Annotated in this window: 62 protein-coding genes (2 of these 62 running past the window's edge); 40 read left to right on the top strand and 22 right to left on the bottom strand. The window is 43.2% G+C overall.

Annotated features, from left to right (window positions below):
- From thiM to AWT60_RS01155, 3 genes are all read left to right on the top strand, one after another.
- Positions 1–702 carry the 3' portion of a hydroxyethylthiazole kinase gene (thiM, locus tag AWT60_RS01165; protein ID WP_218676761.1) on the top strand. Its footprint begins 123 nt before the window's first position, so 702 of the gene's 825 nt are visible here — the last part of the coding sequence; its start codon lies off the left edge, out of view; its stop codon occupies positions 700–702.
- A complete protein-coding gene (gene thiE / locus AWT60_RS01160; protein WP_202738477.1) occupies positions 689–1,357 on the top strand; it encodes a thiamine phosphate synthase in 669 nt (222 codons plus the stop codon). The genes thiM and thiE overlap by 14 nt, the downstream gene beginning before the upstream one ends.
- A gap of 134 nt (positions 1,358–1,491) precedes the next feature.
- Positions 1,492–1,866, top strand: a complete 375-nt coding sequence (locus tag AWT60_RS01155; RefSeq protein ID WP_218676760.1) for a nuclear transport factor 2 family protein — start codon at positions 1,492–1,494, stop codon at positions 1,864–1,866.
- A gap of 33 nt (positions 1,867–1,899) precedes the next feature.
- On the opposite strand, the gene AWT60_RS01150 is transcribed toward AWT60_RS01155, so the two are convergent.
- The 6 genes from AWT60_RS01150 to AWT60_RS01125 all read right to left on the bottom strand — a co-directional run bounded on the left by AWT60_RS01150 (position 1,900) and on the right by AWT60_RS01125 (position 6,192).
- Entirely contained in the window at positions 1,900–2,118 is a 219-nt protein-coding gene (locus AWT60_RS01150; protein WP_056765440.1) for a DUF4288 domain-containing protein, read from the bottom strand.
- 320 nt (positions 2,119–2,438) lie between these two features.
- A complete protein-coding gene (locus tag AWT60_RS01145) occupies positions 2,439–3,980 on the bottom strand; it encodes a solute symporter family protein (protein WP_163114692.1) in 1,542 nt (513 codons plus the stop codon).
- Complete coding sequence (locus AWT60_RS01140; protein ID WP_024423845.1) at positions 3,977–4,291, bottom strand: DUF485 domain-containing protein; 315 nt, start codon at positions 4,289–4,291, stop codon at positions 3,977–3,979. The genes AWT60_RS01145 and AWT60_RS01140 overlap by 4 nt, the downstream gene beginning before the upstream one ends.
- 107 nt (positions 4,292–4,398) lie before the next feature.
- Complete coding sequence (locus tag AWT60_RS01135; protein ID WP_218676759.1) at positions 4,399–5,067, bottom strand: glycosyltransferase family protein; 669 nt, start codon at positions 5,065–5,067, stop codon at positions 4,399–4,401.
- On the bottom strand, positions 5,060–5,749 hold the full coding sequence (locus AWT60_RS01130; protein ID WP_202738480.1) for a class I SAM-dependent methyltransferase: 690 nt from the start codon (positions 5,747–5,749) through the stop codon (positions 5,060–5,062). The genes AWT60_RS01135 and AWT60_RS01130 overlap by 8 nt, the downstream gene beginning before the upstream one ends.
- A gap of 302 nt (positions 5,750–6,051) precedes the next feature.
- Positions 6,052–6,192: an anti-repressor SinI family protein gene (locus tag AWT60_RS01125; RefSeq protein ID WP_008345506.1), complete on the bottom strand. Its 141-nt coding sequence runs from the start codon at positions 6,190–6,192 to the stop codon at positions 6,052–6,054.
- A gap of 456 nt (positions 6,193–6,648) precedes the next feature.
- Between AWT60_RS01125 and AWT60_RS01120 the strand changes: the two genes are divergently transcribed.
- A complete protein-coding gene (locus tag AWT60_RS01120) occupies positions 6,649–7,032 on the top strand; it encodes a GtrA family protein (RefSeq protein WP_012011676.1) in 384 nt (127 codons plus the stop codon).
- Between the two features lie 27 nt (positions 7,033–7,059).
- A complete protein-coding gene (locus AWT60_RS01115; RefSeq protein WP_024423842.1) occupies positions 7,060–7,317 on the top strand; it encodes a hypothetical protein in 258 nt (85 codons plus the stop codon).
- Between the two features lie 34 nt (positions 7,318–7,351).
- Here AWT60_RS01115 and AWT60_RS01110 read toward each other — a convergent pair whose 3' ends face one another.
- Complete coding sequence (locus tag AWT60_RS01110; RefSeq protein ID WP_024423841.1) at positions 7,352–8,197, bottom strand: AraC family transcriptional regulator; 846 nt, start codon at positions 8,195–8,197, stop codon at positions 7,352–7,354.
- Positions 8,198–8,378: 181 nt separating this feature from the next.
- Between AWT60_RS01110 and AWT60_RS01105 the strand changes: the two genes are divergently transcribed.
- From AWT60_RS01105 to qoxD, 8 genes are all read left to right on the top strand, one after another.
- Positions 8,379–9,560: a galactokinase gene (locus AWT60_RS01105; protein ID WP_373272882.1), complete on the top strand. Its 1,182-nt coding sequence runs from the start codon at positions 8,379–8,381 to the stop codon at positions 9,558–9,560.
- Positions 9,560–10,552, top strand: a complete 993-nt coding sequence (gene galE / locus AWT60_RS01100; protein ID WP_034621905.1) for a UDP-glucose 4-epimerase GalE — start codon at positions 9,560–9,562, stop codon at positions 10,550–10,552. The genes AWT60_RS01105 and galE overlap by 1 nt, the downstream gene beginning before the upstream one ends.
- Before the next feature lie 35 nt (positions 10,553–10,587).
- Positions 10,588–12,099: a UDP-glucose--hexose-1-phosphate uridylyltransferase gene (gene galT / locus AWT60_RS01095; protein WP_218676758.1), complete on the top strand. Its 1,512-nt coding sequence runs from the start codon at positions 10,588–10,590 to the stop codon at positions 12,097–12,099.
- A 12-nt stretch (positions 12,100–12,111) separates the two neighbouring features.
- The gene (locus AWT60_RS01090; protein WP_041108306.1) at positions 12,112–13,194 is read left to right on the top strand and encodes a M24 family metallopeptidase; all 1,083 of its coding nucleotides are present in this window, start codon (positions 12,112–12,114) and stop codon (positions 13,192–13,194) included.
- Between the two features lie 517 nt (positions 13,195–13,711).
- A complete protein-coding gene (gene qoxA, locus AWT60_RS01085) occupies positions 13,712–14,668 on the top strand; it encodes a cytochrome aa3 quinol oxidase subunit II (protein WP_087976235.1) in 957 nt (318 codons plus the stop codon).
- A 27-nt stretch (positions 14,669–14,695) separates the two neighbouring features.
- On the top strand, positions 14,696–16,654 hold the full coding sequence (qoxB, locus tag AWT60_RS01080) for a cytochrome aa3 quinol oxidase subunit I (RefSeq protein WP_024423835.1): 1,959 nt from the start codon (positions 14,696–14,698) through the stop codon (positions 16,652–16,654).
- A complete protein-coding gene (qoxC, locus tag AWT60_RS01075) occupies positions 16,654–17,271 on the top strand; it encodes a cytochrome aa3 quinol oxidase subunit III (protein ID WP_024423834.1) in 618 nt (205 codons plus the stop codon). Before qoxB ends, qoxC begins: the two co-directional genes overlap by 1 nt.
- A gap of 1 nt (position 17,272) precedes the next feature.
- Positions 17,273–17,653, top strand: a complete 381-nt coding sequence (gene qoxD, locus AWT60_RS01070) for a cytochrome aa3 quinol oxidase subunit IV (RefSeq protein ID WP_012011667.1) — start codon at positions 17,273–17,275, stop codon at positions 17,651–17,653.
- A gap of 77 nt (positions 17,654–17,730) precedes the next feature.
- On the opposite strand, the gene AWT60_RS01065 is transcribed toward qoxD, so the two are convergent.
- Positions 17,731–17,994, bottom strand: a complete 264-nt coding sequence (locus AWT60_RS01065; RefSeq protein ID WP_008345491.1) for a spore morphogenesis/germination protein YwcE — start codon at positions 17,992–17,994, stop codon at positions 17,731–17,733.
- 477 nt (positions 17,995–18,471) lie between these two features.
- Between AWT60_RS01065 and AWT60_RS01060 the strand changes: the two genes are divergently transcribed.
- From AWT60_RS01060 to AWT60_RS01050, 3 genes are all read left to right on the top strand, one after another.
- Complete coding sequence (locus tag AWT60_RS01060) at positions 18,472–19,683, top strand: FtsW/RodA/SpoVE family cell cycle protein (RefSeq protein WP_041108302.1); 1,212 nt, start codon at positions 18,472–18,474, stop codon at positions 19,681–19,683.
- Between the two features lie 111 nt (positions 19,684–19,794).
- Complete coding sequence (nfsA, locus tag AWT60_RS01055; RefSeq protein ID WP_041108300.1) at positions 19,795–20,544, top strand: oxygen-insensitive NADPH nitroreductase; 750 nt, start codon at positions 19,795–19,797, stop codon at positions 20,542–20,544.
- Positions 20,545–20,599: 55 nt separating this feature from the next.
- Positions 20,600–21,601: an LLM class flavin-dependent oxidoreductase gene (locus tag AWT60_RS01050; protein WP_218676757.1), complete on the top strand. Its 1,002-nt coding sequence runs from the start codon at positions 20,600–20,602 to the stop codon at positions 21,599–21,601.
- A gap of 320 nt (positions 21,602–21,921) precedes the next feature.
- On the opposite strand, the gene AWT60_RS01045 is transcribed toward AWT60_RS01050, so the two are convergent.
- Positions 21,922–24,348, bottom strand: coding sequence for a S8 family peptidase (locus AWT60_RS01045; protein WP_218676756.1), 2,427 nt, complete (start codon positions 24,346–24,348; stop codon positions 21,922–21,924).
- A 500-nt stretch (positions 24,349–24,848) separates the two neighbouring features.
- On the opposite strand from AWT60_RS01045, the gene AWT60_RS01040 reads away from it, so the two are divergent.
- From AWT60_RS01040 to AWT60_RS01015, 6 genes are all read left to right on the top strand, one after another.
- Positions 24,849–25,127 (top strand): hypothetical protein, encoded by a 279-nt coding sequence (locus tag AWT60_RS01040; protein WP_034621898.1) that lies wholly within the window; start codon positions 24,849–24,851, stop codon positions 25,125–25,127.
- 52 nt (positions 25,128–25,179) lie between these two features.
- Entirely contained in the window at positions 25,180–26,013 is an 834-nt protein-coding gene (locus tag AWT60_RS01035; RefSeq protein ID WP_024423828.1) for a PRD domain-containing protein, read from the top strand.
- 256 nt (positions 26,014–26,269) lie between these two features.
- Positions 26,270–27,658: a sucrose-specific PTS transporter subunit IIBC gene (locus AWT60_RS01030; protein WP_218676755.1), complete on the top strand. Its 1,389-nt coding sequence runs from the start codon at positions 26,270–26,272 to the stop codon at positions 27,656–27,658.
- Positions 27,659–27,677: 19 nt separating this feature from the next.
- The gene (locus tag AWT60_RS01025) at positions 27,678–29,135 is read left to right on the top strand and encodes a sucrose-6-phosphate hydrolase (RefSeq protein WP_218676754.1); all 1,458 of its coding nucleotides are present in this window, start codon (positions 27,678–27,680) and stop codon (positions 29,133–29,135) included.
- Positions 29,136–29,324: 189 nt separating this feature from the next.
- Positions 29,325–29,579 carry a hypothetical protein gene (locus AWT60_RS01020; protein ID WP_218676753.1) on the top strand — a complete coding sequence of 85 codons (255 nt, stop codon included), beginning with the start codon at positions 29,325–29,327 and terminating at the stop codon, positions 29,577–29,579.
- Positions 29,580–29,734: 155 nt separating this feature from the next.
- The gene (locus tag AWT60_RS01015; RefSeq protein ID WP_218676752.1) at positions 29,735–30,811 is read left to right on the top strand and encodes a chitobiase/beta-hexosaminidase C-terminal domain-containing protein; all 1,077 of its coding nucleotides are present in this window, start codon (positions 29,735–29,737) and stop codon (positions 30,809–30,811) included.
- 47 nt (positions 30,812–30,858) lie between these two features.
- Here the strand turns inward: AWT60_RS01015 and AWT60_RS01010 are convergent, their stop codons facing one another.
- Positions 30,859–31,668 (bottom strand): bifunctional hydroxymethylpyrimidine kinase/phosphomethylpyrimidine kinase, encoded by an 810-nt coding sequence (locus AWT60_RS01010; protein ID WP_041108286.1) that lies wholly within the window; start codon positions 31,666–31,668, stop codon positions 30,859–30,861.
- Between the two features lie 125 nt (positions 31,669–31,793).
- Positions 31,794–32,108, bottom strand: coding sequence for a YflT domain-containing protein (locus AWT60_RS01005; protein ID WP_087976015.1), 315 nt, complete (start codon positions 32,106–32,108; stop codon positions 31,794–31,796).
- Positions 32,109–32,236: 128 nt separating this feature from the next.
- Here AWT60_RS01005 and AWT60_RS01000 point away from each other — a divergent pair, with 128 nt between their 5' ends.
- Both AWT60_RS01000 and AWT60_RS00995 read left to right on the top strand, forming a co-directional pair.
- Complete coding sequence (locus AWT60_RS01000) at positions 32,237–33,064, top strand: glycosyltransferase family 2 protein (RefSeq protein ID WP_075621533.1); 828 nt, start codon at positions 32,237–32,239, stop codon at positions 33,062–33,064.
- Positions 33,061–33,741 carry a uracil-DNA glycosylase gene (locus AWT60_RS00995; RefSeq protein ID WP_024426408.1) on the top strand — a complete coding sequence of 227 codons (681 nt, stop codon included), beginning with the start codon at positions 33,061–33,063 and terminating at the stop codon, positions 33,739–33,741. Before AWT60_RS01000 ends, AWT60_RS00995 begins: the two co-directional genes overlap by 4 nt.
- A 33-nt stretch (positions 33,742–33,774) precedes the next feature.
- Here the strand turns inward: AWT60_RS00995 and AWT60_RS00990 are convergent, their stop codons facing one another.
- Positions 33,775–35,133 carry an aldehyde dehydrogenase gene (locus AWT60_RS00990; RefSeq protein ID WP_218676751.1) on the bottom strand — a complete coding sequence of 453 codons (1,359 nt, stop codon included), beginning with the start codon at positions 35,131–35,133 and terminating at the stop codon, positions 33,775–33,777.
- A gap of 170 nt (positions 35,134–35,303) precedes the next feature.
- Between AWT60_RS00990 and AWT60_RS00985 the strand changes: the two genes are divergently transcribed.
- The 3 genes from AWT60_RS00985 to AWT60_RS00975 all read left to right on the top strand — a co-directional run bounded on the left by AWT60_RS00985 (position 35,304) and on the right by AWT60_RS00975 (position 37,419).
- Positions 35,304–35,636 carry a YwdI family protein gene (locus AWT60_RS00985; RefSeq protein WP_041108278.1) on the top strand — a complete coding sequence of 111 codons (333 nt, stop codon included), beginning with the start codon at positions 35,304–35,306 and terminating at the stop codon, positions 35,634–35,636.
- 33 nt (positions 35,637–35,669) lie between these two features.
- Positions 35,670–36,977 carry a purine/pyrimidine permease gene (locus AWT60_RS00980; protein WP_041108276.1) on the top strand — a complete coding sequence of 436 codons (1,308 nt, stop codon included), beginning with the start codon at positions 35,670–35,672 and terminating at the stop codon, positions 36,975–36,977.
- 70 nt (positions 36,978–37,047) lie between these two features.
- A complete protein-coding gene (locus AWT60_RS00975; RefSeq protein WP_025093833.1) occupies positions 37,048–37,419 on the top strand; it encodes a DUF423 domain-containing protein in 372 nt (123 codons plus the stop codon).
- Between the two features lie 39 nt (positions 37,420–37,458).
- On the opposite strand, the gene AWT60_RS00970 is transcribed toward AWT60_RS00975, so the two are convergent.
- From AWT60_RS00970 to AWT60_RS00960, 3 genes are all read right to left on the bottom strand, one after another.
- The gene (locus AWT60_RS00970; protein WP_024423814.1) at positions 37,459–38,076 is read right to left on the bottom strand and encodes a cupin domain-containing protein; all 618 of its coding nucleotides are present in this window, start codon (positions 38,074–38,076) and stop codon (positions 37,459–37,461) included.
- A 129-nt stretch (positions 38,077–38,205) separates the two neighbouring features.
- Positions 38,206–38,736, bottom strand: coding sequence for a spore coat protein GerQ (gene gerQ / locus AWT60_RS00965; protein WP_024426405.1), 531 nt, complete (start codon positions 38,734–38,736; stop codon positions 38,206–38,208).
- A gap of 193 nt (positions 38,737–38,929) precedes the next feature.
- Positions 38,930–39,595 carry a YIP1 family protein gene (locus AWT60_RS00960; RefSeq protein WP_249895867.1) on the bottom strand — a complete coding sequence of 222 codons (666 nt, stop codon included), beginning with the start codon at positions 39,593–39,595 and terminating at the stop codon, positions 38,930–38,932.
- A gap of 184 nt (positions 39,596–39,779) precedes the next feature.
- On the opposite strand from AWT60_RS00960, the gene AWT60_RS00955 reads away from it, so the two are divergent.
- The 12 genes from AWT60_RS00955 (at position 39,780) to AWT60_RS00900 (ending at position 50,829) form a co-directional block, all read left to right on the top strand.
- A complete protein-coding gene (locus AWT60_RS00955) occupies positions 39,780–40,550 on the top strand; it encodes a glycosyltransferase family 2 protein (protein WP_218676750.1) in 771 nt (256 codons plus the stop codon).
- Positions 40,551–40,556: 6 nt separating this feature from the next.
- On the top strand, positions 40,557–41,969 hold the full coding sequence (locus AWT60_RS00950) for a capsular polysaccharide export protein, LipB/KpsS family (RefSeq protein ID WP_202738491.1): 1,413 nt from the start codon (positions 40,557–40,559) through the stop codon (positions 41,967–41,969).
- A gap of 21 nt (positions 41,970–41,990) precedes the next feature.
- The gene (locus AWT60_RS00945) at positions 41,991–43,169 is read left to right on the top strand and encodes a DegT/DnrJ/EryC1/StrS family aminotransferase (protein ID WP_218676749.1); all 1,179 of its coding nucleotides are present in this window, start codon (positions 41,991–41,993) and stop codon (positions 43,167–43,169) included.
- Positions 43,166–44,041, top strand: coding sequence for a GNAT family N-acetyltransferase (locus AWT60_RS00940; RefSeq protein ID WP_218676748.1), 876 nt, complete (start codon positions 43,166–43,168; stop codon positions 44,039–44,041). The genes AWT60_RS00945 and AWT60_RS00940 overlap by 4 nt, the downstream gene beginning before the upstream one ends.
- A gap of 1 nt (position 44,042) precedes the next feature.
- Entirely contained in the window at positions 44,043–45,167 is a 1,125-nt protein-coding gene (locus tag AWT60_RS00935) for an N-acetylneuraminate synthase family protein (RefSeq protein WP_218676747.1), read from the top strand.
- A complete protein-coding gene (locus tag AWT60_RS00930; RefSeq protein ID WP_218676746.1) occupies positions 45,157–45,897 on the top strand; it encodes a cytidylyltransferase domain-containing protein in 741 nt (246 codons plus the stop codon). The genes AWT60_RS00935 and AWT60_RS00930 overlap by 11 nt, the downstream gene beginning before the upstream one ends.
- The gene (locus AWT60_RS00925; RefSeq protein ID WP_218676745.1) at positions 45,894–46,922 is read left to right on the top strand and encodes a PseG/SpsG family protein; all 1,029 of its coding nucleotides are present in this window, start codon (positions 45,894–45,896) and stop codon (positions 46,920–46,922) included. The genes AWT60_RS00930 and AWT60_RS00925 overlap by 4 nt, the downstream gene beginning before the upstream one ends.
- Positions 46,923–46,924: 2 nt before the next feature.
- Positions 46,925–47,665, top strand: a complete 741-nt coding sequence (locus AWT60_RS00920) for a sugar phosphate nucleotidyltransferase (RefSeq protein ID WP_218676744.1) — start codon at positions 46,925–46,927, stop codon at positions 47,663–47,665.
- Positions 47,662–48,627, top strand: coding sequence for a dTDP-glucose 4,6-dehydratase (rfbB, locus tag AWT60_RS00915; RefSeq protein ID WP_041108257.1), 966 nt, complete (start codon positions 47,662–47,664; stop codon positions 48,625–48,627). Before AWT60_RS00920 ends, rfbB begins: the two co-directional genes overlap by 4 nt.
- A gap of 3 nt (positions 48,628–48,630) precedes the next feature.
- Positions 48,631–49,485 (top strand): dTDP-4-dehydrorhamnose reductase, encoded by an 855-nt coding sequence (gene rfbD, locus AWT60_RS00910; RefSeq protein ID WP_218676743.1) that lies wholly within the window; start codon positions 48,631–48,633, stop codon positions 49,483–49,485.
- Positions 49,478–49,933: a dTDP-4-dehydrorhamnose 3,5-epimerase family protein gene (locus AWT60_RS00905; protein WP_024423802.1), complete on the top strand. Its 456-nt coding sequence runs from the start codon at positions 49,478–49,480 to the stop codon at positions 49,931–49,933. The genes rfbD and AWT60_RS00905 overlap by 8 nt, the downstream gene beginning before the upstream one ends.
- A 104-nt stretch (positions 49,934–50,037) precedes the next feature.
- Positions 50,038–50,829: an SDR family oxidoreductase gene (locus AWT60_RS00900; protein ID WP_306299192.1), complete on the top strand. Its 792-nt coding sequence runs from the start codon at positions 50,038–50,040 to the stop codon at positions 50,827–50,829.
- Positions 50,830–50,842: 13 nt separating this feature from the next.
- Here the strand turns inward: AWT60_RS00900 and AWT60_RS00895 are convergent, their stop codons facing one another.
- The 6 genes from AWT60_RS00895 to AWT60_RS00870 all read right to left on the bottom strand — a co-directional run bounded on the left by AWT60_RS00895 (position 50,843) and on the right by AWT60_RS00870 (position 56,942).
- A complete protein-coding gene (locus AWT60_RS00895; protein WP_218676741.1) occupies positions 50,843–52,036 on the bottom strand; it encodes a pyridoxal phosphate-dependent aminotransferase in 1,194 nt (397 codons plus the stop codon).
- A 17-nt stretch (positions 52,037–52,053) separates the two neighbouring features.
- Positions 52,054–53,475 carry an alanine--anticapsin ligase gene (gene bacD / locus AWT60_RS00890; RefSeq protein WP_218676740.1) on the bottom strand — a complete coding sequence of 474 codons (1,422 nt, stop codon included), beginning with the start codon at positions 53,473–53,475 and terminating at the stop codon, positions 52,054–52,056.
- Positions 53,476–53,490: 15 nt separating this feature from the next.
- Positions 53,491–54,252, bottom strand: coding sequence for a glucose 1-dehydrogenase (locus tag AWT60_RS00885; protein WP_218676739.1), 762 nt, complete (start codon positions 54,250–54,252; stop codon positions 53,491–53,493).
- Positions 54,249–54,956 carry a 3-((4R)-4-hydroxycyclohexa-1,5-dien-1-yl)-2-oxopropanoate isomerase gene (gene bacB, locus AWT60_RS00880; protein WP_218676738.1) on the bottom strand — a complete coding sequence of 236 codons (708 nt, stop codon included), beginning with the start codon at positions 54,954–54,956 and terminating at the stop codon, positions 54,249–54,251. Before bacB ends, AWT60_RS00885 begins: the two co-directional genes overlap by 4 nt.
- A gap of 1 nt (position 54,957) precedes the next feature.
- Entirely contained in the window at positions 54,958–55,560 is a 603-nt protein-coding gene (locus tag AWT60_RS00875) for a type 2 periplasmic-binding domain-containing protein (RefSeq protein WP_024423797.1), read from the bottom strand.
- A 149-nt stretch (positions 55,561–55,709) separates the two neighbouring features.
- Positions 55,710–56,942, bottom strand: a complete 1,233-nt coding sequence (locus AWT60_RS00870) for an MFS transporter (RefSeq protein ID WP_218676737.1) — start codon at positions 56,940–56,942, stop codon at positions 55,710–55,712.
- 145 nt (positions 56,943–57,087) lie between these two features.
- On the opposite strand from AWT60_RS00870, the gene AWT60_RS00865 reads away from it, so the two are divergent.
- The gene (locus AWT60_RS00865) at positions 57,088–57,567 is read left to right on the top strand and encodes an Lrp/AsnC family transcriptional regulator (protein ID WP_218676736.1); all 480 of its coding nucleotides are present in this window, start codon (positions 57,088–57,090) and stop codon (positions 57,565–57,567) included.
- Between the two features lie 13 nt (positions 57,568–57,580).
- On the opposite strand, the gene AWT60_RS00860 is transcribed toward AWT60_RS00865, so the two are convergent.
- Positions 57,581–57,671, bottom strand: partial view of an MFS transporter gene (locus tag AWT60_RS00860; protein ID WP_056765498.1) — the 3' portion only. 1,070 nt of this gene lie beyond the right edge of the window; the window shows 91 of its 1,161 coding nt (coding positions 1,071–1,161); the start codon falls outside the window, past its right edge; it ends in the stop codon at positions 57,581–57,583.

The raw sequence follows: 57,671 nt of genomic DNA, 5'->3' as shown, positions 1-57,671 counted from the left end.
TCGCCGGTCATGGCAAACGCCAAAGAAGAAGTGGCTGAAATGGCGCAATTAGCGGATGCACTTGTGCTTAATATTGGCACACTGACCAGAGAGACGGTGGAAGCTATGATACTCGCTGGACAAGCCGCCAATGAAAAAGGTGTACCTGTTTTGTTAGATCCTGTCGGCGTCGGTGCGACAACGTTTCGAGCGAATGCCGCTAAACAGCTGTTAAAGAAAGTGAAAATGACCGTTGTCAGAGGAAATGCTGCTGAAGTGGCTCATTTACTTGGAGTGGATGGCTGGGAGTCAAAAGGCGTTGATGCGAAAGCGGCGAATGGAGATGTATCGGCATTAGCCAAACAAGCGTCTATTGCACTTCAGACAATAGTGGTAATCACAGGAAAAGTCGATGTGGTGTCAGATGGAGATGAGGTGCTGTCCATTCATAATGGACATGAATGGCTCACCAAGGTGACGGGAACCGGCTGTTTGCTGACGTCAGTCATCGGGGCATTTTGTGCAGCAGGTGAACAGCCGCTTCATGCGTCGGCCGCTGCATTGCTGTTTTATGGTGTCGCCGCTGAAAGGGCAGCTCTGAGCGCAAAGGATAAAGGACCGGGAACTTTTCAAATGGAATTGTTAAACGCACTATCACACACAACCGGTGAAGATGTGCTGACACTAGGGAAAATAGGGGGAGTTTCACATGACAAAGGCTGAGCAACAGCAAATCAAACAGCAATTATCGGTTTATTTTATTATGGGCACAGCGAATACAACGAGGCAGCCGCTTGATGTTGTGAAAGAGGCCATTCAAGGCGGAATCACCATGTTTCAATTTCGTGAAAAGGGTGAAAAGGCTTTGCAGAGTGATGAGAAGAAACAATTGGCTCGTCAAATTCAAGCGCTTTGCCAAGAAGCAAAAGTTCCTTTTATTGTGAATGATGATGTACAGCTAGCGATTGATCTTGATGCAGATGGCGTTCATGTTGGACAGGAAGACACAAATGCAAAAGACGTCAGAGAAAGGATCGGGAATAAAATATTAGGCGTGTCGACGCATAACCTAGACGAAGTAAAACAAGCCATGAAGGACGGAGCAGATTATGTCGGGATGGGCCCAGTCTATCCAACAGAAACGAAAAAGGATACACGCAGTGTCCAGGGTGTGTCTTTGATCACTGAAGTCCGCCGTCATGGCCTTCAGATTCCGATTGTAGGTATCGGAGGGATCACATACGATAACGCTGCACCAGTGATACAAGCTGGGGCAGACGGTATAAGCATCATTAGTGCTATTAGCCAGAGCGCCGATCCAAAAAAAGCAGCAGAAGAGCTGAAATCACTTGTTGTAGCAGAAAAAGCATCTCTTTAATCTGAAGGAGACATGGATGGAATCAATTCATGTCTTTTCTTATGCCGGGGAAAATAGACAGGATAGAAACAATTGTGTACAATCACGTTAGTTCGATTGTTTTCGAAATGACAGGTAAATAAAGGAGAATGAACATGGAAGTGCTCGATACGTATTTTCGCCGGTATGATGAAGCAGGAAAAGGGCAGGAGCAGCTGGATGAATTGCTGGCATTGTTTTCTGAAGATGTCATGATTGTCTTAAATGGCGCACAAAAGCCTGGTATCCAAGCATTCACACAGTTTTTGAACACATTTTTCCACGTGCATGAAGACATTAAGCATATGTGGGATGGGTGGATGAAAAGAGAAGATGGAAAGTATGAAACAAACTGGGCCGTTTGCGGAAAGCTTTCGGATGGCCGTGTTTATACAGCAGAAGGAATTGATATCGCAGAGCTGGACGACCAAGGGAAGATCGTTTATTTAGAAAACGTTCCGAAAAACCCAGAGTTATTCCAGCGCTATTAAAAAGCAGGCTGAGCAGCCGGCTTTTTTATTTATCTATAGAATATGCTTCAATGGCTTCTTGAGCAGATGTTTCTTTATCAAAAATGCATTATCATAGGTTTCGTCTGGAAAGCCTTGTTCGACTTTTTCCTTCACTTTACGGCGGTTTTTAGCTTTTACCAAGACAATTCGTTCTTCAAAGATTTTATCAGGTATACTGCTTGGCGTTGAGATGGATTCAAATAATAATTTTGCAGAATAAATCCTTTGCATATGTCATCCCACTTCTTTCATGTCGTTTTAAATAATTTCCAGTATGTGTATAACATGATAACATAGGAATGACATCTTGCAGGGGATACATAACTATAAATAGATTCATTACGGGGAGGGATAGGAATGAAGAGTGTGGTGGATAACAGAGGGGAAGTTCATGAAATTCTGTTAATCATTATTACATGCTGCTCTCTAATCACGTTTAGAAGGATGGCCAGATTAGAGAAGTATAAAAATAAATTAAAAAGCCAATTTATACCTTACTGAGACTTGAACAGAAGATCACAAATACAGCCGGCTGAGCAGCCGGCTTTTCCTTATGAATCAGTATCCATATGCATGCCTGTATGTGCCTTTACTTGAATTTCCGTAAAGGTGTCTTCATCTGCTTTTTCAGAGGAGAATATCGTGCCTAAGTATGCGGCAAGGAATCCGAGTGGAATCGAGATAATCCCAGGGTTCGACAGCGGGATGAGCGGCTCTCCTGTGAAGATGGCTGCTCCTGATGGGTCCCAGACGCTTGGGCTGAGCGCGACGATGATCAGTGCGCTCAGAAGGCCTGTTAAGCTTCCTGCGATGGCACCCGTAGAGTTAAATCGTTTCCAAAAAACAGTGAAGATAATCAAAGGTAAATTCGCACTCGCCGCCACTGCGAAGGCAAGAGACACAAGAAAAGCGACGTTTAAGGACTGGGCAAATAATGCAAGAACGATAGAGAGGATCGCCACGCCGATGGAAGCAAAGCGTGCCGCCTTCACCTGCTCCCGCTCACTCGCTTTTCCTTTGCGGATAATTTGACTATAAAAATCATGCGCAAAGGCAGACGCGGCGGATAGGACGAGACCCGTTACCACCGCCAAAATAGTCGCAAAGGCAATAGCGGAAACAAAGGCAAATAACAAATCTCCTCCAAGAGCTTGAGCGAGCAGTGGAGCGGCCATATTTCCTGCTGCATCTGCTGCTGTGATCGCTTCTGTTCCAACAAATGCAGCAGCGCCGAAGCCAAGGAAAACAGTCATTAAATAAAAGATACCGATGATCCACGTAGCGGATAGAACAGATTTACGCGCAGAAATGGCATCTTTGACCGTATAAAACCGGATTAAAATGTGCGGCAAACCTGCTGTCCCAAGCACTAAAGCAAGGTTCAAAGACAGTGTCTCTAAAGGCACATCATATTTATTTCCCGGGTGAAGAAATGCCCCACCGAGCGGGGTCGCTGTTTTCATCTGTTCAAACATCTTCAGCAGACTAAAATCAAACTTTGCAAACACAAGCAGAGAAATAATGAGCGTCCCAAGCATGAGAAGCACAGCCTTTGTGATCTGTACCCAGCTAGTCGCAATCATGCCGCCAAACACGACATAAATGGTCATTAGGACACCTACGATCAGCACCGCGATCCAGTAATCAATGCCAAGAAGCAGCTTGATTAATGCACCTGCCCCAACAAGCTGTGCAATCATATAAAAAGTGGAAACTGTAATGGTATTAAAGGCGGCAACCCCTCGAATAGCAGGGCGCTTAAACCGTGCAGCGATCATATCGGCCATCGTATATTTTCCCAGATTTCGTAGCGGTTCAGCCACAACGTAAAGAACGACAAGATACGCTACTAGAAAACCAATGCTATAGAAAAAGCCGTCAAATCCGTTTAACGCGATCATTCCAGCAATCCCTAAAAATGATGCAGCAGACATATAGTCTCCAGCAATGGCAAGGCCGTTTTGAAACCCAGTCAGACCTCCGCCTGCTGTGTAAAAATCACTCGCATTGCTTGTTTTTTTCGCAGCAAAATATGTGATGACCAATGTGAGCCCTACGATCGCTACGAACAAAATAAAAGCGGTCATGCTCATTCGTCATCACCTCTTGATTCAGTTTTTAAAGCGCTTACATAATTGTCGAACTTAGCTGCTTTTTTTGCATAAAGTCCACATAAAACCCAGGTCATGACAAATTGTGTGAGGGCGAATAACCAAGCCCATGAGATCGCGCCAATTGCCGGCGTGTTCAAAAAGGTGAAGTAGGATGTAGCAACCGGAAGTGAAAAGTAAAAGAGAAAAAAGAAAATCGTCATCGGTACGATAAATCTGCGTTTTTCCTCAAGAAGTTTTCGAAAATCCTCTGAAGCGGCAACCTTCTTATAATGAACTTTTTTGTCTGCCATTGTTTCCTCCTTTGTACGAATTAGGGACAAGGTACTCCAATGCATATGAGACGATCTGGCTGTTTATGACAGTATATCATAAAAAAGGCACCCGAAAAGGGTGCTTTCTATCGATAATTTGCAAGAAATGTTTGTCTCGCTTTTTCATATGCTTCTGCGTCGAAATGATCTCCGCATTTATGAATACACCAAGGCTCTTCTTGTTTTGCAATCCCAACTTCATAGCCCTGCTGAGTGAATTCAAAGGACTGCGAGACATCATAAAAATGAAAGCCGTCAAAGAGGTCCTCACGCCACCTCACATCGTATTGTGTTGCCATGAATATACCATCAATGGCCGCAGCTTTGATATAATCTTGCGCTTCGGGCTGCTGACGGTCTCTTTCAAACGAAAGCAGCTGATAGGTGTCGTGACGATATTCAATGACTTTTCCCCTGCAATCAGAACTCTCCCACCAAATTCCATTGTCAGGCACGTTTTCTGCTCCAATCACGCCAACCATGCCAAGTGAAGGATTTTGTAAAAAAAGCGGGATGAGTTCAAGCAGCATATGCTGTTTGACAATCAAGGTATCCTGATGAAGATAAATTTTAAACTGAGCTGGATGAGTAATGGCTTCATTGTATGCAGAGGTCATACTTGATGCATATCTGATTGGTAAGACCTCCACATGGTATCCATGAGGAGCCGGAAGTGAAGCGAGCTGCCGGAAGCAAGCTTGAAACATCGATTCATCATTCACACATATAACAAACAGAATCGTCGGATTACTCATGAAATGGAACCGCCTCGACCACATATTGATAGGCTGTAGAAGACTCGTGAAAATCAGAACGAATGCCGTGTTTCATGAGTAATTCATGTAAATCATTCAACACGCTTGCATAGGAAGGATGCTGTACGCGAATGGTCTCGAATTCGCGAATGCGAAAACCCGCTGAATGAAAGAGTGCATGTATTTCGTGAAGGGTGAAGAAACGTAAATGTGTTTGATCCATTAACCCTGCATCTGTATAAGTAAATCTGCCGGCTAGTAATTCTAAAACCGTTGAAATGTGGCCGATATTTGGAATAGATGACAGGATGGCACCCTCTTTTTTAAGGAAGGGTTTCACCTTTTTTAAAACGGCCCAAGGGTCCAATAAATGCTCGAGGACGTCTCCGAAAATGATGCAGTCAAATTGTTCATGTTGATAAGGGAGAGCCATCTGTTCAATATTTCCGCAGAGAACATGATCCAGCTCTTGCTTAGCCTCTTTTGCTGCATCTTCAAATGACTCAATGCCATAAATGGTCCGGCCCTTTTGTTTCAGTACTTTTCCAAGCTTGCCTGTGCCGCATCCGATATCCAATAAAGACGTCCATTCCGCGCGAATACGGCTGACGATGACCGGGTTTACCCCATGATAATACTGATCCTTTTTTTGGTGATAATACGAAAGGGAATCTGAACTCACGCTCTACCCACCTTTCTGCTTTCTCGTTGTTTTCATGCTTAATATATGGGTGAGCAGCTTGGTTTTATAACGAGAGAAGGACAATTTTCATGAATGACGGCTAAAAAAGGGATCATATAAAGAACAGGAAATGGACTGTCCTCCTAATATAGAAAGACAGAACCCCATTGAGTGAAGGGATTGGTATGGAGAGGTGTTCAATTATTGTAGCGTATCGTCATGAAAGGATTTTCAAAAGGTCAATTGACAGGTCAGAACTTATAGCCAAAGCAGTCTGAAAGACAAAGGATAACGGCGTTGATTTACGGTTTGTTTATCATCTTCTGATCACCGTTGGATGTTAAAAAAGCTTGTATTTCTTCGATGCCTAGTCCAATTTTTTTCGCTTCCTGAATCAAATAAACCCACTCTTCGTCAACTCTTCTTTTCACTTGCGTATCCATAATATCCTCCAGTTCAATAAGACATATTCACTGCAACCAATGACTTGAACAAACCGTCTAGTAACTGTACGTGTGGTTGAAAACAGCGCAAAATAAATTTTTGTCGAAAAATGATGACATTTAACCTATTTTGTAAAATCTATCACCTACCACGTCCCTAAAAAAATGACTAAAAAACCCATAAATATTGAAATCTTACTTCTAATAATAAACAATTGTAAAGTCAGTTGAAAGATTATAAATTAAAATAATGATAAAGACCTAAAACATTTGACTCATATAAACCAATTGTGTTGACATTTGCCATCGAGTAGAACAAATTTCATCTTTGCAGGACATACATATTGTTCGTTTGGGAAGTTCTTCTCAAGATGGTATTCTAAAAGAAACAGAAACCACCAAGAAGGAATGAAGAAAGACATGTATAGCCTTTTTCAAAAGTATCAAGAAGTTGTCATGTATCTTGTGATGGGTGTGTGTACAACCATTGTCAATATCGTCAGCTTCTATTTATTCGTTGAGATGTTTTCCATGGATTACAAAACAGCTACGGTTGTTTCATGGGTATTTGCTGTTCTCTTTGCTTATATCACCAATAAGAAGTATGTCTTCAAGCAAAAGGCTCGTGACACAAAAAGCCTCATGCGTGAGCTTTCTTCATTTTTTAGTGTCCGTCTCATGTCTCTAGGTGTAGATCTGGGGCTGATGATTTTATTTGTGAGCCAAATGGCGCTCAATGAAACCGTCGCAAAAATTCTCGTCAACTTTGTGATTGTGGTGGTCAATTATGTCGCCAGTAAGTGGTTCGTCTTCAAGAAAACAAAAGAAGATGCGATTTAACACATAAAAAAAGATAGGTGATGTGAAATGAGCAGCAGGCCAGACGACTTATATGATGCCATATATCAACAAACAGAAAAGCAGCATGAACAAGTGCTGAGGCTAGTCAAAGAAATGACCGCACATCCAGAAGCGTTTTCGGAACAAGAAAAGGAAAAGATCAACCGAATGGACATTGCGCTTCAAACGGCAACGGACATTTTAGAAAACTTAATGACCCCTGATACGCAAATGACCATTGTTTTAAGACAAGGGAGAATTCATGTTGACCTGTCAAAAGCGTAAAAGAAGCAGCCAATGATGCAGCGGCTGCTTTTTATTATGCATCGCTTGTTTCCCGCAGTTGCTTTGGAGACATGCCGATTTTCTTTCGAAAGACTTTATTCAAGTAATTCGCATTTCGGTAGCCGCACTGTATGGCGATTTCTTCAATCGAGTATTTCGTTGTTTTTAGTAATGTTTCCGCCTTTTCTAACCGGATATTGGTTAAGTAGTGAATAGGTGTGAAGCCAGTGGCCTTTTTGAATTCTCTCGTAAAATGACTTTTGGATAAACGTGCCGCAGCTGCCATATCGTCTGGGCCAATTTCCTCGTGAAAATGATGGCTGGCAAACAAGGCCGCTTGGACGATAGGCTCAGGCCATTTCTCCATTTGTCCCTCAAGCTTTGGCAAATATGAATACAGTTCCATGACAAATTGATAAGCAAGGCTAGACCCCTCAAATGGATTGGTTATCCGTCTTTCACTGGCTTCATCATAAATTTTCTTCAGCAGGCGGATCGGTTTGGAATGAGGATGAAAACGCATGACCTGCTTTCCTTGATCTATAAATTGGTCAAAGCAAAGATCGCAGGCTTCCCCATAAAGCGTCAAATAGAGAAATTCCCAATGCTCACTGTCCTCTGGAAAATAATATTGATAGGCACTAGGGCTTTTCACAAGAAAGGCCTGCCCCGGCAAGACTTTAAACCGCTTCTGTCCGATTTCAATCATGCCATGTCCAGACAGTGTGAGCTGAAAGATGCACTTGCCCTGATCCTTCCGCTCCACGCCATTCCAGCTGTATAACGAAGATGATTGAACCTCCCAGCCAACAGACCATATTTGTGCCGGCAATGTAACATCAGAATGGTGAAAACGAAATGCAAATGCTTCCTTCTTCAAATTGGAAAACCTCCTTCACAGCAAAAAACAACCTTTTTCTATTTTGAATCATGGTACACCTCATATCACATCGTACCATTCACAGCAAAAAAAGGGTATTTTTTAACGATTTTTTTACCATTGAACTTACGCAGTTCAGGCAACTAAAATAAGAGTATCAGAAGAGAAAAGGGGAATGGATATGATCGATATGTTACGCACGGCATTTCACCAGCAATTTGGGGATAGAGAAGAAGAACTTCGCTATTTTTTTGCCCCGGGAAGAGTGAACTTGATTGGTGAACATACAGATTACAATGGAGGTCATGTATTCCCTTGTGCGCTCACTCTCGGTACATATGCAGCATGTGCAAAGCGGACAGATGGCCGCGTGAGAATGTATTCCTTGAACTTTGATGGCGATGGTGTGAAAGAATTCGACCTTTTTGAAATCGCTTACTTAGAATCGGACGGCTGGGCGAATTATCCGAAGGGTGTGTTCCATCAGTTTATCGAAGCAGGGATGAAGATAGAAGAAGGCTTTGACATTGTATACGGCGGCAATATTCCCAATGGCGCAGGCCTGTCTTCCTCTGCCTCGATTGAACTTGTCACCGCCGTCTTCATCAATGAATGGCATTCATTTGGCGTTTCAAATGCCCGTCTTGCCCTCCTTTCGCAGCGTGCAGAAAATGAATTTATTGGCGTCAATTGCGGCATCATGGATCAGTTTTCAATTGCTCTTGGAAAAGAAGATCACGCCATCTTGCTCAATTGCGATACCCTTGATTTTCAATACAGTCCGTTTCGGCAAGAGGGACTGGCGCTTGTCATTGCCAATACAAACAAAAAGCGGACACTGGCAGACTCCAAATACAATGAACGCCGGTCAGAGTGTCAATCAGCTTTAAACGATTTACGAAAAGAAATCGATCTTGCCCACTTATGTGAGCTCACGGCAGATGAATTTGCCGAACATGCCCATTTGATTCAGGATGAAACATGCCTCAAACGTGCAAGACACGTAGTGACAGAAAACGAGCGGACCATAAAAGCAGTCAAATTTCTGAAAGATGATAAAATGGAAGAAATAGGCGCCCTCATGAAGTCTTCTCATCTCTCTTTAAAGAATGATTATGAAGTGACTGGATTTGAACTAGATACACTTGCAGAAGCCGCTTGGCTCCATCCTGGAACCATTGGCTCTCGTATGACGGGCGCGGGTTTTGGCGGCTGCACGATCAGTATTGTGAAAGAAAAGCAGCTGGCATCATTTATAAAAGAAACGGGTGCGATTTATCAAGAGAAGACAGGCATTCAAGCCGCTTTTTACACAGCTGGAATTGGAGGCGGCGCAAGAGAACTCACGAAGGAGGAAGTGTAATGACAATTTTAGTGTGCGGGGGAGCAGGATACATTGGCAGCCATGCGGTAGCGGCTCTTTTAGCGAAAGGTGAACAAGTGGTGGTAGTGGATAATTTGCAGACAGGCCACAAAGAAGCTGTTTTGGAGGGAGCTGTTTTAGAAGAGGGAGATTTACGAGATCAAGATTTTTTAAGACAGGTTTTCAAAACACATCAAATAGAAGCGGTGATGCACTTTGCCGCAGATTCACTTGTCGGCGAGAGTGTAACAGACCCGCTAAAGTACTATGACAACAACGTTGGAGGAGCAACAGCCTTACTTCAGGTGATGAATGAATTTGATGTGAAACACATCGTTTTCTCTTCAACCGCTGCCACATATGGTGAACCAAAGCGAGTGCCGATCGTTGAAACGGATGAGACGAATCCAACCAATCCTTATGGAGAAACGAAACTAGCCATTGAAAAAATGCTGAAGTGGTCTGAGCAGGCATATGGAATGAAATACGTCGTGCTTCGCTACTTTAATGTAGCTGGCGCTCATACAGAAGGACTTGTCGGAGAGGATCATCAGCCTGAGACACATCTCATTCCGATCATTCTGCAAGTGGCTTTAGGAAAACGAGATCAGATCATGATTTACGGTGATGATTATGAGACAGAGGATGGCACGTGTATTAGGGATTACATTCATGTCATGGATTTAGTAGACGCGCACATCTTAGCTGTTGATCGTCTGCGCGCTGGAAAAGAAAGTGCAACATATAACTTAGGGAATGGCACTGGTTTCTCCGTGAAGCAGGTAGTAGATGCTGTTAGAAACGTCACGGGGCATGCGATCCCAGCACAGGTGGCTGACAGACGCGCGGGAGATCCAGCAAAGCTGATTGCTTCTTCTGAAAAAGCACTGCAAGAATTAGGGTGGACACCTCAATATGCTGACCTTCACACCATCATTCAAAGTGCGTGGGATTGGTTTCAGAAGCATCCAGACGGCTACCAGAGTAAATAACGCATAACAGGCAGGCAAGAGAGGGGACAGAGAGAATGGCGGTTGATATTTTTGAAAAACTGGAACAGCTGATTCAATACGGGATCAATCAAGAGCTGATCACACGACTAGATATCGATTATACGAGAAATCGGCTGCTTGAGGTGCTTGGGCTGGATGAAGCTGAGCCGAGAACAGTCTCAGGGGAGGCGGAGCTTGAAGACATCTTAGTGCCGATGCTGGATTGGGCAGTTGAGACTGGCCTTATCCCTGAGGGGACGGATACGTATCGCGATTTACTAGATGCGAAAATCATGGGATGCTTGGTGGCGCCTCCAAGTGTCATCTACGCAAAGTTTGAAGAGAAACGCCAGCATGAAGGGCCAGAGGCGGCTACAAGCTGGTTCTATGAAATGCAGAAGCACGCACACTATATTCATACAGGCAGAATCGCCAAAAATGTGCAGTGGTTTACACCAACAGATGATGGCGTGCTGGAGATCACAATTAATCTATCAAAGCCGGAAAAGGACCCAAAAGCAATCGCTGAAGCCAAAAAGCTTAGTCAAAAACAATATCCTCTTTGTCTCCTTTGCAAAGAAAACGTTGGGTTTGGGGGGCGGATCAACCATCCAGCGAGACAGAATCACCGGATTATTCCTGTGACACTCACAGATGAATCTTGGTTTCTACAATTTTCACCTTATGTGTATTACAACGAGCACTGCATTGTGTTCAAAGGCGAACATGAGCCGATGAGCATCACCAAAAAGACCTTTGAACGATTGCTTTCTTTCATATATATATACCCGCACTACTTCATCGGATCGAACGCCGACCTTCCGATTGTCGGGGGCAGTATATTAAGTCATGACCATTTTCAGGGCGGTGCGCATGAATTTCCGATGGCGAAAGCGGAGGTGGAAGATGTCTTTTCTCTGAATGCCTTTCCGAATGTGAGGGCTGGCATTGTGAAATGGCCGATGTCTGTCATCCGGCTTCGAAGCAGCGACCGGCAGACGCTTGCAGACGCCGCAGACTTTATCTTAACCAAGTGGAAAATGTACTCAGATGAAGAAGTAGAGCTGCTAGCTCATACAGGAGAGACACCGCATAATACCATTACACCCATTGCACGCCGTCATGGCGATGACTATGAATTAGATCTAGTGCTGCGCAATAATCGTACAAACAAGCGGCACCCGGATGGAATTTTCCACCCGCACGAAGAAGTCCATCATATTAAAAAAGAGAATATCGGATTAATTGAAGTGATGGGTCTTGCAGTTCTTCCTGGTAGATTAGCAGAGGAATTAAGTCAATTAAAAGAAGCGCTCTTATCCAAAAACCCCCTTGAAGAAATCAAAGCCCGCCCTGCTATCACGAAACACGAAACATGGGCAAAGCGTCTGCTTGAAGAGAATACCTTTACAGAGGACAATACAGAAGCCATTTTACAAAAAGAAGTCGGTATGATTTTTTCTCGTATTCTCTCACAGGCGGGTGTGTTTAAAAGAACCGAGCAAGGGAAAACAGCTTTTAAACGTTTCATTCATACACTCATATAGGCAGGTGATTAGATGATTGAACAAGTAAGAACATTAATGGAAGAAAAACAGCTCGACGGTGTCTTGATTCAAAAGCGTAATAACTTCTCCTGGCTGACAGGAGGAAGAAGAAATCACATCGTGTTAAATACACCAGAGGGCGTGTGCAAGCTGCTTGTGTTAAAAGACGATATCGTCCTTATTGTGAATCAAATGGAAGAAAAGCGGATCATTGAAGAAGAGATGGCGTATATCGATCACCCATTTCAAGTGGTAACGATGGATTGGTTTGAGGATGATACGGCACACATTCAAACACTCACAAAAGACAAACGGATCGGGTCAGACATTCAAATGGATGGATTCGAATGGATCGAGCCGGATTTGTCGCAAGTCCGATCCATTCTTTCCGCATCACAGCTCCGCCAATATGAAACGCTTTGTCATGAAACAGCAGTCATTGTAGAGAGTGTCTGTAAAGAAATCGTTCCAGGACAGACGGAGCACGAAATCGCTTCGCTTGCGGCTCAAAAAGCGATCGCCCACGGAATGACGATAGAGGTACTGCTTGTGGCAACAGATGACCGGATTCATCAATACCGTCATCCAATTCCGACAGACAAAAAACTTCAAAAGCATGCGCTTGTTGTTCTTTGCGCTGAACGGCATGGACTCGTTGCGAATGTCACAAGGTCTGTTTACTTCGGTCAGCTTCCAAAGGAGCTTGAAGAGAACAAAGAGCGGCTTGCACGAATTGACACGGTCATGAATGCTGCCACGCGCCCTGGTAAGACATTGGGAGATGTATTGAAAGCAGGTATTGCTCAGTATGAAAAAGAGGGCTTCCCTGATAGCTGGAAAAAGCTTCATCAAGGAGGGAAAACGGGCTTTGTATCTAGAGAAATCATTGCAGTTCCCTCATCGAAAGAAGAAATTCAGCTGCAACAAGTGTTTACTTGGAACCCTTCATTGCCTGGATTGAAGTCAGAGGATACGATAGTCGTAGAGAAAGAGGGGAACCGCTTTTTAACCTATACAGGCAAGTGGACATACATTGACGTTGAGCATGAAGGGGACATCTATAGACGCCCTGATATTTTAGTGAGAGAAGAATAACTGCAGAATGCCGGCGCTGAGCCGGTTTTTTGCTGGAAGTCATTTAGCGGGATTCCACATATTCATCTTGATTGCCAATTCTTACACCGCATAGTCAGAGGATCGATACTTTCTTTTCTTGTCAACTTGCGTTAAAATAAGTAAGGTTTTTGTTAAATGTGGGGATACCTATTTTGAAATTGTTTACCTAGATAAAATTTCATTAAGTTAAATTGAAATTTGACCAAACTTTTTTATTGTGGTAAACCTAAATTTGACAAAGTTCTTGATTGTTTGTCCTTTGCCTTCAACTCTCAACTTTTCAAAATCCTAGAAATTTATTGTGTGTGCAATAATATAAATTTATGTCGAATTTATGACATTTTGATAGAAATCTGTTGAAAAATAAATGAACTTTTGAAAAAAGGGAAGCTAACTCTAACAGATTTTGATAGCATTACAAAGGGAAGAAAAGTTTTCGAAGGCAGATGGCTTTTCACAATTATTCAGCAATTTATACATTATTTAAGGAAGGATGGTGATCTTCTTGTTCAGAGCCATTAAACCTATGCTTTTATTAGCGATGCTCGTGAGTGTTTTTGTATTAGGAGGTTGCAGCAATATCGCTGTTTTAGATCCTAAAGGACCAGTCGCAGCACAACAAAAAGACTTAATCCTTTTATCTATCGGATTTATGCTCTTTATCGTTGGTGCGGTATTTGTACTGTTTACCATCATTTTGGTTAAATACCGTGAGCGTAAGGACGTTGGAAACGCCTCTTATAACCCAGAAATACACGGGAATACGCTTCTAGAAGTTGTCTGGACAGTGATCCCAATATTAATCGTTGCTGCTCTTTCGATTCCAACTGTAAAAACAATTTACTCTTTGGAAGAGGCACCTCAAGCAACAAGCCATAAAGATCCACTTGTCGTTTATGCGACAGCTGTTGATTGGAAATGGATCTTTAGTTATCCAGAGGAAAATATTGAGACAGTGAACTACTTAAACATTCCAAAAGATCAGCCGATTTTATTCAAAATCACTTCCGCTGATACAATGGCATCACTATGGATTCCTCAGCTAGGCGGGGAGAAGTATGCGATGGCTGGAATGGAAATGGAACAATATCTTCAAGCTGATGAAGTAGGCACATACCAAGGAAGAAACGCCAACTTCACAGGCGAGGGCTTTGCTCAGCAAAAATTCAAAGTCAATGCGATGACGCAGTCTGACTATGATAAATGGGTAAACAAAACAAAGAAAGAAGCACCAAAGTTAACGAAGAAAACGTATGACTACTTGATGCTTCCTGATGCTGCAGATGTGCAGACGTTCTCATCAACACATTTATCCTTTGCGAAGCACGGAGAAGATTCTGAATATGCACTCCAAGCACGCAAACGTTTAGGTTATCAAGCAGTTTCTCCGCATTCCAAGACAGATCCTTTCGAGAATGTGAAGAACTATAAAAGAAAATTAGAAACAGAATAAACTGACTAAGGAAAGGAGGAGGCCGTTATGCATTTAAAATGGGATGAGTTTTTTGTAACTGGAGACCCATTAATTCTTGGTGCGCAAATTTCTATCGCTCTTACTTCCATTGCCATCGTGTTTGTTTTAACCTACTTTAAAAAGTGGAAATGGCTTTGGAAAGAATGGCTGACATCAGTTGATCATAAAAAGCTTGGAATCATGTATATCCTTGCTGCTGTGATTATGTTCTTCCGCGGTGGGGTAGACGGACTGATGATGCGCGCGCAGCTGGCGCTTCCTAATAATACGTTTTTAGATTCAAACCACTATAATGAAATCTTTACAACGCATGGTACGATCATGATTCTATTCATGGCGATGCCATTTTTAATTGGTTTAATCAACGTCGTTGTTCCTCTTCAAATTGGTGCACGTGACGTTGCATTCCCTTATTTGAACAACCTTAGCTTCTGGACATTTATGGTCGGAGCAATGCTGTTCAACATTTCCTTCGTTATTGGAGGATCACCAAGTGCAGGCTGGACGAGTTACATGCCGCTCGCCGGAAATGATTTCTCACCAGGACCTGGACAGAACTACTACTTGCTCGGGCTCCAAATTGCAGGTATTGGTACACTTATGACAGGTATTAACTTCATGGTGACCATCTTAAAAATGCGTACAAAAGGTATGACACTTATGCGTATGCCAATGTTTACATGGACAACATTGATTACGTCTGTCATCATCGTGTTTGCATTCCCTGTACTAACAGTTGCTTTAGCACTTATGACATTTGATCGTTTATTCGGTTCTGCATTCTTTACACTCGAAGCAGGCGGTATGCCGATGCTTTGGGCGAACCTTTTCTGGATTTGGGGACATCCTGAGGTATATATTGTTATCCTGCCGGCTTTCGGTATTTTCTCAGAAATCTTTGCGACGTTCTCAAGAAAGCAGTTGTTTGGTTACAAAGCGATGGTTGTATCGATTGTGGCAATCTCTGTTCTTAGTTTCCTTGTGTGGGTTCACCACTTCTTTACGATGGGGAACAGTGCAGCGGTTAACTCATTCTTCTCGATTACTACAATGGCGATTTCTGTACCAACAGGTGTGAAAATCTTTAACTGGCTCTTTACGATGTATCGAGGCCGTATCAGCTTTACATCACCAATGCTTTGGGCACTTGGTTTCATCCCGAACTTCGTAATCGGTGGTGTAACTGGGGTTATGCTTGCGATGGCAGCTGCGGATTACCAGTACCATAACACGTACTTCCTTGTATCCCACTTCCACTATGTATTAATCGCAGGTACTGTATTTGCTTGTTTTGCTGGTCTTGTTTTCTGGTATCCAAAAATGTTTGGTTACAAGTTAAACGAAAGAATAGGCAAATGGTTCTTCTGGGTATTCATGATCGGATTTAACATCTGTTTCTTCCCGCAGTACTTCCTAGGACTGCAAGGAATGCCAAGACGTATTTATACGTATGGACCAGAAGATGGCTGGACTGCACTCAACTTTATTTCAACAATTGGTGCATTTATGATGGGTATCGGATTCATCATCCTTTGCTACAACATTTACTACAGCTGGAGACACTCAAAACGTGAAGTGTCTGGAGACAGCTGGGGAGAAGGACGTACACTTGACTGGGCGACATCTTCTGCAATTCCGCCGCATTATAACTTTGCAGCACTTCCAGAAGTGACAACACCAGATGCATTCCATCATTGGAAGCAAAACAATGTGGACGTTCATCCTGAAAAAGAATTCAAGAAAATTCACATGCCGCATAATTCAGGCAGACCGCTGATCATGTCTGCATTCTTTGGACTTGGTGCATTCGGTCTTGTATTTGAATGGTACTGGATTGGCGTTATTGGCTTAATCGGTGTATTCGCAACGATGATTTTACGTTCATTCGAATATGACGATGGCTACTATATTCCTGTTGAAGAAGTCATTGAAACAGAGAAAAAGAATAAGGAGGCGCAGAAGTAATGGGACATAATGATAGCAGCTATGCAAATGCACCGCTTGAATATCAGTCTGAAACCGGACGTTTAAACATCCTTGGTTTCTGGATATTCCTTGGCGCGGAAATCGTGTTGTTCTCAACACTTTTTGCGACCTACTTTGTTCTACATGGCAGAACAGCTGGCGGCGTTTTACCAGCTGAGCTGTTTGATATGAAGCTTGTATTGATCATGACATTCCTGCTATTGGTTAGTTCATTTACATGCGGGATTGCTGTTCATGAAATGCGCCGTGGAAGTACAAAAGGGGTTGTCATTTGGACGATTCTCACATTGCTTCTAGGTGCAGGCTTCGTTGGATTTGAGCTTTTCGAGTTCTTCCATTATGTACATGAAGGTGCGAGCATCCATACAAGTGCGTATTGGTCTGCATTCTTTGTACTTTTAGGAACTCACGGATTACACGTATCGATCGGTATCTTCTGGATTACCGGGATCTTGTTCCAAATTAAAAAGCGTGGATTAACTCCACAAACAGCAGCGAAGATTTTCATCTCAAGTCTATACTGGCATTTCCTTGATGTTGTATGGATTTTCATCTTCACAGCTGTTTACTTGATCGGATTAGGGGGGCTTTTGTGATATGGCTGGAAAAACACATTCCTCAGCAGAGCACGAACACTTCCCTTGGAAACACGTAGTTGGCTTTATCCTATCCATTGTGCTGACAGTCTTAGCATTCTGGATTGCGATTGGAGCTGAAATTGGCAGTTCCGCAAAACTATGGATTATCTTTGGTTTTGCGTTCATTCAAGCATTCTTGCAGCTGTTCATGTTTATGCACATGACAGAGAGTGAAAACGGAACTGTTCAAGTCGGAAATACTTTGTTTGGTCTGTTCTGTGCGATTATCTTCGTCATCGGATCTGTTTGGATCTTTGCGGCTCACTACAGCCACGGAGAGAACAGTAAAGACGGTTATTCACCGTCTGCGCCAAAGCAGTCTGAGCATTCAGAGAAATAATAAAAAAACCACTCATCTCTTGAAGGTGAGTGGTTTTTATCATGATGGTGATAACGCTTCCAATAGTTGGGCGATATCTATCTGCTGCTGAATCTTTTGCGAATGAATGGAAGTCCGTAGATGAGGAACGCTGCAATGTGAGCCAAAATCACGTTAATGGCAAAGAATGCGATCATGAAGGTATGTCCTGCTGGAGATAAACTGCTTGTCATGTAAAGACCAAAGAAAATCCACATAATCATAATGGGTGGAATAGATGCTAATGCAATTTTTCTGTTTTCCAGCCATAAAAACAGGGGTGTAGCCGTTGCTATACATAGGTACGCAAAGAACATATCCATCGTATCCAACTCCTTTGTAAGTTGATATTCAAATCAAATGAGAGGTCAGGATGCAATTGTGTCTGTTTTTAGGAGATATTGTGAACATTTTGTTACAAGTATTATACCACAATTGACTTTGAAGTAAACGTAATAATTGGAAAATAGGCCTTATTCCATACAAAATGGTTTTATTCCTCTTTCCTCAGTGCAGCTTATGCTCGTTTGATGTTTACTTGTTATATTGCCACATAGGTCATTGAATTTTCCCCTTAAAATCTGTAAAATAAACTTTTTAAAGGACTTGAGATCGATTGAATGAAAAGTGGATAGAGGGATTTTTTCCTATTGTTAGGATGAAAAGTATTTCATTTTTTGAAAATTGAATGGAACCTTTCGGATGTATCTTCCGTCATATTTAAGGTAAGTTGATTTTGTGAAAATTTCAATCTAATATAAATAAGGGCTTTTATGTTTTGTAATAAGGGTGGTTAGTTCATGAACAAGCAGAATACATCTCCTTACTATCAAGGAGATTTGATTTTTATATTTTTAGCCTTCTTTGCCATCAGTGTCATTGCGATTTATGCTGCGGGTCAATTTGGGCAGTACGGATCTAATGCATGGACCAGACAGATCATATACTATATGGTCGGAGTTATATGTATTGTTGCTATTAATTATTTTGACTTAGAGCAATTAGAGAAACTGAGCTTATATATATTTATAGGCGGCATTATGCTGTTAATTCTTCTAAAAATCGCTCCTGCACAAATCGGAGGTCATGATTTTGCTCCAATCAAAAATGGTGCAAAAAGCTGGTTTGTTTTACCTGGTATAGGGACATTTCAGCCTTCAGAGTTCATGAAAATTGGTTTGATTATGATGCTCGCATCTGTCATTGGTAAGTCTACACCTAGAGGAAAGCGGACATTAGAGGATGATATTTTCCTTCTATTAAAAATTGCCGGAGTGGCAGCTGTACCAGTTGGACTGATCTTCTTGCAGGATGCGGGGACTGCGGCTGTTTGTATGTTTATTGTTGTCGTGATGGTGTTTTTATCAGGGGTCAATTGGAAACTGATCTCTCTCATCGGTTCAGTGGTTGTGCTTTTAGTTGCTTCTGTTTTAGCAGTGATCATCTTATTCCCTGATTTTGCGAAAACAATCGGCATTCAGCAGTACCAGATTAACCGGATTACCGCTTGGCTGCCTGATAGTTCTTCGACAGCCAACCAAGCACAGACGCAGGATGCATCTGGATCTGATAAATATCAAGTGGAGCAGGCGATTATGGCCATTGGTGCAGGGCAGATTTTTGGGAATGGCATTAAAAACTTAAAGGTCTATGTCCCTGAAGCACAAACGGATATGATTTTCTCCATTATAGGTGAAGCCTTTGGCTTTATCGGCTGTGCGTTTGTTGTGATCATGTTCTTCTTCTTGATCTACCGGCTTGTCGTACTGATTGACCGTATACATCCTTATAGCCGATTTGCGTCATTCTTCTGCGTAGGATATACAGCGCTGATTGTGATCCATACGTTCCAGAACATTGGGATGAACATAGGCGTGATGCCTGTAACAGGGATTCCACTCTTATTTATCAGCTTTGGTGGAAGCTCTGTCTTGTCCGTTCTTATTGGATTCGGGATCGCCTATAACGCAAGTGTTCAATTAACGAAATATCAAAGTTATTTATTTAAATAAAACAGGTAAGGGCAGTCTAAGCATAGGCTGTCTTTTTTTTATGCGAGTTTTCATTTTTGAAAAGTCCTATGTCTTTGCCTTATGATAGAAGAAGTGAAGGAGGTCTTCGAATTGAACAAAACGATAGAAACCATATTAAATCATCGATCCATCCGTTCGTTTACAGACGAGCGTTTGACAGAAGAAGAGGTGCTGACACTGATCAAAAGTGCACAGGCTGCTTCGACATCAAGCTATGTACAGGCGTATAGTATTATTGGGGTGACAGATCAGAAGAAGAAGGCCAAGCTTGCTGAACTGGCTGGGAATCAGCCATACGTTGAGAAGAACGGGCATTTCTTTGTCTTCTGTGCAGACTTGAAACGCCATGATCATATTGCAAAAAAAGCAGGGAAGAATCATCAGGAGGCGCTTGAGAATACGGAAGCCTTTCTCATTAGCGTCATCGATGCGGCATTGGCTGCACAAAATGTCAGTGTTGCTGCAGAATCAATGGGACTTGGGATCTGCTATATTGGCGGACTGCGTAATCAGCTGAGAGAAGTCTCTGAAGTGCTTGAAACGCCATCTTATGTGCTGCCGTTATTCGGTCTGGCTGTTGGCCATCCAGCTAATCAGTCGTCACAAAAGGAACGGCTGCCAGTTGAACTCATATATCATGAAAATTCATATCAGCAAGATGAAGCGCATGTGGATCGTTATTTAAAAGAATACGACGATCGTATTTCCGCATATTATGAAGCACGAACAAACGGTGAGAGAAAAGATACTTGGTCTGAGCAGATGCTGCGGGGATTTAGTCAGCCAAAGCGTGCCTTCCTTGGGGAATTTGTGAAAGAGAAGGGCTTTAATCGAAAATAAATAGAAATCCCCCTTTCCATTAAGAGAGGGGGATTTCTGTAAGAGGTGCAGCATAATGAAATTAAGTATACTAGATCAATCTCCTTTGATAGGAGGCGCTACGCCTGCTGAAGCACTGAAGCAGACGGTTGAACTGGCGAAGCAGGCGGAGAAGTGGGGTTATCACCGTTTTTGGGTATCAGAGCATCATTTTTCAAACCGGCTTGCAGGATCGAGTCCAGAGGTGCTTCTCGGCCATTTATCAGCCGTTACGTCGCACATACGCATTGGCTCTGGCGGCGTTATGCTCCCCCACTACAGTGCCTATAAAGTAGCAGAGAACTTCAGGGTTCTCGAAGCGCTGGCTCCTGGCAGAATCGATCTTGGGATTGGACGTGCCCCTGGTGGTATGCCTATTTCCTCCATTGCCCTTCATCATGGTGAGCGCAAGCGTCTAGGCGACCAGTATCCTGAGCAGGTAGAGGAATTGAAGGTCTATTTACATGATCTAGCGGATGAATGTTACCCGCTGCCTCATTTGACCGCTTCTCCGAAGGTAGAGACCGCGCCAGAAGTATGGATGCTTGGTTCTTCTGGAGGGAGTGCAAGGCTTGCGGCGAAAGCAGGTGCAGGCTACACGTTTGCGCTTTTTATTAATGGTGAAGGCGGAGAAGACTCTGTGGAGCAATATATCAACCGATTTGAACCTTCAGTATTCGGTGATCAGCCGCGTGTCAGTCTGGCAGTCTTTGTTTTATGTGCCGAAACAGAGGAGCAGGCAGAAAAACTGGCTGTCAGCTTAGATTTATCTTTACTTGCCAATGAACAGGGGCTGAATCTTGAAGGCTTTCCTTCATATGAAGAGGCACAGTCGTATTCCTACAGTCCTTATGAACAAAAACGAGTGGCTGCCAATCGTCAAAGGATGGTCATTGGAACGCCAGCATCTGTGAAAGAGCAGCTGACCGCACTCGCGAAGGCTTATCGGACAGATGAATTGATCGCTGTGACCATCACACATCACATGCAAGACCGGCTCACATCGTATCGTTTATTAAAAGAAGCCTTTGATGCATAACGTATGTATATTTATCGCCTGCGGAGCCAGTACAAGGGGAAAAGGAGCATCATGGTGAGGAAGAAAGCGGCTGACACGAGCAGGCTGAGCGAGTAAATACAGGAAGTATAAACAGACAGCTCGCATGCTTGATGAAAAGGACGAGGCTGCTTCGTATGTAAAAAGGTTAGAAAATAAACCAAGGTGATCGTCAGAAAAAAAGCAGTAAAAAAAGAAACGATCCATAGCAATATCAACATGAGTTTCTCTTTCCTCCATATATGATCGAAAAGCCTTGATGAGCTTATCCGCTCATACAAGGCTTTTCTTGTGATGCACATTTATTCAGGGTAAATTTCGAAAGCTTCCTTCGTTTGTACGGTATCTGACTTTCCTTTCAAACTTGCATACGCAAGCATTGTATACTCACCAGCTTCAAGCTTCTGGCCTTGATTGATTGTGCCATTCCATTTTACGCGGTGCTCTCCTTTATCAACATGTTGATAAACACCAGCTTCACCTAAATACTCTCCATCGGTCGAGTAGACAAGGAATGCAAGGTTCTCAGCACCGCCAGGCAGGTAGCTGCTAATGACATAGCTTCCAGCACGATTGTCCGGCTCTACGGAAACAGAAGTGACGCGCGGATAATCAGGCTCTTTCACAATCAATAAAGTAGGGATTTCCGTGATCTTTCTGCCATTTTCGCGAATGGTTATGCTGCCTTGGTACGTCCCTTTTTTGGTTTTTCCGTAATTCACCTGTACTGCGGAAGTAAAGGATCCAGTGGAATTCCCTTTGACGGTAATTTTTTTCGTTCCGTTTGTACTAATGCCGCTGCCATTGAATTTGTAATCAATGGTATACGTTTTCGGTGCTTTTGAAAGGTTTTCTACCTTAAATTTCTTCGTTTTGATTTGAACGCCTTTTTCCTTTAAGAAAGTGCCGTAAGAATAGCTCGCATCAGAAACGATAGAAGACGCTTGAAGTGATTCCATGATTCGAACGCTGCCCGTTCCTTGTGTGTTATGAGGGAATGGGCTGCCATTTGCGTCAAACAGTTTTTCTGCTGTATTCATCAGCAATGCTTTGATTTGTTCAGTTGAGTACGATGGATTTGCTTGTTTGATGATCGCTGCAACTCCTGCCACATGCGGAGATGCCATACTTGTTCCTTGCTTAGAACCATATCCGTAAGGCTGAGAAGGATCATGCGTTGGGATCGTACTCACAATGCTGACACCGGGTGCTGATAGATCAGGCTTAATCATCCATGTATCCACAACCGGTCCGCGGGATGAGAAGTCAGCGACTTGCTCACTAAGTTCTTTGACAAATTGAATGGAGAAGGCCGTTGTATCGTTTCCAGCCTCAATGGCTTTAATAAGCGCTGTTCCTTCAGCTTTTGACAGCTTAATCGTAGGAAGTGCGAGTCCTGGTACGTCGACTGGGATTTCTCCATCAGTATTGTTATACATCACAACGCCGATTGCACCAGCGGCTTTTGCATTGTCGACTTTATCCACAAAAGCAATGGCACCACGTTCAATCACGGCCACCTTTCCTTTAACATCGATGTCTTCAAATGCCTTTTCGTCACCGATTCCTGCTTGGACGAGTGTGACTTGTTTTTGGTCAAGCGCTTTTAAATCACTCTCTTGGTAGTATCCCATGACTTTTGCAGTAGAATAATTCGGGAATTTCACATTGTAAAGGCTGTACGGAAGCTGAGTTGCTCCGACAGAAATGGCCTCTCTTGACGTGCCGGGAGAACCGACAGTCCAGTTGTTAGGACCGCTGTTTCCATTCGAAGTAACAGCCACAACGCCTTCAGACATGGCCCAATCAAGTGCAATGCTCGTTGCATAATCAGGGTTATTGACACTGTTTCCAAGAGAGAGGTTCATGACATCTGCTCCGTCAGTAACAGCCCGGTCGATGCCTGCAAGAACGTTCTCAGTTGTTCCAGATCCACCTGGTCCCAGTACACGGTATGCAAGAAGCGTGGCATCCTTTGCGACCCCTTTAATTTGTCCATTTGCCGCAATCGTTCCTGCAACGTGTGTGCCGTGATCTGTGGATTCGCCTCTAGGATCTCCTTTAGGTGTCTCTTGCGGAGAATAATCATTATCAACAAAATCATAGCCTTTGTATAAACCGAAGTTTCCTTTTAAATCAGGGTGGGTATAGTCTACTCCAGTATCAATGACTGCGACTTTGACCCCTTTTCCAGAATAGCCGGCATCCCATGCTTTTGGTGCACCGATAAATGGAGCGCTCTTATCCATAAGCGGGGAGACATCTTCGTTTGGAAGCTGGATGCTTTCCTTTTTCACTTCATCGGTTTTATATGTAACATCCGGATAAACGGCTTTTACTCCATCAACTGCGAGCAGCTTCGGGATTTCGTTTGCAGGAAGTTTCATAGAGAAACCAGAGAAGACTTTTTCATATTCTTGACGAACACTCGCTTTATCTACCTCTTTGAGTGCTGCGTTCTTTACTTTTGTTCGAGATTTTTTGAGGGAGGCTTTTGTTTGTGCTTCGCCATCTTGCTTGGCTTCAACTAAGGATTTTTCCTTTAATTCAACAATGACAGTGGTTTGTTTTCTCGAGTTGACATTGATTTCACCGAAGATTTCTGCTTTTTCTCGTTCCATCTTTTTGTTAGATGGAGCAGCAGCAGCCTGTTGACCGGTAAAGAATGTGGATAAAATAAAAATAGTGGAGAACAATAGAACAGAAGAACGAGATATTACCTTTTTCATTAATTTTCCCCTTTCTAGCTGTGTTTTTAGGGAGATAGTCTTTCTTTTTGTGGATAAATAGGAAAGATTCACTGCCCGTTATTAAGTATTCAATACGTTGAAAACAATTCCTTTACTAAATTGGTCTTATTTTACATAGTTATAAAGAACTATTTTGTTTATAAAGTCGCACTTATTCACAAATATCTGTTGATAACTCGATTATTAAGATACATATATGGAAAATAAAAAATTTACATACACAAAATCTAGTAAGAGGGTGTTGATATGTGGATAAACCCTGTTGATAAGGTGTGCTTATCTTTGGGATAGCGTGTGCATAAAATTTTCAATGAAACATCCAGGAACATGATGATCTTCTGCACTTTTCAACAAAACTTCTGAAAACTAGTTTGTTTTTTCACCCAGATTGTGACAAACCTCTCTTTTTTCTCGGGATATGATAGGAGCAGTTGTTTTGCTAGAGCTGCTAGATTCTAAGAAAAGCGGAGGGATGTTCAGTGAAGAAATTAAAAAGCTGGTTGAGCGTATGGTTTGGTTTCATGATGAATGTGCTTGTGAACCCTGGTGTGATGATGAAGAATCAAGGGTTTCAGACGGCCGCGGCGGATGCCGGATTCTTTCAAGTAGTGAAAGAGAGAGAGCTGGAGAAGCTGGCAGAAGAACATAAGAAGAAACGCAGGGCAGAGAAGCGGTTTACTCAAAGTCTGATGATGCTTGAAGAGAAGACGATGCGAGAGGCGCGTGCTGGTCCGCTCTTACCTTTACAGAAAAAGTGAAACAGGGTAAAATCCCACATAAGAAATGTTATCTGCTGGGAGAGGATACCCCTTGAAGATATATAAAATATTGAATAACAACGCAGTGGTTGTGAAGGAGGGTGATCAGGAGAAAATTGTGATGGGACCCGGAATTGCTTTTCAGAAGGGGAAAAATGACGTCGTTCCTCTTCAAAAAATAGAGAAAATCTTTGTTGTGCGTGAAGAAAATGAGAAATTCAAACAAATTCTTGCCACATTGCCAGAAGCGCATATTGAGGTGGCAGAGCATATCATCAGTTATGCAGAGGGGAAACTCATGATGCCGCTCAGTGATCACATCCACATATCACTGACTGATCATTTGTCCTTCGCCATTGAACGCCTTCAAAAAGGCATTGTGCTATATAATAAATTGCTTGGTGAGATCAAAGTCTTATATAAGCAGGAATATGAGATTGGAAAGTATGCCATTCGTTATGTAAAGGAGCGGCTTGGGGTTGAACTGCCGGACGATGAGGCAGGATATGTGGCACTTCATATTCATACGGCCAAAATGAATACGGAGTCCATGAAAAAGACCGTGAAATATACAACGATGATTAAAGAAATGATCGAGCATATTGAAAGCTATTTTCAGCATTCAATTGATGAGGATAGTATTTCCTATCAGCGGCTTGTGACACATTTGAGGTATGCATTAGGCAGGTTGGAATCGAATGAGGCATTTCAAATCATGGACGAAGACATGCTGATTTTTATCCAAACAAAGTATGATACGGCGTACCGGTGTGCACTTGGACTGGCTGATTTGTTAAAAGATGAATATGGACTTCATCTCCCTGAATCGGAGATCGGCTACATCACGCTGCATGTCCAGCGTCTGCAGGAAGCCGAATTGGTTTAAAATGATCGTGCCTGCATGCAGGCTTTTTTTTATGCACACTACTCTTATTAGTGTATATGGGTCATTGGATTTGAAAAAAGAGGTTGACGCATGTCACAGTCTTATACTATGATGAAAGCGTAATCAAAATTTGATACTGCGGGATTGTGACTGTCAGGCAGGCAAGACCTAAAATTTGCGTAACGAGGGGACGTGTATGTCCTTTACTCGTTGGTGAATTTTAGGTCTTTTTTGCTTTAAAAAAGGAGGAAACTTCATGGATTATCAAAATACAGCCAAAGAATTAACAAAACTGTTAGGCGGCAAAGAAAATGTCATCAGTGCTACGCATTGTGCAACAAGACTCAGATTGGTGGTGAAAAATGAGGATTTGATTGACAAAGAGGCCATTGAAGAACTTGAAGGTGTAAAAGGGGCTTTCTCAAGTTCAGGACAATTTCAAGTCATTTTTGGAACGGGATCTGTCAACAAAGTATATGAACCATTTGCTCGTGAGACTGGTCTTGAGACTGGCGACGAGAAACAAAAGCCTGTCAGCCATGATGAAGCAGTGAAACAAAAAATGAATCCACTTGCGCGTTTTGCAAAGACGTTATCGAATATTTTTGTACCGATCATTCCAGCAATTGTGGCAAGCGGTTTGTTAATGGGTCTCTTAGGTATGATGAAAGCCTTCAAATGGGCTGATCCAAGCTCTGCGATCTTCCAAATGCTTGATATGTTCTCAAGTGCAGCCTTTATCATTTTGCCGATTTTAATTGGGGTCAGTGCAGCGAAAGAGTTTGGCGGAAATCCGTATTTAGGGGCTGTCATTGGGGGAATTATGATTCACCCGAATCTGCTTAATCCGTGGGGATTGACGGAAGCAAAACCTGAATATATGCATTTATTCAATGTTGATATTGCTCTTCTTGGTTACCAAGGGACGGTTATTCCAGTGTTATTGACCGTATATATCATGTGCCTTGTTGAGAAAAATTTAAGAAAAGTGGTTCCAAACAGTATTGATTTACTTGTGACCCCATTTGTGACCGTGATTGTCACTGGATTTGTGACATTTATTGCAGTTGGACCGCTTGGAAGAATGCTTGGTACAGGAATTTCGAATGCACTGACATTTATTTATGACCATGCAGGGTTCTTAGCAGGACTCATTTTCGGCGGTGCTTACTCTTTAATTGTGCTCACAGGGGTTCACCATAGCTTCCATGCGATTGAGGCAGGATTGCTGAATGATATTGGGCGTAACTATTTGCTGCCGATCTGGGCAATGTCCAATGTCGCCCAAGGAGGGGCAGGATTGGCTGTCTTTTTCTTAGCCAAGCGTGCAAAAACAAAAGAAATTGCCCTTCCTGCCGCCTTCTCTGCTTTTTTAGGAATTACTGAGCCTGTTATATTCGGTGTAAACCTTCGCTATCGTCAACCATTTATTGCGGCGATGATTGGAGGAGCATTGGGCGGGGCATTTGTAGTTTTCACGAAGGTAGCAGCCAATGCCTATGGTTTAACAGGCATACCGATGATTGCGATTGCAGCACCATTCGGTGTTCAGAATGTGGTCAATTATGTGATTGGTATGTTAATCGCTGTTGCTGTTTCATTTATTCTCACTATCATTTTTAAAATAAAAGAAGTCGAAAAATAATCAAGGAGTGGTCACAGTCATGACAACAACTGACGCAGCACTTCGTCAAAAGATAGCAGACCGTATTCGAAACTATGAGCATTTGGTCAAAAAGGATGTGTACCGGCAGCATTTTCATTTGATGCCGCCAGTCGGTCTTTTAAATGATCCGAATGGGCTGATTCAGTGGAAAGGAATTTACCACGTCTTCTATCAGTGGCAGCCATTCAAAACGGGGCATGGTGCAAAATTCTGGGGGCATTACACATCGACAGATCTAGTCAATTGGCAGCACGAAGAAGCCGCTCTTGCCCCAAGTGATTGGTTTGATCAAAACGGCTGTTATTCTGGCAGTGCATTTATAGACGATGGGCGGATGTATGTGATGTACACTGGAAACGTTCGGGATGAACAAGGGAACCGTGAGACGTATCAATGTTTAGCTGTTTCGGAAGATGGTATTCACTTTGAGAAAAAAGGTGTCGTGGCAACGCTGCCGGAAGGATTCACTGCCCATTTTCGAGATCCGAAGGTATGGAAGCGAAATGGCCAGTGGTACATGGTCCTTGGTGCACAAAGCTTAGATCTGAAAGGACACCTTGTCTTATTTACCTCTGATACGTTAGATAATTGGACGTTTCAAGGCACGATTGCAGGCAACGGAAAGAATGGTTTAGACAAATTCGGCTATATGTGGGAATGTCCAGATCTGTTTGAATTAGACGGCCGGGATGTATTGATTGTGTCACCGCAAGGACTAGAGCCGGATGGCTTAAAATATCACAACACACATCAATCAGGCTATTTTGTTGGCACATTGGATGATCACTCCTATCAATATACACACGGAGCGTTTGAGGAACTGGACCGCGGTTTTGACTTTTATGCGCAGCAAACCTTTCTAGACGAAACAGGCAGACGACTTTTAATCGGGTGGATGGGGGTGCCTGATCAAGGAGAAGAGCATCATCCGACCATTTCTTATCAATGGATACACTGTCTCACCATCCCGAGAGAGCTCCGTTTAGATGAGGACGGACAACTGATTCAAAAACCAGTAAGTGAACTTCAATCCATGCGGACCAATGAACAAGAGCATGTTTTTCATATTAAACGTTCTGTTCATTCCATCCCTGTAGAGGATATTACGAGCGCAGAGGTATTCATTGATCAAATTGACACACAAAAAGGGTTTGAATGCTGTATCCGTGCAGCTGCACGCATCATCTATGATAAAGAGGAAGGGAAGCTGACATTAGAGCGGGATCGATTTGAAGATCGATCAAAGGAAGTTCGTGAAACAGTCATAGAGGAATTACACGACCTTCATATCTTTATCGACTCATCGTCAATTGAGATTTTTGTAAACGGAGGCCGAGAAGTTTTTACTGCACGTTACTTTCCTTCCCCGGGAAATAAATCGATCTCCATCAGTGGCAGAAATGAAACAAAGCTGAAACTGAAGACATGGCATTTACAAAGAGAAGCAGATCAATGATCTGCTTTTTCTAGTGAGATCAGCCTGTATCTTAAAGCCTATAACGTGTATATACAAGGTTGGCCTAAAGCGGTTTGATGACGTTTTACATATATGATAACAGGTGGAATTATGGTATCATTTTAAAATATATACAGCTGAGGCTGACGTTTATCCAAATGCGGTAGGACAAAAAAAGGGGTTGTTTACTTGAATTCAAAACAGCAGCCGACGACTAGAAAACGCTTGGAGACAATGGCAGATCATGTTGAAGATAAACGTGAAGAATATAAAGAATTGCTCATTCAAGTTCAATCTATTCTCGGTGAACCTTCTTTAGAGCAGGAAGAAGTGAAAGAGAAGCTGTCAAATACGTATAAACAAATGAAAGAATATGCTTTATTTGTTGAATCCATTGAAGCCTTTATTCGAAAAATGGCGAAAGAGTCCGATCAGCAAAAATAAGCATTCATGTTTGGATAAAAGAGTGTACTCGGAAGAGGGTACGCTTTTTTAATTCAATAAGATTATTCAGAAATTTAAATGAAAGCGTTGACATTTATATTGTCATGATCAATAATAAATAAAAAATTCATCTGAGCATGTACAGGAGGAACGATATGAACCATACAACCAAGAAATGCCTGATCACCTTTATGATTGTCCTATTTTCTATGAGTTTTCTTTTTCCTTCCGTTTCTTCTGCCCGAACTCAACACACGTCATTTTTTGCACCTACTGCCTCTGTACCATCTGGTGAATATTATCGCTCACAAGAGGTGGTTCTCCATTCTCCGGTGCCAAAAGCTTCTCTTTATTACACAACAGATGGCAGCCAGCCGACAACTCAAAGTCAGCGATATAAAAAGCCTATTCATATTGATGCCAATACGACTTTAAAAGTAAGCGCTTACAAAAATAGGCATCGACTTGCTACGTCTACGTACAATTATCGTTTTGTCACACGAGAGGATATCGCATCATCCTTTTTATCTTTTGAATATCAAGGAATGCCTTATAGGTTGTACATTCCGAAAAATCATAAGAGGGGTAAAGCCTATCCTCTCGTCCTATTCTTACATGGAGGCGGGGAGAGGGGAACAGACAATCAAAAGCAGTTACTTGCGAATGATGGTGCAGTTTTATGGGCTTCTCCTGAAGTCCAAAAGAAACATCCTTCGTACGTACTAGCACCTCAGGCGCGAAATGCTGTCGATGGAGGCTTTGCTTTAACAAGAAATTTGCAAAATGAAATTGATCTGACGAACGTGTTTCAATTTTCACCAGATTTACACAAAGCTTATGATGTCCTTCAGCATGTGTTAACTTCTTATCAGATTGATCAGAAAAGGATTTATGCGACGGGTTTATCACAAGGTGGATTTGGCACGTACCAGTTGAACATCACATATCCTCGTTTGTTTGCAGCAATGATTCCTATTGCGGGGGGTGCAGATCCAAGCAAGGCAGGAATTTTAGCACACAAGCCAATATGGGCATTTCATGCAGAAGATGATTCCATTATCCCTATCAGCTATGCGAGAAATACAATTCAAGCTATTCAAAAAGCTGGCGGCCAGCCGCTTTATACGGAGTATGCAAGTAAGTATGGATATGACCATGCATCATGGACGCCTGCTTATGAGACACCAGGCTTAACAGATTGGCTGTTTGCACAGAGACGAAGCTTTCGATAAACAAAAACCGATTCACCTCCTAACAAGGCGAATCGGTTTTTTCTGTTTTATTTGTCAAAACGATGAGCAGAATGCTTTGTTGGTCCAATGTATTCGTTTAGCTGGAAAGAGCCTTTAATGGCAGCCGTGATGAATTCTTTTGCTGCATAAATGGCTTCTTTCACGTCTGATCCATTCGCTAGTTCAGCTGTGACTGCTGCTGAGAATGTGCAGCCTGCACCGTGTGTGTATTCTGTGTCGATTTTATCTGTTTCAAGGCGTTCGAAGGTTTGTCCATCATAAAGTAAATCGATGGCTTTGTCTTCGCTGAGCTTACCGCCTCCAGTGATAACCACATACTTTGCACCAAGTTCGTGAATGCGTTTTGCTGCTTCTTCCATTTGTTCGATCGTTTTGATCTCGCCGATTCCGCTTAATTGACCTGCTTCGAAAAGATTAGGTGTGATAACGGTTGCCAGTGGCGTGAGCTTTTCGCGCAATGCTTCCGCGTGCTCTGGGTAAAGGACTTCGTTCGCACCCTTACAAACCATGACAGGATCAATGACGACATTTTTTAGGTCATATGTTTTGATGGTGTCAGCTGCAAGCTCGATCACGTCGACGGTAGGAAGCATACCCGTTTTTAGTGCATCTACACCAATGCCTTCTACAATGGTAGAGAGCTGCGCGCGAATTGTCGCCGTATCAATTGGAAACACCTGATGATCCCAATGATGATGTGGGTCCATTGCAACGACAACGGTTAAAGCTGTCATCCCGTAGACGTTTTTTTCTTGAAACGTTTTTAAATCTGCTTGGATACCTGCACCGCCGCTTGAATCCGAACCTGCGATGGTGAGTGCTTTATTCATAGACATAGTTGCTGAACCTCCAATGTGATGTGTAACAGTTATTGTTCTATCCCTTATTATAATCAGCTTTTCCGTTTATCACAATGAAACGGCATAAAAAAGCGTTCCTCTCTTCGGAACGCCTCTCTTTCTTACCTTTTACAAATCACCAATTTCCCTTTTTTCAGCTCGTCTAAAAGGGTTAAGGCTAACTCTTGATCGGCCCCAGTTGACATCATTTTGGCCATCAGTTCATCATCCCGGGTGCGAATGACATTGGCGACTTGATCCAAAATCCCTTGATCGACCGCTGTCATGCTTTTGGCGTCTGTATGCTCTGTTACGGTATCAGAGCGTTCTGGGTCGTAGGCAAAAACAAAAACAGCGTCCTTTGATGATCCCGATGAATGAATGTGGTCAATGGTCTGTTTTGCTTCTTTACTATTCTCCACCTTGATATATTCCATCATCATCACTCCTTTTCATCAAAAATTCCCATTTTCCCATCAAATCAAACCGCCTTTTATATCATGAGAAGAAAGTCAATTTATGTTTTAATGGAAAAAGACGAATCTATTAAAGGAGTAAGCTGCATATGAAGATTTCCTTATTAATTGTGACACATAACCGGCTCAGCGCACTGTGTGAGCTGCTTGAATCCATTACAAGACAAACCGTACAGCCTTTTGAAATTGTTGTCGTCAATGATGCAGGAGAGCGAGTCGACATCATTCAGGAACTTTACCCTGAGCTTCCGATCCGCTTGATTCATTTAGATGAGAATGTCCAGCATGTAAATGCCAGAAATGTGGGGGTGCGGGAGCTGACAGGCGACGTCATCATGCTGAGTGACGACGATGATTACTTCACATCTTGTCATATCGAACGCATGAGTAAGGCGCTGGAAGATGCCGATTTTGTCTTTTCTGATGCAGAAATTGTATCATTTGAAGAAAAAGGTGCGACCCGTTTTCCGCTGTCGAGACGTTTGTTTGCTTATACAGCAGATATTGAGGATATGCGTGTCTTTTCTACATATGTTCCTTCGGGCAGTATGTACAAACGCTGTATACACGATGAGATAGGCTATTTTGATCCAGCGATGCATCATTATTGGGACTGGGACTTCTTTTTACGTGTATCACAGCATGCCCGAGTCAAACGGGTGCCAGCTGCGAGCGTGATCTATGCGTTTTTTGACGGCGGTGGAAATCAGTCTAGTGATCTTGGTGAAACAAGGAAAAACTACTTAGATGATTTAAGTGAAAAGCATGAACTGGGCGATCTGCCGACAGCGAACTTTGCTATATTATTAGAAGAACCAGCGATGAAAAAAAGAGAATCAGAGAGTGAGATTGTGTGGGATGGAAAACCGATGATCTCCAGACTAGCGCAGCAAGTAGAAGGAGGAAAACCGCAATGAAGCCATTTTTAAATGATAGCTGGTGGGCTGTGATGAAAAGTGAATTTGAACAGCCGTATTATCAGGAATTACGTGAATGGATGAAGGAAGAATATCGCACGCAGACCGTTTTTCCAAAACCAGATGACGTGTATCGTGCTCTTCATTTGACGTCATATGAAAAGGTCAAAGTGGTGATTTTAGGACAAGACCCTTATCATGGCCCAGGGCAGGCACATGGATTAAGCTTTTCTGTTCAGCCGGGCGTCAAGCATCCGCCATCTTTGAGAAATATTTTTCAGGAGCTAAAGGATGATCTTGGCTGTCCTGTTCCAAACCACGGCTCACTTGTCAGCTGGGCAGAGCAGGGTGTGCTGCTTTTAAACACTGTGCTGACTGTGAGAAAGGGCGAGGCGAATTCTCATAAAGGCAAGGGATGGGAACGTGTGACAGACCGCGTGATTGATGTGCTAAATCAGCGTGAACAGCCCGTCGTTTTTGTGTTATGGGGAAGACATGCTCAAAACAAGAAAGAACGCATTGATCAAAACAAGCATTTCATCATTGAGTCACCTCATCCAAGTCCTTTTTCTGCAAGAAACGGCTTTTTTGGCAGCCGGCCGTTTTCAAAGGTAAACGCGTATTTAAAGCAAATGGGGATTGAAGAAATCAATTGGTGTATCAAGGATATTGAATGAAAATAGGACGAGGGGAGAGACCCTTCGTCCTGTTTATTTTAAAAATTTACGAACCAAGTCGAGTCCGTTTTTCGCATTTGGATAACGGAAGGAAAAATCGAAGCGATTGGTTTGACGCAGGACGCTTTTTTCATGCGTAAAAGTAAAGAAGCTGTCCTTCCCGTGATATCGCCCCATGCCGCTTTCGCCGACGCCTCCGAATGGCAGGTAAGGGGTAGCGACATGCATAAGCGTGTCATTGATACATCCTCCGCCAAATGAGAGGTTGTCTAGAATATAGTTTTCTGTTTCTTTATTTGTTGTAAATAAGTAAAGCGCAAGCGGCTTTGGCCTTGCTTTGATCATTTGAACTGCCTCATGCAGAGAATCAAAGGTCATGACAGGCAGAATTGGTCCGAAAATTTCCTCCTGCATGACGGGATCTTCCCATGTGATGTGGTCTAAAATGGTCGGAGCGATTTTGAGCTCCTGTTCATTGCGCTGTCCACCTGTGACGATCGTTCCATTTGAGAGAAATTGTGTGAGCCTGTCAAAGTGGCGCTGACTAACATTTTTTCCAAAGTGCGGATGCGTTTCGGGATGTTCACCATAAAAGTCACGGATACAGGCCGTTATTTCTCGCAAAAGTTCCTCTTTGATGGATTCATGAACGAGCAAATAGTCTGGTGCAATGCAGGTTTGCCCTGCATTGGTGAATTTTCCAAAGGTGATCCGCTTCGCTGCTAACTTGATGTCGGCATCAGGCATGACGATGCTGGGACTTTTTCCTCCAAGCTCAAGTGTGACAGGGGTCAAATGCTTTGCGGCGGCTTCCATGACGACTTTGCCAACTGCCACACTTCCAGTAAAGAAGATATAATCAAAGGGCAGTTTCAGCAGCTCTGTACTGACATCGACACCGCCCTCTACGACAGCCGCATGGTCTTCTTGAAATACATGTTTGATGATTGTGCTGATCACTTGTGAGACTGCCGGCGTCAGCTCAGACGGCTTTAAAATCACGGCATTTCCCGCAGAAATCGCACCGACTAATGGAGAAAGGGCCAATTGGAAAGGATAGTTCCAAGGAGCAATGATGAGCACACTTCCATAAGGTTCCTTGATGATCATGCTTTTTGATCCGATATGAGTCAGCGGTGTTTTCACGCGAGTTGGCTTCGCCCATTTGTGAAGGTGCTTGATGGTATGATTGATTTCTTCATACACCATCCCGATCTCTGTTGTATAGGCTTCCTGTTCGGATTTATGTAAATCATGGGCTAAGGCCTGTAAAATATCCTTTTCATGCTGTTTGATTGCTGCTTTTAAGTCTTGAAGAATGCGGATGCGTTCTTGAACCGCCGGCTTCTGAAAGACTTTTTGTTTCTGAAATAGAGCAGTGAGCTTGTCCATTATTCAATCCTTTCATAGACGATGTTGTTTCTTTTATTATGTGTGAATGAAGATGACGGGTCAAATAAGAGAGTCGTGAGCGCACTGCATTGAAAAAATGAACCCATTTGGTTTGTTCATTTGGTAAAATAATGTTGAAAAGAGATTTTTTTAGATTGGAGGGTCTACCCTTGAATATTCATATATCAAGCCTGCTTCAAAAAATGGAGGAAGCGGTTCAAAAAGCAAAACAAAGTGGAAATGATGAAGAGGTGAAACGTCAAGTGGCGGTCATTTCTTCACTATGTGATGTCATTCTCGACGCACCATCACAGGTGCAAATGCCGCAGTCGCCGGTCATTTCACCACCTTCATCGATACATACACCATCAGCACCATCTGTGTCTGCAGATCAAGCCATGCTGGAGAAACTCATGGGCACAAGTGGCGCGAAGAAATTTCAGCAAAATGATGAGGGGCAAAAAGAGAAGGACGGGAACGGCGACTCTATTTTTGATTTTTAATGGTCTTGTCACGACAAAGGGAAGGTGATCGGTTTGAAACTATTTTTAGGCGCCATTCAGTGGATGGCATTTTTTATCGCAGCTTCTATTGCCGTACCAATTGCGATTGCACAAGCATTTGAATTGAATCAAGTGCAATCGGCGGAGCTGATTCAAAGTACTTTCTTTTCACTTGGTCTTGTGGCAATGGTGCAGTGTTTATGCGGCCATATGCTGCCGATTAATGAAAGTCCAGCAGGGCTTTGGTGGGGTGTGTATACCCTTTATGCCGGCATGACAGGTACAATCTTTGCGACGTATCCTGAAACCCTGCAAGCATTACAAGGGGCTTTAATTTTTAGTGCTGTTTTCTTTTTTATATTTAGTTTATTTAAAATCATCAATTGGCTCGCGTCTTTATTTACGCCAGTCGTCACAGGCATTTACCTGCTGCTGCTTGTTGTGCAGCTAAGTCAGCCAATCATGAAAGGGCTGATGGGCATCGGCTATCGGGGAAATCAGGTGGACGGGCTTGTCTTTTGCTTATCGATCTTGATTATTATCCTCACTTTCATGATCAGCCGCTCAAAATGGCATTACTTGAGGCAGTTTTCTGTGTTATTCGCACTTGCAGGCGGATGGCTGTTATTCGCTCTACTCGGATTGGCGAAGCCAGTTCGAATTCCAGAACAAATCATCGAGTTTCCGAAGCTGTTTCCATTCGGTATGCCGGTCTTTGACAGCGGATTGCTTGTCACGTCCTTTTTTATAACGATTTTACTCATTGTGAACATGCTGGCAAGTATTCGAATTGTGGAAAGCTCAGTGAAGGCATTTGGTGAACTGCGTGAGCGGAAAAGAGCACGTCCTGCCGGTTTTGTCGCAGCATTTGGTCATTTACTAAGCGGGCTGATCGGTGCGATTGCGCCTGTACCTATTTCCGGGGCAGCAGGATTTATCCAGACAACCAAAATTCCTTCGAGAAAGCCTTTTTTCATAGGAAGTCTGCTTGTTGTTCTCATTAGTTTGTTTCCGCTGCTCATGAGCTTTTTCTCTGCATTGCCATCACCTGTGGGGCTTGCTGTAAACTTTGTGGTCTTCTCTTCTATGATTGGGATTGCGATGTCGGAGTTTGATCAGTATGAGAAAGAAGAAATTCCGCGGATTCGCTTTGTTCTTGGTATTGCTGTTTTAGCAGGCGTAGGGGCGATGTTTGTGCCTCAGGAGGCCTTGAAAGGCATGCATCCTGTGCTCATTTCATTATTAAGCAACGGTCTTGTTCTAGGCACACTCATTGCGATTGTGGTTGACCAAGTCTTGTTACGAAAGAAAAAGAAATCCGACAATCTCGTGTCAACGTAAAGGGAAAGTTGAATGTCGCCCTTCACCCGCGCTATGATAAATATAATTGACGAGATAAGGAGAATGACGAATGAAACTATTTTTCATTTTAGGCGCCATTAACGCCATGCTTGCTGTTGGACTTGGAGCCTTCGGTGCGCACGGTCTAGAAGGGAAAATCCCTGAAAAATATATAGAAATATGGAATAAAGGTGTTCAATATCAGATGTTCCATGCCATTGGCTTATTTGTTGTCGCTTTTCTTGCAGATAAGCTGTCAGGTGTCTCCTTGGTTCCTGCCGCTGGCTGGGTGATGCTTGCAGGCATCCTTTTCTTCTCAGGAAGCCTTTATGTGCTGGCATTGACGCAGGTGAAGATTCTAGGTGCCATTACCCCTATTGGCGGAGTAGCATTTATCGCCTCTTGGATCATGCTTGTCATTGCAGCAGCAAAAAATTTATAAGCCAAAAAACCGATGCTCTCATAGGGGCATCGGTTTTTTTTAACTCCAGTAAGGGGTATAGTTGGGCGGTGCTTGATAATATGGGACGTAGTGAGATGGAGGGACAGGGTGCGTTTGAGACTCTTCCTCCCGGTGGCAAAATGGTCCGATAAACACACTTGGTTTCACAGGCTTTATCGCCTGCTTCCACTGTGTTTCGTTCATGCAATAAGTATGGGCCATGATGTGAGAAGGGGTGAGGGTGAGAAGGTCTGAGCCTAGGATCACTTCAGGTGTAGATGCGTTAAAAATGGCTAACAAATGAGTTCTGTCTTGGAGAGCGACTTCATAGTGCCACCAGCCTTGAGGCACGTTTGCCACCTGTCCAGGTGTGATGGTGTAGGTGTGCAGTTTTTTTGTAAATGGATTCAGCATCGATACGGCAGCAGAACCGGCTATACAATAAACAAGCTCTGCCGCATTTTGATGATAATGAGGCTCTACAACTTTGCTTTTACTCAAATATATATCCAGCAGGGACACTTGATCCAACGAGTTTAATTGTTTTTTTCCTAACACATTAATCAGGTTATGCTGATCGAATTTCACAAGGGGGCTTTGATTCAAATCGTATGAAAATTTGACATTTGGTGATGTATAATCCAGCTCAACAGTCATTGATGTCACCTCTAGGCTTTTGATAAAAACTACTAGGCATCTTATGAGCAGCGCCCTAGAGGTGTGACAAAAACCTAGACAAAAGAAAAAAGCAAGGGCACCTGAGCCTTGCTTTTGCCATGCTTGACGTTATCTCGGAGAATACGTAGACATCGAGTATGGATAGTCATATTGAATTTCCCCATCAAACGTAATGTAATCAAGATAGATCGTTAATAGTAAGTATCGTGTTCCTGTCTTATTATCACTAATGATAATGTGGTCACGTCCTGCAGCTTCAATGACGCCTCTAAAAATCTTCGAATTCCATTCCTTGCTCGCCTCAAATGTCATATAAATCGTGGCTACCTTGCCGCGGTTCAATCGTAAAATATTTTCAATATAGGACTGCTCAATAGGCAGCTGCCCGGTGACATTCTGCTGATAAACCGGTCCAGAAGGAATTTGATAGGGCTGACCGCCGCCCTGCGTTCCTTGGCCTCCTTGTGAAGTGCCGGTAGACGGCATTGGTGAAAACCCCTGCTGCATTTGACCCTGCGTTTGGGGAGGGACTGAATAACCCATCTGCTGCGCAGGATACGGATTTGCTCCATATTGTTGCTGGCGGAAATCTTGACCTTCGAAACCCGAACCTTGCCCAAATTGATTTTTCAATTTCATAACGTTCCTCCTCTTTCCTCATGGTGTTCTAAACAGAAGGCGCTAAAGCACCTGTTGTTTCCATAGCATTCTTTCTCTCTTTCACACTATGAGACAGGAGGGGAGAATATGTACATTAAACGAAAAAAAGGAACTGCTATGCAATTCCTCAGCGTGTAGACAAACCCTCGCATTCTATCGGTACTCGTCCTTTTTACATGATCCAGTTTACAGCGTGCTGAATATCAAATAAAAGTGTCATGATGAGAAAAAACGCGGCGGGCGGTGTGATCACAATGATGAAGGCTTGCCATAATCTGAGCTTCATCACAGCGACAATGCCTAAAACAGCCATTCCAAATATCCACGTCTTTGCATATACATCCGTAAGAGTTAAAAGATCGAGATAATACCATACTTCATAATGCTGATCTAAATATGGTGAGACTTTAACAAACGTATACGGACCGAGCATCCCAACTGTGAAAATCCAAGTAAGTGAAAATAAAGCAGAAGGGAAAAAGACCGTCAGTGTGCAGGCCTTGAGTATATCTCGATACGCCGTTTGACAGCCGAAAAAGAGACGCCCTAACCATTTGATCAGGAGGACACCGAAAAATAGAATAATATTGCCTGCCAAAATACCATATCCCGCTCCTTGTAACAGAATAAAAGGGAATGGAATATGATTGCCCATATACTCGCTAAAATACCCTTCGTAGATCCAGCCCGTACCGGCGATACTTGCAAGGAGCATCATCAGCCAAATGGGAATATTGGAATGTTGATATGAGCGAATAATCGTTTTTGTCGCGACGAAAATTTTAAAAAATCGAAAAAATCCTTTTAATTCCTCTTCTTGGGAGTGATCATTCTTCATAGCTTCCAATGTTCTTTACTCCTTTAATACACACAAATGATTACTTATATTACCAAAAAGTTCGCATTTTTCAAAGATAGATCAATAAAAAAATACAATTTTATAAAAAATAGGTCACTCTACAGTCTCTTTAAGAGGAGACACATATGATAAACATAGTTTGAAAGAGACCGAGGTGAAAACTTTGACAAAAGTAACTGTCATTATGACGAGCTACAACAAGGCGGCTTACGTCGGCAGATCGATTGAAGCGGTCCTGCAGCAGACGCTGTCAGACTTTGAACTTTTTATCATGGATGATGGATCAAACGAAAAAACCCTTGCTGCGATTGAACCGTTTCGCAAAGATCCCCGCGTTCATTTTATCCAAAGCGGTGTCAAAACGCTGGAAGAGAGAACAGCGAAAACTCGCTACGCCGTGCTGATTAATCAAGCATTAGAACTGGCAAAAGGGGAGTATATTTCCTATGCCACAGATGACAATGTCTACGCCCCGGACCGTTTAGAGAAGCTCACTCATTATCTAGATACCCATCCAGGTAAAGATATTGTCTATTCTAGTTCTAAAGTGATCTATTTAAATAGCAAAAAAGAGCCAGTGAAGGAAACGATTCGGCCGGCGCAAACAGTGCAATGGAATGCCCCCTGCGCCATAGATCATTGCTCGGTCGTGCATCGTACATCCATTTTATCAAAAATTCATGAGGAATTTGGGTCTTACTGGGACGAGAGTCCGCATTTTTATCGAATAGGGGATGCCCGTTTCTTTTTCCGGTTAAATCATTTTTATCCGTTCTATCCGTTTGATGAAATATTAGATACAAATTACATCACAGAAAAGTCGATTCATTATCAGCTGGCAGAAGAAGAGAAAAGTTCCTTTATTCAAGCACTTCCCGAGCAGTCCACCTGCTGGGAGCTTCGCAGTATATTAAAACAAAGACATGGGAGGTGACCTGAAGTGTCGCACTATATTCATCATTATTGGCAGGTGTACTTTGAGTATGTGAATCTGATGAAGGATTTGTCCTACAAGCAAATTCCTCTTGGGTTGATCAGTAATTTTTATCAATATATCAGTCCTGAAGTGAGGGAGCGCATGGAAGATGAAGCATTCGGTCAAGAACTGACAACCGCTTGTCCATTACCGCAAGAGATTCAGCCATTTTTTGATCAGCATAAGCAGCAGATCAAGCGTATCGCTTATCGTCCGGCGAATGGAAAGGTATTGCTTCACTTTGAACACCTGCGTTTTACGGAACAAAATTACACGCGGTTCCATCCAAACCAAACGGTGGTGCTCGCTCGCTGGAAGAAGGCGGATTATTACGGATTACCCGTGATCAGTAAGCCGGAATTAGCCGGAGAGGTTAATAAAGAAGCCCACGCTGAATATATTGAAAAAGCAAATGCTCTCCTTAAACCTTACGCTCACCACCCTGTCTTTGGCAATGTCTTTTTTAGAGAAAAACTGCGGAAGGACATTGTGCAATTTATTGATGTCATTGACCAGATAGAAATGCTATTTCAAATGCAGCCGATTGCAGCTGTCATTGTTGGAACGACGGAGGATGTCTACAGCCGCGTACTCGCTTTGCAAACAGTGAAACGCCAGCTTACGAGTATCTGTCTTCAGCACGGCGCGCTTATGGGAGACGAAGCCTTTTTACCAATTTTTACGACTTGCCATGGGGTGTTTGGAAAATATGAAAAGGACTGGTATGTAGATAAAGGCTGTCAGCCGGAACAGGTGGAAATCACAGGTCATCCGAGGTTTGATTTGGTGAAGGAGCGAACGCCGCTTCAAAAGGATCTCATTTTTCGTAAATTGAACTTCAGTCCGGCTAAAAAGACCGTGCTTGTGGCAACGCAGCCGTTTTCTGAAGCCTTTTATGGCGATGTTCTTAAAACGATCGCCAAACGGAAAGACATTCAGCTGATCATGAAGCCGCATCCTTGGGAAATTGCTCGAAATCGATTAAATGACTATGTGTCTATTGAACGAGCGGGAAATCATGTGAAATTGATTAAAAAAGAAATTGACCTGTATGATCTGCTGCCATATGTGGATATCGTGATTACGCTCACATCAACAGTTGGTCTTGAAGCGATGCTTTTTGAAAAGAGTGTGCTGATCGGGAAAATGACAGAAGGCAGAAGATACCCATATTACGAGTCGCTTGGCAGCTATCATATGGAAAACCCTGTTGAACTAGCTGAGAAAGCCATTCGTATTTTGTCGGATGAACAAGAGATGAAACTGGCAAAGCAGCAAGGAGCTCAGTTCATTAAACAACATTATCCGCATGCGCGATCTATCGATGTTCTGCTTTCTCTGCTTAAAACAAAAACTGGTGTGGATTTTCAGAGATGAAGATAGGGGTGTGCAAGCGATATGGGAAAAAAGAGAGCACAATTTCTTCCTTATGCTCTGCCTTTCATTGAGCAGGAGGAAATTGATGAAGTCATTGGAACATTAAAGTCCGGCTGGCTGTCAACTGGACCAAAAGTAAGACAGTTTGAAGAAGAATTTCAGCAGCTGACTGGTGCAAAACATGCGATCGCTGTCAATTCATGTACGGCTGCTTTATTTTTAGCGTTAAAGGCAAGAGGGATTGGGACTGGGGATGAGGTGATTACAACCCCTCTGACATTCTGCGCAACAGCCAATACGATTATCCATACGGGGGCAGCGCCTGTATTTGTCGATATTGATCCAGCGACACTCAACCTGGATGCAGAGAAAATAGAAGCGGCCATTACACCACATACAAAAGCGATTGTTCCTGTTCACTTTGCTGGTCAATCGTGCGATATGGACCGAATTTTAGCGATTGCCAAAAAGTATGATCTATTTGTACTTGAAGATGCTGCCCACGCTCTTTACGCAACGTACCACGGTCAGCCCGTTGGATCCATTGGTGATGCGACCGCTTTTAGCTTTTATGCAACGAAAAACCTAGCGACTGGTGAAGGCGGCATGCTGACAACAAATGATGATGCGCTTGCTGCTCGGATTAGAAGACTAGCGCTCCATGGGATGAGCAAGGGAGCGTGGAATCGTTATGGAGAAAAAGGAACGTGGTATTACGAGGTCGAGGAACCAGGCTATAAAATGAACATGTTTGACGTGCAGGCATCGTTAGGGCTTGTTCAGCTAAGCCGTCTGGATGACATGCAGGCACGGAGAGAACAGATTGCAAAAGCATACAATCAGGCTTTTCAAAAAGAAGCGGGTCTGATTCTGCCGCCTGTGCATCAAGAAGGAAGACATGCATGGCATTTGTATGTACTGCAAGTGAACCCAAAAGAAGCATTCATCACGCGGGATGAACTGATTGATCAGCTGCAAAAGGAATATAAAATCGGCACGAGTGTTCACTTTATCCCTGTTCACTTGCATCCATACTATCAACAAACGTATCACTATTCACCCGAGGATTTCCCTGAGTCACTCACATACTACAAGCAGACGCTCTCACTGCCGCTCTATCCGAGTATGACAGATGAAGATGTGCAGGATGTTATCACAGCGGTGTTGTCTATTTTAAAAGAACGGAGGGCATCATCATGAAGGTCGTTCATGCTGTAGATGATCAGGTGCTCGCTGCTTGGCTGGAGAAATATGGTCAACAAGCGGAACAAATGAACGGCTTCAAGCAATTTGCTCTTGTTAATGGCGCCCAGCTCAAAGCAGTCCTGTTATATGAATGGTCAAAATGGGAAAGCGGCATTTTTGATCAGCATATTTTTCATGTGAAGTTTGTGGAAGCGGAGTCAGCGTCTGCTTTTCAAGAATTGATGGAGCGTTTCATCAATTGGATGAGAACAGAAAAATGCGATTTTTTCTTTTTACGTCTTGAAGCGTCTGACCTTGTAAAAAACCGCATCGTCCAAAGGCTGTCACATGTGTACTATGTGGGCGGTCTCACTCGTCTTGAGGCGCCGCCTGTTCAAATGGAGCTTCCATCAACAGGTGATGATGTGGTTATTAGTCTGCCGGATGAAAAGGATTACGATGAGGCGGTGTCACTTGCTCATCAGGCGTTTGTGAAAAGCCGGTACGCACTTGATCCTTTTTTAGATCAGAATGTCGTCCAGCATTTCTTTCAGGAATGGATGAGAAACAATTTACTCGGACGTGCAGATATCAATCTCGCAGCAAAGGTGAACGATGAAGTCATTGGTTTGATTCAAGGGGTAACAAAGGGCGATGAACTAGTGCTTGATTTATTGTCCATTAGACCGGATGCACAAGGAAAAGGGATCGGAAAAAAGCTCGTGATGGCGATAATAAAAGCCTCTTATGAGAGAGGGCATCGGTTTATGTCTGCCGGAACTCAGATGCATAACACAACCGCGATTCAGCTGTACGAAAAGCTAGGTTTTAGAACAAAAAATGCCTTCTTGTATTACCATGTGTGGCCGAAAAAAGGAGAGAGGTAAGATGGCGCATTTCTATATCGGAGATCGCAAAGTAGGGGATGGTGCGCCTGTCTTTATCATTGCAGAGGCAGGCATTAACCATGATGGAAAGCTGGATCAGGCGCTTGCTTTAATTGATGTGGCAAAGGAAGCAGGTGCCGATGCGGTGAAGTTTCAAATGTTTCAAGCTGATCGGATGTATCAAAAGGAACCGGGTTTGTACGAAACAGCCAAGGGGGAAGAGGTGTCTATTTTTTCTTTAGTGGAACAAATGGAGCTGCCGCCAGAATGGCTCCCGGTGTTATTGTCACGTTGCGCGGAAAAAGGGCTGATATTTTTAAGCACAGTATGTGACGAAGAATCTGCGGATCTATTGAATCAAACCGATCCGCCGGCTTTCAAACTGGCATCCTATGAAATCAATCATTTGCCTCTTATGCGTCACACGGCATCTTTTCAAAAGCCCATCATATTCTCAACTGCCGGGGCAACCATTTCGGATGTCCATGAAGCATACGAGGCGATTACAAGCGAGCAAAATCAGCAGGTCGCTATCATGCATTGCGTAGCAAAGTATCCAGCACCTAGAGCTTACACGAATCTGCGCGTGCTTCAAACCTTAGCTGCGGCATTTCCCGAGGCAGTCATTGGCTTTTCTGATCATAGTGAGCATCCAACTGAAGCGCCTGTAGCTGCTGTGAAGCTTGGGGCAGCAATCATTGAAAAGCATTTTACAGTCGATAAAACGTTACCTGGGGCTGATCATTCCTTTGCGCTTGATCCTGATGAATTGAAGGAAATGGTTCAGCATATTCGAGCGGCAGAAAAGCAGTGGAATTTAAAAGAAGCTGACATTCATTCAGTGCCAGAAGAGCTCCTTGGCAGTTCTTATAAAACGACAACAGCCATTGAAGGCAAGATTCGTGAATTTGCGTATCGAGGCATTTTTACGACAAAAGGCATTGCGAAGGGCGAGACATTGACCGCAGAAAATCTAGCCGTGTTACGTCCAGGACAAAAAAGCCAAGGTCTGCATCCAAGGTATATGGCGGTTTTACTTGGCGCAAAGGCTGTCAGAGATATCCCAGCCCATACAGGAGTTACATGGAAAGATGTACTCATGCAGGAGACGTCAAATGATCAATGATGTGCTCTTTATCATACAGGCGAGAATGGGCTCAACAAGGCTGCCAAAAAAGGTGATGAAACCGATCGGCGGTATGGCGCTGATCGACCTGATTGTTGAACGGGTAAAGCAATCAGCTCATTACAATCACAAAACGCAGAACCTCATGATCGCCACAACAGTTGAGGCAGAAGATGATCTGCTGGCTCATTATTGTTTATCAAAGGGCTATAAAGTATTTCGTGGCAGTGAGAAGGATGTACTGCAGCGATTTGCGCAGATTGTCCGTCATTTTGAACCGCAAACCATTGTGCGTTTAACGGGAGATAACCCATTTATAGATCCAGTCCTTTTGTCGAAAATGCTTGAAAAACATAGGCAAGCGAAGGCTGATTACACGTATACGGCTGGGACGCCACTCGGTATTTCCGGGGAAATGATCGACGCACAGATTTTAAGTGAAATCGACAATTTTCCCCTTACGCAGCCAGAGCGTGAGCATGTCACGCTCTATATCAGAAAGCATCCTGAGCAATTTCACCTGCAATTATTCACACCGCCCAAAGAACTTGCATATCCTGCTTATCGATTCACGATTGATACAGAAGAAGATTATGTGTTTGCGACCCGTTTACTAGAGAAAGCTGGCGGCTCCATTGCTGTGCCTACGGCTGAGCTCATCACCATTTGCGAACAAGATCCTGATATTGTTCGGCTGAATCAATTTGTGAAACAGAAGGATGCTGAATGAACAAGAAAATCATGATTGTTGTGTATGGTGGTTTTTTAAGAGGGATGGGTCATGTCGTCAGAATGAAACGGCTGGCAAATCAACTGCTTCAAGAAGGAAACGACATATCTTTCTATACAAATGAACAGATCTGTGTAGAAATGCTCTCAGGTCCAGATTGGCACGTTCATTTGGTGCAGGAGTCGAAGGCATTCCTTCAGATGGAGCAGGATATAAAAGAGCTGAATCCAGATCTTCTGCTGATTGATGTACTTGATTGTGACCTCCAATTTCTTCAATTAGTCAAAGCATCCTCCAGCTCTGCCAGACTGGTCTTATTTGAAGAAAAAAGAGCAGAAGCCTGTCAGCTTGCCGATGCTGTCGTGAACGGCATTTATGGCGGTCTGGACGAAAAGCACATGCAAGTAGATGGGACAGAATATTTTTATGGAACACCTTATTTATTGTTAGATCAAGAGATAAGCCGATTAAAAGACACATATGAGGTTCGAAAAGAATGCAAAAAGGTGGTCATCAGCCTTGGGGGCAGTGACCCGCGCGGATTGTTATCAAAGGCTGTATCAGCACTCCTCGAAGCGGACCACTTACACATCTTAGCGGTTACAGGAAAAGCCTCCCGCATTGAGGAACAAATAGAGGCTGAGCATATTCAATTCATTCGTCATACAGATCAATTACCTGCGCGTCTCTCGGAAGCTGATCTGGCCATAGTGGCTGGCGGGATGACATTATACGAGGCAGTTTGTATCGGAGTGCCCAGTATTGTCCTTTCACAAGTCGACCATCAAGCAGTGACAGCCGCTCGTTTTGCACAAAAGGGAGCGTGCCACCATCTTGGATTAGGTGAACTTGTGGATGAAAAAGATATACGATGTGCTGTGGAAAGACTGTCCAGCAGCTACTTTCTCCGCAGGAGCATCCATCTCAATGGACGGACACTCATTGATGGAAAAGGAACTGAACGAGTGAAAAACATTCTTATACACCTCATGAATCATCACCAAAAAGACTATAAGGATGTGTAGATGTGAAGGGAGTTATTTTAGCAGGAGGAAAGGGATCACGACTGGCGCCTTTAACGAAGATTTTCAATAAACATTTATTGCCGGTTGGTCCATATCCAATGATTTATTGGTCATTGTTCAAATTGAAGGAAGCAGGGATTTTAGATGTGATGGTCATATCACAAGAAGAACAAATCCCGCTGTTTCAAAAGCTGTTTGAAAGCGATCAGGAACTGGGGATGAACATCGTATATCAGGTACAGCCTGAAGCGTCTGGGATATCAGACGGTTTATCCTATGCAAAGCCCTTTGTAGAAGAGGAGAAGTTTGTGCTGATGCTTGGTGATAATGTATTTGAGAATTCGCTAAGCCCTTTTGTTGAAGCCTTTCAGCGGCAAGATAGAGGAGCCAAGGTTTTGTTGAAAGAAGTGACAGATCCAAACCGGTTTGGCATTGCAGAAATTGATGCGGCCCACCAACGGATTTTATCAATAGAGGAAAAACCGGAGCATCCGCGCTCATCTTACTGCGTCACGGGCATCTATTTTTATGATCAAGAAGTCTTTCAATATATTGAGAGAATCTCGCCATCAGATCGAGGCGAATTAGAGATTACAGACGTGAACAATCTCTATATCTCAAATAGCCAGCTGACCTATGATATGTTAAAAGGGTGGTGGATTGATGCAGGAACACATGAATCTCTCCACGAAGCATCTGTGAAAATGTTTGAAACGATGAAGAAAAAAGAGGGATCCGAATGACAAAGTCTTATTTAATTACAGGCGGAGCGGGTTTTATCGGACTGAATTTTGTGAAGCTGCTGCTTCAGGATACAAATGTCAGGCTCACCGTTTTTGATAAATTAACATATGCCAGTCATCCAGACGAGATGGAAGAATTATTAAAGTTGTCTCATTTTCGGTTTATTCAAGGGGATATTACCCTTCAGCATGAGCTGGATCAAGCATTTGACGAAGTCTATGATGCGATCATTCATTTTGCGGCAGAATCGCATGTTGATCGCAGCATTGAATCGGCAGAGCCTTTTATTCAAACAAATGTCCTCGGAACGTATCGTATGCTTGAAGCGGTCTTAAAAGGAAAGGCGAAAAAGCTCATTCATATTTCAACAGATGAAGTATATGGAGATTTGGAGCCAGATGATCCTGCTTTCACAGAACAAACACCACTTTCACCGAATAATCCTTATTCAGCAAGCAAGGCGAGTTCAGACCTGCTTGTGAAATCCTATATCCACACTCACCAATTACCTGCGATGATTACACGATGCAGCAACAATTACGGACCGTATCAGCATGAGGAAAAATTAATACCGACCATTATTAGAAAAGCAGTCAATGGAGAGAAAATCCCGATTTATGGAGACGGCCGGCAAATTCGCGATTGGCTGTATGTAGAGGACCATGCGAGAGCTGTGAAGAAGGTGCTCGAAAACGGCACAGCCGGGCAGGTATACAATATTGGCGGCGGCAATGAGAAAACAAATCTTGATTTAACCAAAACGATTCTATCGCAGCTCGGAATCAGTCATGATCAAATTGCGTTTATTCAAGATCGAAAAGGACATGACAGACGGTATGCCATTGATGCCAGTAAGCTAAAAGGCGAGCTCGGCTGGACGCAGGAGACGTCATTTGAAGAAGGTATCGAAAAAACGATCAATTGGTATCGAACCAAATACGATCAGAGCGAAGAAGGGTGACGGATGAAAGTTTTAATCACCGGTGCAGGCGGCCAATTAGGGAAAGAATTGAGCAGACAGCTCAAAGAAAAAGACATGACCGTCATTGCCTTAACGAGGAACATGCTCAATATCACAGACCAGCAGGCAGTTAGACATGCGATGAGACACTATCAGCCTGATATTGTTGTCAGTGCAGCAGCCTATACATCTGTTGATCAATGTGAAACAGAAACCGAAAAGGCGTATCTTGTGAATGGCATTGGCGCGTACTATACAGCCCTGGAAGCAAAGCGCGCAGGCGCTGATGTGTTACATGTCAGTACAGATTATGTGTTTGACGGTCAGGCGGACACCCCTTACCAAATCGATGCACAAGCAGATCCTCAAACCATTTATGGAAAGAGTAAGAAGCTTGGTGAGGAATTGATTCAGCTTGTGTCAGACGAAGTGAAAATCATTCGTACCTCGTGGCTTTATGGACATGAGGGGCATAACTTTGTGAATACCATTCTTCGGCTCGCTGAAACGAAGGATCATTTGCGCATTGTGAACGATCAAATAGGGTCTCCTACTTATACAAAGGATGCAGCCGAGGCCTTGATTCATTTGTTTGAACAGAAGGCAGGCGTGTACCATGTCAGTAACCGAGAAAGCTGTTCCTGGTTTGATTTTGCGTCAGAAATTGTGATGAAAAGCGGTCTTTCCGCCACAATTGAGCCGATTTCCACGGAAGAGTACGGCTTCCAAACGCCTCGCCCAGCCTATTCTGTCTTAGATCTTCAAGCGATTGAAGCCACAGGCTGGGAGCCGAGGCATTGGAAGGATGCACTTTACGAATATTTGCAGAAAGAAGGGAGATGGCAACAGCATGATTGATGGTGTTCAAACGAAAAAACTCATGAAACATTGTGATGACCGCGGCTTTTTTGCAGAGCTCATTCGAGATGATGAACCGATGCTGAAACGCTTTGGTCAGGCGTCATGGTCGAAAAGCTTTCCAGGCGTGATCAAAGCCTTTCATTATCATGAAAAACAAGACGACGTTTGGTTCTTCCCGGCAGGTCATGCACAGGTTGTGTTATATGATTTGCGAGAGGACTCTCCCACAAAGGGGCAAACCGATGTGTATTATATGGGGGAAGACAATCCGATGCTGCTTCTCATCCCAAAGGGTGTCGCGCATGGCTACCGTGTACTAGGTGAGACGCCGCTGCAAATTGTGTATTTCACAACAGAATCGTATGACCCGAAAAACCCAGATGAAAAGCGAATCGCCTGGAATGACGAAACGATCGGGTTTAATTGGGAAACGACATTTAAATAGAGAACGGGGGGCCTTTCGCAGGAGAAAGGTCTTTTTTTGTTGAAATACATTCTGTATGTGTCATTTTATGTATATGTACTAAGCTGATAAGAAAAGGGATGTGGATGAGTTTGTCTAAAAGAATTGCGTTTGTAACAGGAGCAAGTACAGGGATTGGAAAGGCAATCGCCGTAAAGCTTGCCGCTCAAGACAATGTAAAGGTCATCATCAATTCTAGAAATCAATCCTCGCTAGAAGAAGCGCAGCAGCACATTGGGCGTATGACAGAAACAAAGGAGCAGGTGGCTCTTTTCTGTGGGGACATGTCAGATGAAGGAGTGAGGGCTGAGGCTTTTACGAAAATAGAAAAAGAGTTTGGCAGACTGGATGTGTTGATTAATAACATTCCAGGGGGGAAGCCGGATACCTTTGACTCATGTGACAGCGAGCAGATGATGGCAGTATTTTCTCAAAAAGCCATTGCGTACATTGATACGATGAAGCGTGCGGCAGCGATGATGAAACGACATGAATATGGCCGGATCATTCAAATTGTCGGGAACCTATGGAAGGAGCCTGGTGACCAAATGTTTACGAACAGTATGATGAATGCAGCGATTATTAATGCTAGTAAAAATGCTGCCACACAGCTTGCACCTTCAGGGATCACAGTGAATTGTTTAAACCCGGGATTTATTGCTACAGATCGGTATGAACAATTTATCGGAAACATGATGCGTAAACAGGCATTATCGCGGGAAGAAGCTGTACAGGCTGTAGCGTCAGGAATTCCAATGAAAAGAGTGGGGTCAGCGAGTGAAATGGCTTCATTGGCCGCTTTTATCGCATCAGAGGAAGCCTCCTATCTTACAGGACAACAAATATCCGTCGATGGTGGTTCGATGAAAAGTATATAATATCAAAAACCCGCTATATGCGGGTTTTTTGATTAAAGCGAATCGGAAGGATGCGAAGCCGGTCGATAAACAGGGCAAGCTGTTCAATTGGAGCAACCATTGAGATGCGGACATGACGCCTACCATGTGCTCCAAACACACCCCCCGGCGTGACAACGACATCAGTATGTTCGAGTAAATAGTCAGCAAATGCATGAGAATGTTCAAAATCATCAGGGATGGGAGCCCATAAATAAAAGGCACCAGCTGGATATTCGATGGACCATCCTAGCTGTTTTTCTGCTTGACGGATGAAAAAGTGAATTCGTTCAAGGTAGACCTCTTTTAATGATTGTATGTGACAGTCATCACTTTGCAAGGCGACGGTTGCGGCTTGTTGAAATCCGCCATACATACTGACAAACACATGATCTTGGAAGGCGTTAATGGCTTGGATGATGTCCTCATTACCTACAGCAAAAGCGACTCTCCATCCTGCCATATTAAATGTTTTGGATAGAGAATATAATTCCACTCCTACGCTTTTCCCAAGAGGAGCGTTCAGAAAGCTTACTGGTTTTTGCTCATAATGAAATGAACCATAGGCAAAATCATGAATGACATGCAGTCCGTGAGCCGATGCAAAATCAGCAGCCTCTTCAAAAAATGCATCATTTGCCACAGCACCTGTTGGGTTATTCGGATAATTTAAGAAAAGAACCTTTGCCTTTTTGAGCACCTCCGGATCAATTGAAGAGAGATTTGGCAAATAGCCATTTTTCGATTCAAGTATGATGCAGTAGGGCTTAGCGTCTGCCATCAAGATCCCAGAATGATATTCTGGGTATCCTGGATCGGGGATGAGGGCAACGTCCCCAGGGTCAAGCAGACACTGACTCATGACATAAAGGCCTGTTTTCCCTCCATTGAAAAGAGCAACTTCTTTCTGTGGGTCTATCTCAGTGCCGAACTCCTTTTTGTAGAAATCTGCAATGGCTTGCTTGAAAAAGTCGAAGCCTCTAAAAGGTGCATATTGCTGAAATTGCAAAGTGGCTGCTGCCTCTTGAAGGGCGCTTACGATATGTGCAGGAGTAGGAAGATCGGGATTTCCCTGACCAAGGTTTATGATGTTCGCTCCGTTTTGTGCTTTTTGCGCAATTTTCTCAAATACGGTTCCAAATTTCTGTTCTGGCAGCCGTTTAATCATGTTAGATGGTAAGATCTCCACCACGTTACCCTCTCTTTCTATCCCTTGACTAATTCATCCATTAAATGAATGGCAGCTTGCTTCTGTAAGTTGCGGATGGATGCGGCAACATCCTGTGAGGATGACCCTTTTAACTCAAGCGACACGATGCCGTTAAAGGCTTCAAATAAAGATAGATCGACAAAGGTGCCTTTGGACGGGACGGATTTACTGACGATCACAGTATCTCCAACTAAAGCATCCTGCGGAATATGGATATGATCAATGGTGATATGTGTGGCCTCTGCCGGTATGTGTCCGCTTTCTTTGAAATGCTGAGGGTATAAATGGCAGTCTGCTATATAATGCGTATGTCCAGAAAGCAGCTCTTTTGGCAGCTCCGCTTTTTTTCCATCGACTAATACATCGATCAGCAGCTTGGCCATATCCACCCCAAACACTTTTTTGATATTCGGAATCATATTCCAGCCAGCAAATCTAGCTGCGGATTCGATCAGTCCTGTTTCTCGATTTTTCATGAGCTTGATCTCTGTATGGGTCGCACAGTTTTCAAGACCCAGCCCTTCATTTGCCTTCTTAGCTGCTTCAATGATGATTTGCTGGGCTTCATTGTCTAGGATCGAGGGAGTAATATGAGCCGTTTCTGTAAAACCGATTTGAGGGGTCTTGTCATGTATGACAAAAGGGATATATTCTCCCTCCACGACGAACCCTTCTACACTGACATAATCAGAATAGCCATCCTCCTGATACCAATCCTTGTAAGCACCCTCTAAGTACGTTTCAGCGACAAATGGTGCTTCATATGTCACAGCGTTTGGGACGGGAATCGTTTGCAAATAGGATTGTACGTTTAAAAAGAGATCATCACTGCCGGCTCTGTCATGAAAAAGGGTCACACCAATGGAGCTTGCTAAATATGTAGGCTTTAAAATAAGCGGAGTCCCGATATGTTCAATAGCTTGCTGGAAATCAGCTAAAGTCGTGACAGGCTGAGTTTTCACCGCTTTGACACCAGCAGCGTTGAATGCAGCCCTCATTTGGCTTTTATCACGTGCCTTTTCAGCTGCTTTTACCCCAGCACCGCGCAGCCCCAGCCTCTCAGCAGCTTTTGCCATTGGTGCAATGAATAATTCATTATTGGTGGTGATGGCATCAGCTTTGAAAAAGGAAGCCACACGGACTAGGTCATCTACCACTTCTTTCTCTGATTTCAGATAATCATCATGTGCCCAGTAAATAGAATCAGGGTGTTCAAAAGAAGGGTGTGTCTCAAAATAATCACGATCTTTGATGACGGCAATGGAGTATTTTTCGATTAGTTCAGCGTGACCCTTTGTAATGGCAAAGGGTCTCGGAATATAAGAAACGATATGATAAGATGCCGCCACGCTTTCATAAAACATATGGGGCGGGCATCCTCCTAAGTCAGCAATGACAAGTACGGTTTTTTTACTCAATGAAAGCACTCCTTTTTATCTAGCGGTGTATCCGCCATCTGCTGTGACAACACTTCCGGTCATATAGCTGGATAGATCAGAGGCGAGAAACAGCATCACGCCCGCAATTTCTTCGGGTTTTCCGAGACGAAGCAAGGGATTCACCTTTGCTTTTTCCTTTTTGACAACCTCAAGACTTTCTGAATGATTGTCTAAAAAGGATTTTTCATTTAATGGCGTATCAATGATGCCTGGGGCGATACAATTCACCCTGATTTGATGAGCGGCATAGTCGATCGCCATCGATTTGGTGAGCTGGATGACACCGCCCTTTGTTGCGTTGTATGCAGGAATGTCAGGCCAGCCAACGAGACCTCCGACAGATCCGGTATTAATAATACTTCCGCTTTTCTTCTCAAGCATATGGGGCAATGTATGCTTACTCATAAGAAATACACCAGTCAGGTTGACCTGTAGAATGTGGTTCCAATCCTCCAGTGTCATCTCGTGAATAGGTGAGACAATTTCGATGCCTGCATTGTTAATCAAAACATCAATTGTCCCGAATTGGCTCAGCACGGATTGAATGGTTTTTTGACAGTCAGACTCATTCGTAATATCTGTTTTGAAAAACGCAGCATGTTCATGAGGCAATGATTCAATGAGTTGTTTACCGCTATCTTCATTGATATCAGCCACTGCTACTTTTGCTCCGTGCTCAAGGAAAAGCTTGACGGCGGCAAGCCCAATCCCAGACGCACCTCCTGTAATCAGGACGACTTTTCCGGCAATGTTCATTTCTTCACCTTAGATGCTTTTGGCTTTAAGCGGTTATAGCGTGGAGGGAAGAAGAGATTAATAGACTTTGATGCTTCTGGCTTTGGATTAATGGCGCCGTGATCTTCTTTTGGATCACAGAAGTAAGTCGTGCCAAATTCCATCTTTTCTGTAAAGCCTTCAATCGTCATATCGTACCCACCGCTAATGCAAATCCCAATTTGTTCATTACGGTGCTTATGAAAAGGCATTTCCCCGCCATTTCCCGGAATGTTGGCAATCATAAGCTCCATCCAGTCCTCCACAAAAAAAGTCACTTCCATGCCAGGAAGTAAATCACGCGTTTTGAAAATATCTAAGAAATAAGTAGGAGGAGCCGTATATTCCTCGCCATCTTTTAATCTCTTAATATCAATGGCGATCACTTCCTCATCTGTCAGATTCGATGCGCCGTGAGGAACGAATGGTGGTGCAATATAGGCTGATTCTAATGGGGTCAGCAATTGGGTCGATTGGCGGACCGTCATTTGAAGCTCGCCTTTTAATACGATGCCGATTTGTGCTTCTGGATGCTCGTGAGGTTCGATGATCGTGTGAGGAGGGACGTATGAAATTAACACTTCCGTATCGCCTCTGACAGTAGAATATTGGATGACACCATTATCCCATTCTCGTTTTTTCGCTTGAGGAAAATATAATTCTTGCACCTTTTGTTCAGTTGTCATGTTACATCTCTCCTTTTCCGAATATAGACCAGCTCATAGGAATGCTTTTAAATGTTCGAATGAAGGTGAGGCCGTATGTAGCTCTAGCCACCTCATTGGTTAAAGCGAAATCAAATTCGCCGTCTCTTACTTTTTGTGCGGCTGTACTTGTAGAATTGACAAGTTCAAATTCAGCATTTTGATGAATAAAATATTGAATCAAATTCACAGGTGCAGGATGAGAAACAATTTTTAAATGGTGAAGCATTTGTTCTTGAAAGGGGAAATCTGGTCTGACAGCCAAACCATACATGGGCGTGTCACATCTGAATATTTGTAAAAGCTGTAGGTCAGGTCTCATGTAGAAGTGTTTAATTCCTTCGTATGCGTGTGGAACGAGAGTGTATTGGAGTGCGTTAGAGAGAGTATGTTCAATGCAAGTTTCGAATGTGTCGTAAAGGGATAGTTTCGTATGGGTGCCGAGTGTAGTGGTGGAATGAGAGATGAAATGTTTTGCTGCATATTCACTGCTTGTCCCCTTAGGGCCTAATGTATTGACTGTAAACATCTTAGGTGAAACGATGGGCTCTTCTTTGAAATGAAAAACATCATTCTTTAAGATCATGTTTACCATCCAATCTTTTTCAAATTTTTACTAGATTATAAAAAATTAAATTGGCAATTGTCAACAAAATTTATAAAAAATGTATTTTATGATGATATTAAAAATTGATCTAAAAAACTGCACATATCGAGATGTGCAGTGAAATGAGCTCACGTTTCAAATGTGTTTTTATGTTTCTGCTGTAAGGATTTTTCGCGTTTATAGCTGACGAAGCTGATGAGAAAACCAACAAGCGTAATGAGTGCACATACAAGCCCTACCGTATGATAGCCGAAATGGACATAAACAGGTCCCATCAGAGCGGACCCAAGCATAACGGCAAGATTAGAAGCAAGGCTGTAAAAAGCCATCACTTTGCCTCGGTGGGTTTGAGAGCAGTCGCTCAGGACGGTGCTCAAAAGCGTGACCGATAAACTTTGCATGGCACCCCAAATAAATAAAGCGAAAATGAGCAATGTCCATGAGAACGGTGCATAAGGAAGTAAGGAAAGAACGAGCGTAATGCCGCCCAGCACAAAGAAAAGTGAGCGTGTTTTGCCAAACCAATCTGCTAATTTCCCGGTAAATATACTCATGGAAAAACCAACGCCATAAGCCATGATCAGAAGTCCAGCTGTTGATTGCCCCCCTGAAAACAGACTTTGCAGGTAAGCCCCTAAAAATGAGTACATGCCATAAAATCCAAGCATGTTACAAAATGTCACGGTCAAATAGGCAGGGACTCGGTCGATTTTTAAAGCCCCCCATATAGAGCTTGATTTCTCCCTAGCTTGAGATGCCTTCGGATCAGCTGTGGCGACTTGTTTACGAGATTCAAGGATGACGAGCAGCAGGACAACGAGACTCATCATGGCGAAAATCCAAAATGTCCAGCGCCAGTTCAAACTTTGACCAATAAAGGCGCCAATGGGCACACCAAGGACAAGAGAAAGAGACCAGCTCGATACAATGAGTCCCATCACTTTGCCGCGATATTCGTATGGAACTCGGTCGCCCACAAGAGCATAGGCTGTTGGCACAAATACACCAGTCGCCAGCCCAGAAATAGCACGGCCTGCAAAAAACACGGCCAAATTTGGGGCAGCAGCACACATCACTGTGCCAACCAAAAAGAAAGACAGCCCAATAATCAAACACAGCTCTCTTGAATACCGGTCCCCTAAAGGAACGAGCAGCGGAGCTCCAACCAGCACAGCTAACCCATAAATGCTGATGGAAAGAGCGAGAACATCAAGAGAGTGCTGAAAGGAGTTTGATAAATCAGGCAGCAGTGGTGAAATCACCAGCTCTTCCGATCCCGCAGCAAAAACGCCAAGTGTGAGTGCGATGGCAAGTGTGATGGGAAATGTTTTAGAAGCCTGGCTGTCTAAAGATTCTTTCATCAAGTGATCCCTCCATACTTGCTTTTTCATTCAATTCCGTTAAAATAAATTCTACCATTATTTAGTTTTATTTTACATTTCGTATCATAAGTATTATCATAAAATACTTTTCAAATGGAACGATTTTTGGATAGGAGAGGTACGAATGAAAATCACCGATGTAGATGTGCATATTTTAAACGAATTGAGAGAAGATGCCCGCTTATCCATGAGGGAATTGTCCAAACGAGTGAATTTATCAGCACCTGCGGTAGCAGAAAGAGTGCGTAAATTAGAGGATGCAGGGGTTATCGAAGGGTATTCTGTTCAGGTCAATTATAAAAAATTAGGGCTTCTGATTGACTGCCTGCTGGAAGTTACAGTGTTAAATGGGGAATATCAGCGTTTTGTGGCTTTTATGAACGAGCACCCACGCGCCTTTTTTGCTTATCGAGTGGCAGGGCAGTCTTGCTTTTTCATTAAGCTGTCTGTTTCTTCTCTTGAAGAAATTGAAGCCTTTATTCAAGAAGTGTCTGGATTTACAAAAACCGTCTCCCATATTGTCTTGTCAGAGCACTCTTTTTCCCATCCAATTCAGGAACGCTTGAAACAAATAGAAGAGCCAAAAATGACCGTGGTGAAATAAAAAAGGACCTGACTCAGGTCCTTTTTGTTCTTCTATCTGACTGATAGCTCATGATTGTAATAATGAGGCCAATAAATGTCACAGCAGCAGCAAATAACGGAACA

The sequence above is a fragment of the Bacillus sp. F2HM genome (assembly GCF_019266135.1).
GTDB classification, from domain to species: Bacteria; Bacillota; Bacilli; order Bacillales; family Bacillaceae; genus Bacillus; species Bacillus safensis.
Note: the sequence above shows the minus strand (reverse complement) of the source record. Positions and strands in the feature narration are given on the sequence as shown.

Bases quoted from the DNA above. Each gene is read 5' to 3' on its own strand.
- gerQ (WP_024426405.1), bottom strand. From the start codon at position 38,736: ATGAAATTGAAAAATCAATTTGGGCAAGGTTCGGGTTTCGAAGGTCAA.
- AWT60_RS01120 (WP_012011676.1), top strand. From the start codon at position 6,649: ATGTATCTTGTGATGGGTGTGTGTACAACCATTGTCAATATCGTCAGC.
- AWT60_RS01010 (WP_041108286.1), bottom strand. From the start codon at position 31,668: ATGTCTATGAATAAAGCACTCACCATCGCAGGTTCGGATTCAAGCGGC.
- thiE (WP_202738477.1), top strand. From the start codon at position 689: ATGACAAAGGCTGAGCAACAGCAAATCAAACAGCAATTATCGGTTTAT.
- AWT60_RS00925 (WP_218676745.1), top strand. From the start codon at position 45,894: ATGAACAAGAAAATCATGATTGTTGTGTATGGTGGTTTTTTAAGAGGG.
- AWT60_RS01150 (WP_056765440.1), bottom strand. From the start codon at position 2,118: ATGCAAAGGATTTATTCTGCAAAATTATTATTTGAATCCATCTCAACG.
- AWT60_RS01050 (WP_218676757.1), top strand. From the start codon at position 20,600: ATGAAATTAAGTATACTAGATCAATCTCCTTTGATAGGAGGCGCTACG.
- qoxB (WP_024423835.1), top strand. From the start codon at position 14,696: ATGCATTTAAAATGGGATGAGTTTTTTGTAACTGGAGACCCATTAATT.
- AWT60_RS01135 (WP_218676759.1), bottom strand. From the start codon at position 5,067: ATGAGTAATCCGACGATTCTGTTTGTTATATGTGTGAATGATGAATCG.
- AWT60_RS00990 (WP_218676751.1), bottom strand. From the start codon at position 35,133: ATGGACAAGCTCACTGCTCTATTTCAGAAACAAAAAGTCTTTCAGAAG.
- AWT60_RS00885 (WP_218676739.1), bottom strand. From the start codon at position 54,252: ATGAACATTGCCGGAAAAGTCGTCCTGATTACAGGAGGTGCGTCTGGG.
- AWT60_RS01115 (WP_024423842.1), top strand. From the start codon at position 7,060: ATGAGCAGCAGGCCAGACGACTTATATGATGCCATATATCAACAAACA.
- AWT60_RS00865 (WP_218676736.1), top strand. From the start codon at position 57,088: ATGAAAATCACCGATGTAGATGTGCATATTTTAAACGAATTGAGAGAA.
- AWT60_RS01140 (WP_024423845.1), bottom strand. From the start codon at position 4,291: ATGGCAGACAAAAAAGTTCATTATAAGAAGGTTGCCGCTTCAGAGGAT.
- AWT60_RS00975 (WP_025093833.1), top strand. From the start codon at position 37,048: ATGAAACTATTTTTCATTTTAGGCGCCATTAACGCCATGCTTGCTGTT.
- AWT60_RS01090 (WP_041108306.1), top strand. From the start codon at position 12,112: ATGATTGAACAAGTAAGAACATTAATGGAAGAAAAACAGCTCGACGGT.
- galE (WP_034621905.1), top strand. From the start codon at position 9,560: ATGACAATTTTAGTGTGCGGGGGAGCAGGATACATTGGCAGCCATGCG.
- AWT60_RS00940 (WP_218676748.1), top strand. From the start codon at position 43,166: ATGAAGGTCGTTCATGCTGTAGATGATCAGGTGCTCGCTGCTTGGCTG.
- qoxD (WP_012011667.1), top strand. From the start codon at position 17,273: ATGGCTGGAAAAACACATTCCTCAGCAGAGCACGAACACTTCCCTTGG.
- galT (WP_218676758.1), top strand. From the start codon at position 10,588: ATGGCGGTTGATATTTTTGAAAAACTGGAACAGCTGATTCAATACGGG.
- rfbB (WP_041108257.1), top strand. From the start codon at position 47,662: ATGACAAAGTCTTATTTAATTACAGGCGGAGCGGGTTTTATCGGACTG.
- AWT60_RS01060 (WP_041108302.1), top strand. From the start codon at position 18,472: ATGAACAAGCAGAATACATCTCCTTACTATCAAGGAGATTTGATTTTT.
- rfbD (WP_218676743.1), top strand. From the start codon at position 48,631: ATGAAAGTTTTAATCACCGGTGCAGGCGGCCAATTAGGGAAAGAATTG.
- AWT60_RS00930 (WP_218676746.1), top strand. From the start codon at position 45,157: ATGATCAATGATGTGCTCTTTATCATACAGGCGAGAATGGGCTCAACA.
- AWT60_RS01025 (WP_218676754.1), top strand. From the start codon at position 27,678: ATGACAACAACTGACGCAGCACTTCGTCAAAAGATAGCAGACCGTATT.
- AWT60_RS01000 (WP_075621533.1), top strand. From the start codon at position 32,237: ATGAAGATTTCCTTATTAATTGTGACACATAACCGGCTCAGCGCACTG.
- AWT60_RS00900 (WP_306299192.1), top strand. From the start codon at position 50,038: ATGAGTTTGTCTAAAAGAATTGCGTTTGTAACAGGAGCAAGTACAGGG.
- AWT60_RS01155 (WP_218676760.1), top strand. From the start codon at position 1,492: ATGGAAGTGCTCGATACGTATTTTCGCCGGTATGATGAAGCAGGAAAA.
- AWT60_RS01105 (WP_373272882.1), top strand. From the start codon at position 8,379: ATGATCGATATGTTACGCACGGCATTTCACCAGCAATTTGGGGATAGA.
- bacB (WP_218676738.1), bottom strand. From the start codon at position 54,956: ATGACAACTGAACAAAAGGTGCAAGAATTATATTTTCCTCAAGCGAAA.
- qoxC (WP_024423834.1), top strand. From the start codon at position 16,654: ATGGGACATAATGATAGCAGCTATGCAAATGCACCGCTTGAATATCAG.
- AWT60_RS00875 (WP_024423797.1), bottom strand. From the start codon at position 55,560: ATGATCTTAAAGAATGATGTTTTTCATTTCAAAGAAGAGCCCATCGTT.
- AWT60_RS01125 (WP_008345506.1), bottom strand. From the start codon at position 6,192: ATGGATACGCAAGTGAAAAGAAGAGTTGACGAAGAGTGGGTTTATTTG.
- AWT60_RS00970 (WP_024423814.1), bottom strand. From the start codon at position 38,076: ATGACTGTTGAGCTGGATTATACATCACCAAATGTCAAATTTTCATAC.
- AWT60_RS01065 (WP_008345491.1), bottom strand. From the start codon at position 17,994: ATGGATATGTTCTTTGCGTACCTATGTATAGCAACGGCTACACCCCTG.
- AWT60_RS01045 (WP_218676756.1), bottom strand. From the start codon at position 24,348: ATGAAAAAGGTAATATCTCGTTCTTCTGTTCTATTGTTCTCCACTATT.
- AWT60_RS01145 (WP_163114692.1), bottom strand. From the start codon at position 3,980: ATGAGCATGACCGCTTTTATTTTGTTCGTAGCGATCGTAGGGCTCACA.
- AWT60_RS00960 (WP_249895867.1), bottom strand. From the start codon at position 39,595: ATGAAGAATGATCACTCCCAAGAAGAGGAATTAAAAGGATTTTTTCGA.
- AWT60_RS01005 (WP_087976015.1), bottom strand. From the start codon at position 32,108: ATGGAATATATCAAGGTGGAGAATAGTAAAGAAGCAAAACAGACCATT.
- AWT60_RS00870 (WP_218676737.1), bottom strand. From the start codon at position 56,942: ATGAAAGAATCTTTAGACAGCCAGGCTTCTAAAACATTTCCCATCACA.
- AWT60_RS00935 (WP_218676747.1), top strand. From the start codon at position 44,043: ATGGCGCATTTCTATATCGGAGATCGCAAAGTAGGGGATGGTGCGCCT.
- AWT60_RS01015 (WP_218676752.1), top strand. From the start codon at position 29,735: ATGAACCATACAACCAAGAAATGCCTGATCACCTTTATGATTGTCCTA.
- AWT60_RS00945 (WP_218676749.1), top strand. From the start codon at position 41,991: ATGGGAAAAAAGAGAGCACAATTTCTTCCTTATGCTCTGCCTTTCATT.
- AWT60_RS00905 (WP_024423802.1), top strand. From the start codon at position 49,478: ATGATTGATGGTGTTCAAACGAAAAAACTCATGAAACATTGTGATGAC.
- AWT60_RS00995 (WP_024426408.1), top strand. From the start codon at position 33,061: ATGAAGCCATTTTTAAATGATAGCTGGTGGGCTGTGATGAAAAGTGAA.
- AWT60_RS01030 (WP_218676755.1), top strand. From the start codon at position 26,270: ATGGATTATCAAAATACAGCCAAAGAATTAACAAAACTGTTAGGCGGC.